This window comes from Brevibacterium sp. 50QC2O2, assembly GCF_024580675.1.
Taxonomy (GTDB): Bacteria; Actinomycetota; Actinomycetes; order Actinomycetales; family Brevibacteriaceae; genus Brevibacterium; species Brevibacterium moorei.
In genome coordinates this window covers 285,764-343,434 of record NZ_JANIJZ010000002.1, presented here as the reverse complement: position 1 = coordinate 343,434, position 57,671 = coordinate 285,764, and the positions used below count along the sequence as shown (strand labels likewise).

Sequence of the window (57,671 nt, the reverse complement as noted above, 5' to 3'; positions counted from 1 at the left end):
ACCCGGACGAAGGCTCGACCGGAGGCGTCGAATCGCGTTCGGCCATCCTCGCATCCTTGGCAGCCGCGCAGCGTGCGCTTGCCCGCCATGACTTCGACCGCGTGCTCACCCTTGGCGGCGAGTGCTCGGTCAGCGTAGCCCCATTCGCTGAGCTGGCTCACAAGTACGAAGACGATCTTGCCGTCATCTGGATCGACTCCCATCCCGACACCGATACACCGGATACCGGTTACGACGGTTTCCACGCTATGGCCGTCAGCGCGCTGACTGGACACGGCGACGGGGAAATCCTCAACCGGCTACCCGCCCACGTCGATTCCTCCCGTCTTGCGCTCGTAGGGCTGCACGACTGGGTCCCGGACGCATATGCTCACGTCGACCAGTGGGGACTGCGGGCATTCACCCCCACCGATCTTCGCAAGACCAGCTCCGGCCTGCTCGACTGGCTCGCGAGTACCGGAGCCGGCAAGGTGGCCGTCCACCTCGACGTCGACACAGTCGACTCCGCTGAAGCCGTCCTAGGCCTCGGGCAAGTTCCCGACGGGCTCAATCGAGCCCAGATCCGCCGTGTGATCGGCGATATCGCAGAAGTCGCCGATATAGTCGGACTGACCATCGCGGAGTTCATTCCGCGCGATGTGCTCGCCATTGAGGAACTCATCGACGGTCTACCCCTCACCCGGTAACGCTACCGGCCGCCTGGGCCCACGTAGGATGGAGCCATATGGATTTCATCGATTCAATGCGCCACGATCTGACCATCGCAGTCAACGGTGCCCCGCTCCAGGTGGCCACCTGGCATCATCACCGAGACCGCTCAGGCGCCCGTCCGGTCCTCCTGATCCACGGATTCCGCGGCGATCACCACGGGATGGATCTCATCGCCCACTACCTGCGACACCGGCCGGTCATCGTCCCCGACCTGCCAGGGTTCGGCAGCACCCCCGCCCCGGAGGGCGAACTGGATCTGGATTCCTATCTGGAGTGCCTCGACGGCCTGCACAGTGCGGTGGCCGAAGAGTACGGAGCGCCGCCCGTGGTGGTCGGGCATTCCTTCGGCTCGATTCTGGCCGCCCACTGGGCCGCCGCCAGGGCGAATGCGGGGAGTGCCCCCGATCGTCTGGTGCTGATCAATCCGATCGCCTCGGACCCGCTGGCCGGTCCCGCCAGTCTGCTGACCCGCGCGACCGTCGCCTATTACCGGGCGGGAGCCGCCCTGCCCGCGGGAGCCGCCCGAGCCCTGCTGTCGAGTCCGCTGATCGTGCGCGTGATGAGCGAGGTCATGGCCACCACAGACGACCCGGGGCTGCGTCGCTACATCCACGACCAGCATGCCCGCTATTTCTCCGCCTTCGCCGACCGCCGCACGCTGGCGCGCGCCTACGACGTGTCGATCTCGCACACCGTGGCCGAGGCCGCGGATGCCCTGACCATGCCGGTGGCGGTGATCGCCGGCTCGGCCGACCAGATCGCGCCGCTGCCCGCCACCGAGGCGTTCATCGCCTCCCTGCCCGCCGCCTCGGCCACGATCGTCGACGGGGTGGGCCATCTGATCCACTACGAGGCCCCTGAGACCGCGGCCGAAGGAATCGAGGCGTTCGTGGCATGAGACTGTTCTTCGACTCCCGCTTCACGCGCACGGACCGGCACGATGGGATCTCCCGGTACGGCGCCGAACTGCTGCGCGCCCTGCTGGATCTGACCCGCGGCACCGACGTGGAGGTCACGGCGATCATCAACGATCCCGCCCAGCTGGCCATGCTGCCGCAGACCCCCTACGTGCTGTTGAACGATCCGATCAGCCCGGCCGAGCCCTTCATCGCGCGCCGGCTCAACCAACTGGGCGCGGACGTCGTGTTCTCGACCATGCAGGTGATGGGGTCCACCGGGCGGCACTACAAGCTGATCCTGACCCTGCACGACCTCATCTACTACGACCACCCGACTCCCCCACGGGATCTGCCGGCCGTGGTGCGCGGCGCCTGGCGCCTGTATCACAAGGCGTATTGGCCACAACGCGTCCTGCTCAACCGGGCAGATGCCGTGGCCACGGTCAGCCGAACCACCGCCGAACTCATCGCGGAGCACCGGCTGACGCGTAAACCGGTCCACGTGATCGGCAATGCCGCCACTCCCCCGGCCGCCCTGCCACAGCGGGCCCAGGGTGATACGGCCAGGTCATTGGTCTACATGGGCGCCTTCATGCCGTACAAGAACGTCGAGACCATCGCCATGGCGATGCCCTTGTTGCCGGGCTGGACATTGCACCTGACGTCGAAGATCTCCCCGGTCCGGGAGGCCGAGTTGGCCCGCCTGGCCGGCCCCGCTGCCCACATCGAGTTCCACCACGGGGTCAGCGATGAGGAATACCATCGGCTGCTCGATTCCGCCACGGCGCTCGTCAGCGCCTCCCGCGCCGAGGGTTTCGGCCTGCCGGTGGTCGAGGCGCTGAGCCGAGGACTACCCGTGCTGTTGAGCGAACTGCCGATCTTCCGTGAGATCGCCGGTCCGGCCGGCGTCTACTTCGACCCGGACTCGCCCCGGTCCCTGGCCGCCGGCGCCAGACGCCTGGCCGATGCCGAAACCTGGTTACGGCTCTCGCAACTGGCGCCGGGGCAGGCTGCCACCTTCTCCTGGGAGGAATCGGCCCGACGACTGCTAGACCTGGCGCGCGAGCTCACGAACGGATAATGGGAGTAACGGCATCTTCGGATTCCGGCCGCAGCCGGCTCCGAACCCGGCAGCTCTCGAGTATCGAACTGGAAGTGGGAATATGGTCAAGCGCGACTCCGAACGCCGCAGAAGGATAGAGAGCGTCCGTGGGGCATCGGGGGCCGGTGCGACTCCCGATGTCAGTGGGGATCCTGACGACTCCGCCCGACGTGGTCCGTCCGCTCCCAGCCAGGTCGAGATCTGGAAGTCCGCCATGGTCAACAGCGCAGTGGAGCAGGCCATCGCCCGTGGAGAATTCGATGACCTGCCCGGACTCGGAAAGCCGTTGCCCGGCCTCGACGGGCGTCGTGACCCGGACTGGTGGATCAAGGGAAAGCTCGCCGACGAGGACATCCGTGGCGTCGGCCCCGCCGCACTCACTCTGCGTCAGGAGGCCGCCGATCTTCGCGGCAGGCTCGACGCGGTCGACGACGAAGACGAGGTCCGCAAGCTGCTCGAGGACTTCAACCGGAGGGTCCGCGATGCAGGGCTCGATCCGCACACCGGGCATCTGGTCGTCACCCCGATGCGTCGGGTCGAAGAAGAGATCGCAGCCTGGCGCAGTAGGCGCGCCTGAACCCCGGCCGCTCAGTCGACCGACCAGCCCCAGGCGTCTAAGTACCAGTGCTCGGAACGGTACTGCAGGGATGCATAATTGCAGTTCTTCAAGGCGCCTAACTGCCCCAGGGGTCCGTCGGAGTCCAGTCCCAGGAACATCTGGGTGGCGCCGCGAATCACCGCGCCGTGAGCCACGATCGCCACCACATCGTCATCGGCGCAGGTCTTGAGCAGGGTCCCAACCGTCGAGTAGACACGGCTGCCCGCCTCCTGCAGGGATTCCCCACGCGGCGGTCGAACGTCGCGCCCGGCGTTCCACAGCGCGAATTCCGCAGGCCAGCGCGGCGCGATCTCATCGCGGGTCAGGCCCTCCCAATCGCCCACTCCCACCTCACGCAGACCTGCATCGGTCACCGGCTCCAACCCGATGGCCCCGCCGATCGCCCGGGCGGTCTCATGAGCGCGGGACAGATCGGAGCTGAATAGGCGGGTGATACCGCGCCCCGCCAGATGGGTCGCGACGGCTTGGGCCTGGCCCCGGCCCGTCGCGTCCAGCGGGATATCCGCCTGGCCCTGGAAGCGACGCTGGAGATTATATGCGGTCTGCCCGTGACGGACCAGGAACACACGCTTAGGCATGATCGTCCGCTTTAGTCTGCGGTAGCCCCAGATCGGCGGTGACGTCGATCGTCGGGCAGTCCTTCCACAGGTTCTCCAGGCCATAGAACTCCCTATCCTCGGCAGCGAAGACGTGGACGATCAGGTCGCCGAAGTCCAACAGCACCCAGTGTCCCTCGCCCTTGCCCTCGCGCAGGCGCGCACGCTGCCGGCATTCCTTCAGCAGCGCTTCCTCGATCCCATCGACCACGGCGTTGACCTGCCTGTCGTTGTCGGCCGAGGCGATGAGGAAAACATCTGTGATGTAGAGCTGGTCGCTGACGTCGATGGCCACGATTTCGGTGGCGAGCTTGTCGGCAGCTGCCCTGGCTGCGATATGCGTCAGTTCCAGGGCGTTTTCGGTCGCGGTCACGCGATACCTTCCGGTTGTAGAGTCATTCGGTTCCGATACCCGGTCTGGGTCCGGCGGTTTACGGGTTAGAAGAGCATGGTCAGGGCCACCACGATGAGAGCGATCGCGACGACCAGGGCCGCGCCGAGGAAGATGAACGGTGTCCAGCTGAAGTGTTCGCCCATCAGGACCTCACCATCGGCATGTGTGACATCCGAGGCCCGCATGGGAGTGCCGGGAATCGAACCGGCGGGTGCGTCTTCCGGCCAGACCTCGTCCGTGATCTCGGCCTCGTCGTCGGAATGCTGGGCTGCGCGTACCGTCTCAATCGGCATCGTCTGCGGATGCGAGCCCAGGTCGCGCAGCTCTCCCGGCTCACCGGCTGTGTTCTTCTCGTCGCCCGAGACTACCTTGATCGCTTGAGATGAGGGAGGAGCGACGACGGGTGCTCTGCGCGGTTTGCGCGGTCCGCGGTCCATTCCGGCGGCGGTCTGCGCCTTCTTCGGTGCCGGCTCTTCTGACGGACGACCGGCAGCCGAGGCCTCCGGCTCGCTCGCCTTCTCCACCGGATCCGGCGCCTGCTGCGCCGGTTTGGGTGCTGGTTTCGGCGTGGGAGCCGGGTCGGGCTCGGGGCGTGCCGGCTCCGGCTGCGCCGCGGGTTTCGGTGCCGGCTTTGAAGTCTCCGCCTTCGGTTCGTCCACCGGGGCCTTCGCAGCCGCGGCGGGAACCGCCTTCGATTCTGGAGGGATAACCGGCTGAGCGGGTTTGGACGCGGTGGGTTCGGCCGGCTTGACCGATGGCTTCGGCTTGGCCTGTTGCTTGGGCGTGGCCGGCTCGTCCCGGCCGCTCGGCTTCGCCGGTTGCGCGGGCTCGGCCGACTTGTCGACGGGGGCTGCGGCAGGTGTTGCCGCCTTCCCCTTCGGACCAGGGGCCTGCGCCGTACGAGGCGCCGGATCGACCGGTGCATCGGCATGCGTGGCGATGGGCCGCAGGGTGTTCACCGGCGGGAGGTCGCCGGTTGCGACATCACTCGGATCCTCGGCCAATCCGTGCTCGCGCAGATAGCGGCGTCGCTCCGCGCGGCTGGCGAACACCGGTTCCTCGGCGGGTACCGCGGGTTCTGCAGGGTCAGCCGGAGCTGCGGGCGCGGCGGATGCTGCCGGCGATACGAACTCGGCACGGCCGGTCGGAGTGTCCCCGGGCATGGCAGCCGGAGGCTCGGCGGGGGCCGTGGGCTTCGCCTCCTCATGGCTCACCAGGGGTCGGGCTGCCGAGGGAGGGACCGATGTCCCGCCTGGGGCCTCGGCGACGCCTGCCGTCGAGTCCCCGTGTGTGGCGTCGAACTCGGCCTCAGCGGCCCGACGCTCTGCTTCGCGTCGTTCCCGGCGCGTCAAGAACTGCTCAGCCATGGGTACTCCTGTTGTACAGATTGTGTTTGGCGATGTGCTGTACCACCCCGTCGGGCACCAGGTACCAGACCGGCAGTCCCGCCTCCACCCGGTCTCGACAGTCCGTCGACGAGATGGACAGCGCCGGGATCTGCAGCAGGCTCAATCGTTCGCTGGGCAGACCATGACCGTCGAGTTCATGACCCGGCCTGCTCACCCCGACGAAATTGGCCAGTTCGAACAACGCCTCCACGTTCTTCCAGGTCAGGATCTGCGCCAGGGCGTCCGCTCCGGTAATGAAGAACAGTTCGGCATCGTCCCCGTAGACACAGCGCAGATCGCGCAGGGTGTCGATGGTATACGTCTGGCCGGGCCGCTCGATGTCGACGCGTGACACCGTGAAACGCGGGTTCGAGGCGGTGGCGATCACCGTCATGAGATACCGATGTTCCGAGTCGGTCACATTGCGGTCCGCCTTCTGCCACGGATGGCCGGTGGGCACGAAAACGACCTCGTCCAGGTCGAATCTTGCCTGGACTTCGCTGGCGGCCACGAGGTGTCCGTTGTGGATCGGATCGAACGTCCCGCCCATCACCCCGATCCGGCGTTTCCTGTCTGTCATATCAGTGACGGTACGAGATGCCCTTCCACGACATCGTCACAAACAGGCTCAGCAGGAAAACAGCGGCGGCTACACCGGCATAGACATACGGGGACACGGGCAATTCGACGGCGTGTTCACTGTGTTCGGCTGCTGCCAGCAGGATCGCGGTCTTCACGTGGGGCTCCTCTTTCGGTTACGGTCGCCCGCACGGTGCGGGCTTCATATCGATCTTATTGTGTCACCGACGAGATTACGAACGCCGGGGCGGGTGTCACTCGCGGACTTGGCCGGAACCGCGCATGACCCATTTCACAGTCGTCAGGGCGCGCAGGCCCATTGGCCCGCGCGCGTGCAGCTTCTGGGTCGAGATCCCCAGTTCGGCTCCCAGTCCGAACTCCTCTCCATCGGTGAAGCGGGTGGAGACATTGACTCCCACTGCGGCGGCGTCGACCGCGGAGACGAAAGCGTCGGCATTGGCCATATCGTTGGTGACGATGACCTCGGTGTGTCCCGAGGAATACGACCGGATGTGTTCGATCGCCTCATCCAGCCCCGCTACAATCTTCACCGCGATCTCCAGCCCCAGGTACTCCTTGGCCCAGTCCCGCCGTGCAACCCTGCGGATCGCGACCCCGTCCGGAGCCAGCTCGGCGACATCGGGCCCCGCGTGGACGACGACTCCGCGTTCACTCAGCGCGCCCAGGAGCTTGGGCAGCACGCGCTTCGCCGCCTTCTCGTGGACGAGCAGGGCCTCGACCGAATTGCACACGCCCGGCCGTTGCGTCTTCGAGTTGACGACGATGTTCGTGGCCATGCGCACAGGTGCCGACTGGTCAACGAATATGTGGACGTTTCCGACCCCGGTTTCGATGACCGGCACGATCGATTCGCGCACGACAGTGGAAATCAACTCGGCACCGCCACGGGGAATCAGCAGATCGACGTAGTCGCGTGCCGTCATCAACACCCTGGCGCCGTCCCTGCCCCATTCATCGACCGAGGACAGCGCCTCCTTCGGCAGACCCACCGCAACGATCGCCTGACGCATGAGTTCGAGCAGCAGGGAATTGGACGACTTCGCAAGATTGCCCCCGCGCAGCACTGCCGTGTTCCCAGATTTCAGGGCGAGTGCGGCGATATCGACCGTGACGTTGGGCCTGGCCTCGTAGATCGCGGCCACCAGCCCCAACGGAACCCGCTCCTGATAGAGCTGGATTCCATTGGTCAGGGTCCGGCCCTCCACCAGTTCTCCCACCGGATCGGGCAGCGCCGCCACGGTGCGCACCGAGTCGACGATGTTGGCGATCCGCTGTTCGTCGAGTGCCAACCGGTCCAGCGACGACTGCGGAATCTCCTTGCCCCTGGCCATGACCAGGTCCTCGGCGTTGGCCGCCAGCAGATCCTCGGTGTGTTCCTCGAGGTTGACCGCGATCGCCTCCAATGCGGCATCGCGCACCTTCGCCGAGGTTCCGGCGAGCACCGGGGCGACCGCTTTGGCCGCGGCGACCACCCGAGTCACCGCGCGCACGGTCTTCGGATGAATCTCCGCCTGGGTTGAAGTCATCGCATCCCCTTCGTCTAGAACACTGCGTCGGTCAGGACCAGATCGTTGCGGTGCACGACCTCCTTGCGGTAATCGCCCCCATACGCCTGGCCCAGTTCGTCTGTGGACATGCCGTACATCCGCGGCAGTTCCACCGCGGCGAAGTTCACCATACCGCGGGCCAACAACTGTCCGCGAGGCCCGACGATGTCAATCGGGTCACCCGCTTCGAAGGCCCCGTCGACGTCTGTAACACCGGCCGCCAGCAGCGAGGAACCATTGTGCAGGGCCTTTGCCGCGCCCGCGTCGACTCGCACGGACCCGTGGGTGTCGGCCAGGTGCGCCAGCCACAACAGCCGCGTCTGGCGTCGCTTGTGGGTCACACCGAAATAGGTTCCCAAGTCGGCTCCGGTCAGCGCCCCCTCGAGGTTGGCAGCGCTGGTGAGCACTGTGGGGATACCGGAGTCCGCGACCATGGTCGCAGCCCGCACCTTCGAGGTCATTCCGCCCGATCCGACGCCCGCACGCCCCGTTCCCCCGATCCGCAGACCGGAGGTCGCTGCGGCATCGGCAACGAATGGCACCCGGGCCGAGCCCGGGACCTCCGGCGGTGCGGTGTAGAGGGCGTCGACGTCCGAGAGCATGACGAGCGCATCCGCATGGGCCAGCTGAGCAACCAGTGCGGAGAGCCTGTCGTTATCGCCGAACCGGATCTCCTGCGTGGCCACCGCGTCGTTCTCGTTGACGATGGGCTGGACTCCCATTGCCAGCATCCGGTCCAGGGCCCGCTGGGCATTGCGGTACTGCGTGCGGCGGATCAGTTCGTCGGTCGTCAACAACACCTGGGCCGTGACGGTGCCGAATTCGTCGAAGACCCGGCGGTAGGCGCTCATCAGCTGGGTCTGTCCCACTCCGGCCGCCGCTTGTTGCGTGGCCAAGTCCTTCGGCCGGGCGGCCAGCCCCATCGGCTCCAGGCCCGCGGCGATAGCACCGGAGGACACCACGATGATCTCGCGTCCCGTGGCCGCAGCCCGGCCCACGCTGCGGGCGAATGCCTCGAGCAGACCGACGTTGAGGCCGCCGGCCAAGCTCGTCAGGGAGGACGAGCCGATCTTGACGACCAATCGCTTGGCCTGCGCGATGGCCCGCCTGGCTCCGGTGTAGTCCACCGGGGTCACAGCCGGTCGTCCCCGTCCGTGTCCGGCCCCGTGACGATCGGCACGCCGTGCTCGTCGCGGGCGCCATTCATATCGGCGGTATAGCCGCCCCGGCCCAGCTTCTGATCCTCCTGGCGCTCGCCTTCGAGTTCCGCGCGGGCCGCGGCCTTGGCGTCCATCCTCTCGTGGAAGGCCTCCTTGCGCTCGCGGCGGGAGGCCCTGGCCGTCTCGTGGTCCTCAACGCGCAGATCGGTCCCGCGCGAACCCAGCAGTTCGGCCCCTCCGACCATCGTGGGATCCCAGTCGAAGACGACGCCGTCGCCCTCGCCGATGACCACGGTGGATCCGGCGATCGCACCGGCGCGGAACAGCTCGGTCTCCACGCCCAAGCGCTCCAGGCGGTCGCCCAGATAGCCGACCGCCTCGTCATTGGCGAAATCGGTCTGGATGACCCAACGCTCCGGCTTATCCCCCAGGATCCTGAACAGCTCGCCGTCGGAGGTGTGTTCACGGTGCACTTCGAAGCCCTTGTCATCCACCGCGATCGGTCGGATCACGGTGCGCACCGGCTCCGGCGCAGTCTCCTCGCGGCGCTTGCGCTCGGCGGCGACCAGTTCCGCCATGGCGAACGACAGCTCCCGCAGGCCCAGGTGGCTCACGGCCGACACTTCGAAGGTGCGCCACCCGGCGGCCTCGAGTTCGCCGCGGACCATATCGGCCATGTCCCGTCCATCGGGCACGTCCACCTTGTTCAGGGCCACCAGCTTGGGCCGCTGCGTCAGCGGCAGCAGCTCCGATCCCTCGGCTGCGATATCGACGGAGTACGCCGCCAGTTCATCTTCGATGGTCTGCAAATCGCCCACCGGGTCGCGTTCGGGGTCCCAGGTCGCCATATCGATGACGTGGACCAGCGCCGCACAGCGTTCGACGTGGCGCAGGAATTCCAGACCCAGGCCCTTGCCCTGGCTGGCACCCGGAATCAGTCCGGGCACGTCGGCCACGGTGAACCGGACGTCGCCTGCCTGCACCACGCCCAGATTGGGCACCAGTGTGGTGAATGGGTAGTCCGCGATCTTGGGCCGGGCCGCGGACAGGGCCGCGATCAGGCTGGATTTGCCCGCCGAGGGGAAGCCGATCAGCGCGACGTCGGCCACGGACTTGAGCTCGAGGACGATATCGGCCTCTTCGCCCGGCTCCCCGAGCAGGTGGAACCCCGGGGCCTTGCGCTTGGTCGAGGCCAGGGCCGCGTTACCCAGTCCCCCGTGGCCCCCTGCCGCGGCCACATAGCGGGTGCCCGGCTCCACCAGGTCGGCGAGGACATCTCCGTCCAGGGTCTTGACCACGGTGCCGACGGGAACCGGCAGCACCAGGTCGGGGGCGTTGGTGCCGTGGTAGAAGCCACCGCGACCGATCCCACCGTGTTCGGCCTTCTTATGTGGGCTGCGGTGGTAGGGCAGCAGAGTCGTCGTCTGGTCATCCACGACCAGCACGATGTCACCGCCGTTGCCACCGTTGCCGCCATCGGGTCCGCCCAGGGGCTTGAACTTCTCGCGCTTGATCGAGGTGCACCCGTCCCCGCCTCGTCCGGCGAAGATGTGCAGGGTCACTCGGTCGACGAATTCTGTGGCCACCGTTGTCACTTCCGTTGTGCTGCGGATACAGCGTGGATTGCTGGAGAATAAAGAAGTGTGGGGTGAGACGCCCGCGGCGACTCACCCCACACTGAAACCGTTATGGCCGAGTTGTTCAGCCCGCGGCGTTGATGTTGACGATCTTGCGACCGTTGCGCGCGCCGAATTCGACGGTGCCCGCGGACAGGGCGAACAGGGTGTCGTCGCCGCCACGGCCCACGTTCTCACCGGGGTGGAACTTGGTGCCGCGCTGACGGATCAGGATTTCTCCGGCCTTGACGGTCTGGCCGCCGAAACGCTTGACGCCCAGGCGCTGTGCGTTGGAATCACGACCGTTGCGAGTGGAGCTCGCGCCCTTCTTATGTGCCATTGTGTCTAACTCCTCGGATGAAAAACTTACTTGATGTCGGTGATCTTCAGGCGGGTGAGGTCCTGGCGGTGGCCCTGACGCTTCTTGTAACCCGTCTTGTTCTTGTACTTCTGGATCACGATCTTGGGACCGCGAAGTTCATCGACGATCTCAGCGGTGGCCTTCATCTTGGCGAGCTTGTCGGCCTCGTGCGTGACGGTCTCACCGTCGACGTGCAGGACCAGGTCGAGTTCGACCTTGTCACCGGCTTCGCCCTTGACTCGGTTGACTGTGATGATGTCGCCAACGCTCACCTTTTCCTGGTGACCGCCGGCACGGACGATAGCGTATGCCATGTTCGAACCCTTCCGTTCTCTGCGCGCAGCCGGGTGCTGCTCACGACTTCGTTGTTCGGCGACTCTGGCTTGGCCCCGTCCACCAGATGGCGGGCGGCCCCATTACGAGACAGAAATCAGCCAGGTGTTATCCACACCAGCATCCTATTTTAGCCGGACCCCCGACACCGAGTCAAAGGCTTCAGGTGTGCCGAGTATCACGCAGACGTCGGATTCGAAAGCTGCCCGGCGCTCAGCCGGCGCGCTTGGCCTCGGCGATGCGCTCATGACGGTGAATGACCTCCGCGACGATGAACGCAAGGAACTTCTCCGCGAATTCGGGGTCCAGATCGCTGTCCTCTGCCAGCCTGCGCAGGCGCGCGACCTGGCGCGCCTCGCGCGCGGGATCGGCCGCAGGCAACTCAACCGTCGCCTTGAGCTCTCCCACCGCCTCAGTGAGCCGGAAACGCTCGGCCAGGATGTGGATGAGGGCTGCATCGATATTGTCGATGCTGGCGCGCAGGGCCAACAGTTCCGCGGGGATCTCTTCACTCATGGTCCCATCCTAATGCGGCCGGCCCGCCCGGTCCGTCCACATGGTAGACGGTCCGGGCGGGCCGGGCCAGCGGCGACCGCGGTCACTCACCGCAGGCGGCGCATCGGTCAGTCCTGGCCGATGATGAGGAAGCCCGTGGTGACGGGCTCGGATTCCGGAGCAGCCACCGGCTGCTTGCGCGGCGCGCGCTTGACGGGCCTCTTCGGCGCCGCCTCGGCAACCTGCACCTTCGTGGTCTGCTCCCCGCCGATCATCAGCGGAGCCGGACCCTTCGGCTGCTCGGGCTCTGGTTCCGCGACCGGCTCGGGCGTCGCCTCGACCACGGGCGCCGATTGCTCGGCCGGTGCCGCATCCGCAGCGGGCGTGGACTCGGACACTGGAGCGTCGAACAGCGGTGCCGGAGCCTCGTCCGCCTTCTTCCTACGCGAGCGGCGGGTCCGCTTGGGCTTCGCCTCCGCCTGCGGTGCGGCGGGTTCCTCTGCGGCAGGGGCGGCCGGTTCCCCGCCCGCGTCCTCTGCCTTCTTGATCGTCGCCTTGGCGATCGCCGCCATTGCATTGCGCGATTCCGCGCTGCGGCTGGCCTCGACCTCGTCATGCACGGGTTCCGGCGCGGGCTCCGCCTGCTTGCGCTCGTGCTTCTTGTCGTGGTGGCCGTCCTTGGCCTTGCGGGACTTGAACTTCTTGGCATTGGGATCCGGTTCGGTCCCCGGCAGCATCAGACCCCGCCCGGTGAAGTCCTCGCCGGCTGCTGCGAAGCCCTCCGCCAGCCCGGTGCCGATGCGCTTGCGGGTCATCTGCACCAGCCCCAGCGAGGTGACCTCCGCGACCTGGTGCTTGGTCCGGTCGCGGCCGAGGCACTCCACCAGCCGGCGGACCACCAGGTCGCGGTTGGCCTCGAGCACCATGTCGATGAAGTCGACGACGATGATCCCGCCGATGTCGCGCAGGCGCAGCTGGCGGATGACCTCCTCGGCCGCTTCCAGGTTGTTCTTCGTCACCGTCTCCTCGAGGTTGCCTCCCGAACCGGTGAACTTGCCCGTGTTGACGTCGATGACCGTCATCGCCTCGGTCCTGTCGATCACCAGGGATCCGCCGCTGGGCAGATGAACGAGCCGATTGAGCGCCTTCTCGATCTGTTCGTCGACGCGATAGTGAGCGAAGATGTCCTCCTCGCCCTCATAGTGCTTGAGGCGTTCGGCCAGATCGGGGGCGACCGTCTCGACGTACTCGTGGATCTCGTCCTCGACCTTGTCACCCGATACCACCAGTTCGGCGAAGTCCTCGTTGAACACATCGCGGACGATCCGCAGGATCATGTCCGGTTCACTGTAGAGCAGCGCAGGCGACAGCACCTTGGTCGACGTCGTCTTCGCCTCGATCTTCTCCCAGCGCTTCGAGAGCCGCTCGACGTCGTGGCGCAGTTCCTCCTCGGCCGCGCCCTCGGCCGCGGTGCGCACGATGACACCGGAACCGGTGGGCACGATCTCCTTGAGCAGCTTCTTGAGGCGGTGGCGTTCCACATCCGGCAGTTTGCGCGAGATACCGGTCATCGTGTTGCCGGGTACGAATACCAGGAAGCGCCCCGGCAGGGAGATCTGCGCGGTCAGGCGGGCCCCCTTGTGCCCGATCGGGTCCTTGGTCACCTGTACCAGCACGGAATCACCGGGTTTGAGCGCCAGCTCGATCCGACGCGGCTTGCCGTCCATTCCGAGGGCGTCCCAGTTCACCTCACCGGCGTAGAGCACGGCATTGCGGCCCTTGCCGATGTCGATGAATGCCGCCTCCATGCTGGGCAGCACGTTTTGCACCTTGCCCAGGTAGACATTGCCGATCAGCGATGCCTGGGCCCGGTCCTCGGATAGGTAGTGTTCAACCGCGATACCGTCTTCGAGCACGACCAGCTGGGTCCGACCATCCTGCCGACGCACCAGCATTTTGCGCTCCACGGATTCACGTCGGGCCAGGAACTCGGCCTCCGTGATCAGCGGGCGGCGCCGACCGGCGGCCCTGCCCTCCTGGCGGCGCTGCCGCTTGGCCTCGAGGCGGGTCGAGCCCTTGACACCGGTGACCTCGTCACTGCGGGCCGAGGCGCCGCTCCGGTCGCGTTCGCGCCGACGGTGCCGGCGGCGACCCGAACCACTGTCCTCGTCGGCGGGCTTGTCCGCCTTGGAATCCTTATCGCCCTTGCCTTCCTTGGCCTCCGCGGGGTCCTTGTCCGCGTGTTGTTCGGCGGCGGGCTCGTCCCCGTCGCCGGTATTCTCACCCTGGTTCTCGTCCTCGGCGCGATCGCGCTTGGACCGCCGCCCACGACCCCCACGGCGACGCTTCTTGGCGCCCAGGGAGTCCTCGGCGTCGTCTTGTCCGGCACTTTCGGCGTCCTCGCCCTCGTCGGTCTCGACCGCGGGCTCCGTTTCCTCCTCCGCCGGCGACCAATCGGGGTCGGCGAGCTCACCGAGCTCGACCTGCGGGGCCTGGAACAGCAGTCCAGGGTCGGCTACAGTCGGCGCGGGTGCCTCCGGCGGTTCCGGCGTCTGGGCCCGGGCAGCGGAGAACGAGAAGGGGTTGTAGTCGTCGAAGGACTCCGGCTGGAGCACTCCAGCGGCTTCCTCCGTCTCCTCGTCCACCCGCTGTGGGGTCGGGGCCGCCGAGAAATTCAACATACCCACCCCGAAGGCAGGACCGGAATCCGCGTCGGGCAGTGTGATCCCGGCGGCGCGCTGCGCCCGTTCATCGGGCTGCGCATCCGGTTCCATGTCATCGTCGTCTTCGCGCAGCGTCGCCGCGGCAGCGGAAATGCGGTCCAGTCTTGCCCGCACATCATCGTCGACCTGGTGTTCGTCGGCTGCCTGCTGTGAGTGGGCCTTGAGGTCCGCAAGGTCGGCCAAGATGCCCGCCGTCGGGTCCTGGATCTCTTCGTCATTCGACATTCAATTGCTCCTGTCCCCCATACGGATCCCCGCCCGCACCGATGCGGATCATCCGGGAGGATGCCTACGATCCATCGGCCGATGGATCAAAAGTCAAGTCTGCGGCCGCAGCTTTCATCAAGCTCGCGCCAACGTGAGTCTGCGCGGTAGCCCTGCGGCCCGCCTCGGCTTCGACCTGTCGTGGACAACCACGGCGAGGTGGAGACGGTCTGCCCCGCGGTGCGTGCGGAGCCGATGCACCAATTATTGCACAGTGGTCCCTTAGCGTTCCCTAAGAGTGGCGCGTGTCATTGTGTGAGAGGACCGCCAGGGACCACAATGGGATGGTGAAAGACGAACCCGCGACATCTGCACCGGCCGCTGAACTCAGCGATGAAGAACTCGAGGAACTGATCCGTCCCAGGGCCTGGTTCCTGAACCAGCGGGCCATGGGCTGGTTCCTCATCGTCACCGCCATGATCGGTTTCTACTCCTCATTCGACCTGTCTGTGGAGAAGGTCAAGAAGCTCGAAGATCCCGGCCGTATCCTGTCCTGCGATTTCAATCCGTTCTTCTCGTGCGGCTCCGTGATGACCCATCCCGGCGCCCAGCTCTTCGGCTTCCCCAACCAGTTCCTGGGAATCGCAGCCTTCATCTTCCCGCTGCTGCTCGGAGTCCTGCTGGTATCCCGGACCGCACTGCCCTCCTGGGTGATGGTCGGGCTGAACATCGGGCTGTTGGGCGGAACGGCGCTGTGCACTTTCCTGTTCATCTACTCGATCTTCATCATCGGGGTGGGTTGCCCCTGGTGCATTGTCGTGTGGACCGTGACGATTCCCCTGTTCTGTGTGACCACCGGCTACAACACCCTGACGGGCGCCTTCGGCCAGGGCCTGCGCGACAGCCTGACCGCCCGCATGTTCGCCAAGCACTCCCTGGAGATCGGCGTTCTGTGGATGGTCGTCGTCTATGGACTCATCGTCGTGAAGTTCTGGCAGTTCTTCTCGAATCTGTTCTGATTGCCAACGGCCCCGGCCCTTCATTCTGTTCGCTCAGGCGAACCAGATCGCGATCTCACGTTCAGCGGCCTCTGGCGAGTCGGAACCGTGGACGATGTTCTGCTGCACGTTCAGGCCCCAGTCGCGGGCCAGATCGCCGCGGATCGTCCCGGGCGCTGCTGCCGTCGGATCGGTCGCCCCCGCCAACGAACGGAAACCGGGGATGACGCCCTCGCCTTCGGCGATGAGCGCGACCACGGGGCCCGAGCTCATGAACTCGACCAGCGGAGCGTAGAAGGGCTTGCCCTCGTGCTCGGCGTAGTGGGCGGCCAGTTGCTCGGAAGTCGCGGTGACCATGCGCAGATCTGCCAGGGTGTATCCCTTGGTTTCGATCCGGCGCAGGACCTCTCCGACCAGTCCGCGGCGGACGCCGTCGGGCTTGACGAGTACCAGGGTGCGTTCTGTCATGTGTTCTTTCCTTTACAGTCGTTTTACTCTGTTCGGGCAGCCGAAGGGGCAACCCGATTGTCCGTACGGGCCCTTCAGCCCTCCATATCAGCCGGCGGTTGGACGTACCCGTGTTCGGCGATCCAGGCGGTCGCCTCACGATCGATCCGTCTGCCCCAGTACACGGCCGTGCCCCACATGATCCCGAAGACCACCAGGACGACCAGCAGCCCGGGCATCACGATCGCCGACAGGCCGATGAGCACCTGTACGGCCCAGCCCAGCGCGATTCCGATCCCGGGTGCGCCCGCTTTCTTGGGCATGGTGATCATCGCCAGAATGCACACGACCGTGATGAGGACGGCCCCGCCGATGATCCAGCTCAGCGGCACCGGCCGCAGGCCATAGCCCACCAGGACCGCCAGGTAGAGCACCAGGACCTCGCTGACGAGCACGGTGCCCCCGAGCATCGGCAACTTGGATTTCAGCGGTTTGCGCAGCTTGCCACCCGTCGGCTGTGCGCCGTCTGCGGTGTCGCTCATACCTCGTCCGCCTTGCCCAGTAGGGTGCGTGCCTCCGCAACCGTGGCCAACGAGCCGGTGACCACGATGCCCGTGCCCGGTTCGGCGTCCGCCGCGACGATGTCGAGGGCGCGCATCAGTGCCTCATTCATGTTCCCCGCCACGACGATATCGTCCTCGTCCCACCATTCGGCGGCGAAGACGGCCAGTTCGTCCGCCGGCAGCGCCCGCGGATTCAGCGCCGCGGTGACGACGACGGTGTCGGCGAAGCGATGGACGTACTCCAGCACGCCATGGGGGTCCTTATCGGCGAACATCGCCACGACCGCCACCACCCGGCGGAAGTCGAAGGCCTCCTCCAGGGTTTCGGCCAGCACTGCGGCCGCCTGCGGATTATGAGCGCCGTCGACGATGATCGTCGGGTCCGCGCGCACCGTCTCGACTCGCCCCGGCGAGGTCACCTGGGCGAAGCCACGGCCCACCAGCTCGAGGTCCAGCGGCTGATCCACGGTGAGGAAGCGTTCGACGATCGCCAGGGCCACCGCCGCGTTCTCCGCCTGGTGTGCTCCGTGCAGGGGCAGGAAGATGTCCTCGTAGACGCCGTGGGTCGTGCGGATCGTGATGAGCTGGCCGTCCACGGCACGCTGCCTGTCGGCCAGTTCGAAATCCCGGCCCAACCAGGCCGATTCCACTCCGCGCTCGGAGACCTGGCGAGCCAGTTCCGCCGTGGCCTCCTCGTCCTGACGGCCGATCACCGCGACGGGCTCCGGCGCGGGACTCGGGTCGACGGTCCGGTCGAGGATCCCCGCCTTGGTCGCGGCGATCTCGGTGACGGTATCGCCCAGGAACTGCATATGGTCCAGTCCGATGGGCGTGAAACCGCAGACCTGTGCATCGGCGACGTTCGTCGAATCCCACTGGCCCCCCATCCCGACCTCGAGCACGTAGACGTCGACGGGGGTGTCGGCGAAGACGGCGAAGGCCAGGATCGTCAGTACCTCGAAATAGGTCAGCGGCGGGCGCGCGGCCTCGGCCAGTTCACCGTCGACGATGAGCAGGTAGGGCTCGACCTCGTCGTAGATCCGCACGAAGTCCGCGTCCGCCACGGGCGCGCCGTCCACGCTGATCCGTTCGGTCAGCTTGTGCAGGTGCGGGCTGGAGAACCGGCCCACGCGGATGTCGGCGGCGGCCAGCAGGGATTCGACCATGCGCACGGTCGTGGTCTTGCCGTTGGTGCCGGTGACGGTGATCGCCGGGGCCGCAGTGTGGATATCTCCCAGCAGCTCGCAGGCCCGCCGGGTCGCGTCCAGGCGCAGTTCGACCTGGGTCTCCCCCGCCCTGGCCTGCAGTGCGGTGAGCACCCGGACCAGCTCGGCCTCGCCGGGCTCATCCACGGAGTTCTCAGTCATTCTTCTCCACCTTGATCTGCACGCCGGAGGCCACGTCCTTGGCCTCGAACACACCGGTACCGGAGGGTTCCTCTGTGCTGGTCGTCAGCTCCACGGCCAGGGTCTCCTCGCGGATCAGCCCGGCGTGCGCCTCGACGGCCGCGCGGATCTGCGCCGGCCCGGACAGCACCACGCGGATCCGGTCTGAGACGTTGAGGTCCAACTGCTTGCGCACGTTCTGGATCGCCCGCACGGTATCGCGGGCCACGCCCTCGGCCTCGAGTTCCGGGGTCAGCTGCGTGTCCAGGGCGACGAAGCCCGAGTCGGTCGTGGCCATGACGGTACCCTCGGTGGCAGCCGAGGCGACGGACTCCAGGGTGTATTCGCCCTCGACCAGTTCGATCCCGCCGGAGGTCACGGTGCCATCCGCGGCGATCCGCCAGTCGCCGGTCTTCGAGCCCTTGATCGCGTGCTGGACGTTCTTGCCCAGTCGGGGGCCGGCGGCGCGGGCGTTGACTGTCAGCTTGGTCTCCAGGCTGAAACCGGCCTCGGCGGCCTGTTCGAGTGCCATCACCGTGACGTTCTTGAGGTTGAGCTCATCGGCGATGATCGTGGTGAAGTCGGCGCCCAGCTCCAGATCGCTGGCCACCGTCAGGGAGTTCAAGGGCAGGCGGACGCGCAGCTTCTGGGCCTTGCGCAGGCTCGAACCCACCGAGCACACGGAGCGGGTGGCGTCCATGGCTGCGACCAGGTCCTCATCGGGGGCGAACAGCTGCGCATCCGGGTAGTCGGTCAGGTGCACGGACTCGGCGCCGGTCAGACCCCGGTAGATCTCCTCTGTGACGAAGGGCAGCAGAGGTGCCGCCACCCGCAGGAAGGCCTCCAGGCAGGTGTAGAACACGTCGAAGGTCTCGTGCGTATCCGCGGTGCCGTCCCAGAACCGGCGACGGGACCGGCGGACATACCAGTTGGTGAGCATGTCGAGGTATTCGCGCAGCGTCTGGCAGGCGGCCCAGACGTCGTACACGTCCATCTGCGCTTGGAAGTCGACGATCAGATCGTGGGTCTTGGCCAGCAGGTAGCGGTCCAGCACCTGGCTGGACTCATGGCGTTCCTTCGCCTGGTAGCCCTTGCCGCCGCCGACCGCATCCGCGGTGTTGGCGTAAGTGGCGAAGAAGTGCCAGGCGTTCCACAGCGGCAGGATGACCTGGCGGACGCCGTCGCGGATCCCCTGTTCGGTCACGATCAGGTTGCCGCCGCGCAGGATCGGGCTGGACATGAGGAACCAGCGCATCGCATCGGAGCCGTCACGGTCCAGCACCTCGTTGACGTCCGGGTAGTTGCGCAGGCTCTTGGACATCTTCTGACCGTCGGAGCCCAGCACGATGCCATGGCAGATGACATCCTTGAACGCCGGCTTCTCGAACAGGGCCGCCGCCAGCACGTGGAGCATGTAGAACCAGCCACGGGTCTGGCCGATGTACTCGACGATGAAGTCCGCCGGGTAGTGGTCCTCGAACCACTCTTTGTTCTCGAACGGGTAGTGGACTTGGCCGTAGGGCATCGAACCGGAGTCGAACCAGACGTCGAGGACGTCTGGGACCCGGCGCATCATCGACTGCCCGGTCGGATCGTCGGGATTGGGACGGACCAGGTCGTCGATATAGGGCCGGTGTAGGTTCGGCTGGCCGTCAGGGCCGGTGGGGATCGTCCCGAAGTCGCGTTCGAGATCCGCGAAGGAGCCGTAGACGTCCAGCCGCGGGTAGCGCGGATCGTCGGACTTCCACACCGGCACGGGCGAGCCCCAGAAGCGGTTGCGGGTGATCGACCAGTCGCGTGCGCCTTCGAGCCATTTGCCGAACTGGCCGTGCTTGACGTTGTCGGGGACCCAGGTGATGTCCTCGTTCGTCTTCAGCATCGTGTCCTTGAACGCGGTGACACGCACGAACCAGGAGGACACGGCCCGGTAGATCAGGGGGTTGCGGCAGCGCCAGCAGTGTGGGTAGCTGTGCTCGTAGGTCTCATGGCGCAGCAGCACAGCGTGGCGCCCGGCCATCGGACCGGTGTGGTGTTTGAGGTCGGCGATGATCGGCTTATTGGCCTCGAACACCTGCAGCCCGGTGTAGTCGGCGACGGTGGAGTCGAACTTGCCGGCGTCGTCGACGGGGCGCGCGGCCTCGATCCCGTAGGTGTCGGTCAGCGCCTTGTCCTCTTCACCGAAGGCCGGTGACTGGTGGACGATACCGGTGCCGTCGTCGAGCGTGACGAAGTCGGCCGACAGGATGGTGTGCATGGCGGAGCCGTAGCGCTCCTGTTGTCCTTCGAAGTAGCCGAAGGGCGGCTCATAGGACTTCCCCAGCAGTTCGGTGCCCGTGTAATGCCGCAGCACGGTGGGCTCCTCGCCCAGTTCGCGAGCGTAGTGGCCCAGCCGGGCCTCCGCCAGGATGAAGGTCTTGCCGGCGAATTCCTCCGGGGCACCCTCGCCGGGCTTGACCGCAACGTAGTCGAATGCCGGGTTGACGGCCACCGCCTGGTTGCTGGGCACCGTCCACGGGGTGGTCGTCCAGATCAGGACGTATTCGTCGTCCCCATCGGGTCCCGGCTCGCTCAACTTGTAGCCGATAGTCACGGCGGGGTCCTGGCGCAGCTTGTAGACGTCGTCGTCCATCCGCAGTTCGTGGTTCGACAGCGGGGTCTCATCGGACCAGCAGTAGGGCAGGACGCGATAGCCCTCGTAGATGTAGCCCTTGTCGAACAGGGTCTTGAATACCCACAGAACGGATTCCATGAAGGTGGGGTTGAGCGTCTTATAGTCGTTCTCGAAGTCGACCCAGCGGCCCATCCGGTTGACGTAGGCCTGCCATTCGTCGGTGTAGCGCAACACGGAGGCGCGGGCCGCGGCGTTGAACTTCTCGACGCCCATCTCCAGGATCTCGTCCTTGGTCTTCAAGCCCAGCTGGCGCATCGCCTCGAGTTCGGCGGGCAGGCCGTGGGTGTCCCAGCCGAAGCGCCGTTCGACGCGCTTGCCGCGCATCGTCTGGTAGCGGGGCACGACGTCCTTGACATAGCTGGTCAGCAGGTGGCCGTAGTGGGGCAGGCCGTTGGCGAAGGGCGGACCATCGTAGAAGACGAATTCGTTTTCCCCGTGGTCGCCGGCATCACGCTGGGCGATGGACTTCTTGAAGGTGTCCTCGGCCTTCCAGTAGTCCAGGATGCCCTCTTCCAGCTTGGGGAAGTCGGGGCTGGCTGCCAGGCCGAAGGCCGAAGTGCCGGCCTTGGGATAGTTGGTCTCAGTCATGAGCGTCCTTTGAGTTTGCGGGGCGACCGGGGCCGCCCCGTTTACGGTTATACCGTGCGAGGACGACATTGCTGCCGCGGTACCACCCCGCTTATCCGCCCCCGGACCCCATGGGGCACGCGCACGGATCGCTCAACAGGCTGTCACGGGCCCACCCGTCCGGTTCTACTGGGCAGGCGGCTCATTCGAGTCATCGACCCGCCCGGGATCCGCCCACCGTTCTTCCGAATGCTCCCCGGTGATGGCCGGATCACTGCACTCCTACTCTACTCCACTCATTCAAGTACCCGTCTCAATCACCCAGCAGTTCCTCCCAGCGGCCGGCGTCGAAACGTCTGGCCTGCGCCGTGCCCGACATGTGCCTGACCGCATTGTCGATCTTCGCCCGCCAGGCGGCGACGGCCGCGGCCGGGTCGCCGGCGCGCAGCGCGGTCAGTATCCGGGTGTCGTCGTATGCGATGCGTGCGGCCGCCGCCGCATAGTTCATCTTCAGGATCGCGATGAACACGTGCAGCCGCAGGCTGATGGCCGCGAAGGCCGCTCCGGTGTGGCCCAAACCCGCGGCCCGGGCACAGGCGGATTGAAAGGCCAGATCTGCACCGGCCACATGGTCCGGCCGGGACAGCGCCAGATGCCTCACCCGACCCAGCTCCGCTTCCAGCACTGCCAGGCTCCGCCCCTGCTCGGCGACCGACCGCGACCCGGTGTGCAGACCGGCGGCCAGGGCACGCAGCAGTACTGCACCCAGTTCGCGGCGGGCCGCATAAAGGTCAAGCACCTCCGCCGAGGTGACGGCGGGCAGGCGGACTCCGGCCGCGGTCTCCCGCACGATGGATTCGGCGCCCAGTTCAGTGATCGCCGCGGCCAGCTCCGCCCGACCCAGCCCCGTCAGCGACCGGAGCCGGGACCTGCCGATCAGGTCCCCGGCCTCCAGCCCGGCGTCGCGGATCTCGCGTTCCAGGGCTCGCACCAGGACCTGGGTCCGGGGCTGTCCGGCCACACCTTCTGAGTCTGAAATAGCGACTCCGGAAGTGGTGGGTGCCGCCGAGGCCGGTTCCACCGAGTCGGCCCGCCAGACGAAGACGCCGCGCGTCGACCTGCTGCCGCGGGCCACGGAGTTGAACAGGGCGGCCGGAATATGCCCGCATCGTCCCAGTTCCCCGGCCCAGGCCACGACCTCCACCCACGGCGCGCCCCGGTGCAGCAATACGGCGCCCAGCCCGCTTCGCATTCGGGCCAGGTGCGCAGCGGAATCCGGGGCCTCGGCCAGGGGCTCGAAGGCCAGCGCCACGCGTGGTCCGCGCACGCTGACCCCGACCAGTGCCGTGGCCCCGGAGCCGCCGTTGTTCTTACCGGCCCCTTGCAGGACCGACGAAGCAGCAGGAGCAGTGGTCGGCGCGAGGACGGCCCGGCCGGGCACAGCGGAGACGGGCACTCGGCAGGGATCCAGGTCCCGCATGGCCCGGCTGACTGCGGATTGGGAGGCTCCGATGCGGTGAGCCAGAGCCCTGGTCGAATACCCGGGCCCCAGCAGCCCGGAGCCCGCCCGCACCAGTTCGGCCATGACCAGGGCCCGGATCTCCGCGCGTTCGGCCGAACGACCAGCCCGTGGCGCGTCGGCCAGGGGCCCGCCGTCCCGGCTGCGCGCCACCCATCTCCGCACGGTCGGAGGCGACACGCCGAAGGCGGCGGCGACCTCGGCCACGTCCGCGCCACCGGTCACCGCCTCGACCAGCGCCGCGCGCTGCATCGTGTCCAATCGCACCCGTGGCCTCCTCCCCCGAAAACGTTGCTTCCGACTCATTATGCCCGGTCGCGGGCCCGCATATCTGGCGTGATGGAACAGACAATTCCAGACTGGAGGACATGACCCATACCACTGAAACCACCCCCGCGGATCCGACCACGGCGTTGGCGGACCTGTCCGCTGCTGCGATCGCCCGCGTCCGCCGTTGGCTGCGCATGTCTTCTGCACAGGCGCAGCCCGATCCTGCAGCCGCCCGCCTGGCCGCCGTGCTCCAAGACCCCACCGGGCTCGACTTCACAGTCGGCTTCGTCGACCGGGTCATCCGCACCGAGGACTCCAGGGCGGCGGGCAGAGCACTCAAAGAGGTCGCCGCACTGGCCCCGGCGTCCCTGCCCGCGCTGGACCGCGCGCAGATCAGGGCCGGTGCCGCACTGGCCGAGATCGCCCCCGATGTGGTCGTGCCGATCGCCCGGAACCGACTGCGCTCAATGGTCGAGCACATGGTCGTCGACGCCCGCGAGCGCCAGTTGGGCCGTGCGCTGGCGAAGATCCACGAACAGGGCCACCGGCTCAATATCAACCTCTTGGGCGAGGCCGTCCTGGGCGAGGACGAGGCCGATCATCATTTGGCCGAAACACACCGGCTGGTGGCACGCGAGGATGTCGACTATGTCTCGATCAAGGTCTCCTCGATCGCCTCGCAGCTGAACATGTGGGCCTATGACGACACCATCGAATACGTACTGGACCGCCTGCGTCCCCTGTACCGCGAGGCAGCGGCCGCACCCGCCGGCAAGAAGTTCATCAACCTGGACATGGAGGAATACCGTGACCTGGAACTGACCATCGCGGTGTTCACCCGCCTGCTCGACGAGCCGGAGCTCAAGCAGCTGGAAGCAGGCATCGTGCTGCAGGCCTATCTACCGGACGCTCTGGGCGCGATGCAGCGTCTCAGCGACTTTGCCTCCAAACGCGTGGCCGCAGGCGGCGCCGGCATCAAGGTCCGCCTGGTCAAGGGGGCGAACCTGGCAATGGAGCGGGTCGCCGCTGAAACACACGATTGGCCTCTGACGACGAATCCGTCCAAGCAGGCAACCGATGCGAACTACAAGCGGGTGCTGTACTGGCTGTTCACCCGTGAACGGATGGCGGGCCTGCGGATCGGGGTGGCAGGACACAATCTGTTCGATATCGCCTTCGCCCATGAGCTGTCCCTGGCTCGCGGGGTGGCCGATCGGGTGGAGTTCGAGATGCTCCAGGGAATGGCGCGGGAACAGTCCGATGTGGTCTCCCAGGACGTTGGGCAGCTACTGCTGTACGTACCGGCGGTCAAGCCGGCGGAGTTCGATGTGGCGATCTCCTATCTGGTGCGCAGACTGGAAGAGAATTCGGCTAGCGAGAACTTCATGTCGGGGATCTTCGAACTGGCCAACGGCAACGAGATGTTCGACCGCGAGTGTACGCGGTTCCGCTCCGCGGTGGACGATCTGGCCACTCTGCTCGATGCGCATGGAGAGACTGCACCGCCGGCCAATCGCCAGCAGGATCGCTCTGCCGAGGCCGCTGCTGGGCCGCGCGAGCTGTCGGCCCAGGAGGTCGAATCGCGCCTGGCCGACTTCGTCAACGAGCCGGACACGGACCCATCCCTGCCCGCCAACCAGAGGTGGACCGCTGAGGCGATCGCGTCCTCGGCGGCTCAGGACTTCGCTCCTGCGGGTGCAACCGCCACGCCGTTGGCCTCCTCGGCCGATGTGGACGAACTCGTCGGGCGGGGCCGCGCCGCCGCCGCCGATTGGTCCGCTCTGGGTGCCCGTGGGCGTGGCGAAGTGTTGCTGCGCGCCGCCGAGGTGTTCGGCGCGCGCCGTGGCGAGTTCTTGGCCGTCATGGCCGCCGAGGCCGGGAAGACTCCCGCGCAGGCCGACCCGGAGGTATCCGAGGCCATCGACTTCATCCGCTACTACGCACACCGCGCGGTGGAGTTGGAGGAGTTGCAGGCCCGCGACGGCGTGACCTTCGCCCCCGACCGGCTGGTGCTGGTGACTCCCCCGTGGAACTTCCCTGTGGCCATCCCGACAGGGTCAACGGTGGCGGCGTTGGCAGTGGGTGCCGCGGCCGTGCACAAGCCGTCCATGCCCACACCGCGGTGTTCGGCGCTCATCATCGAGTGCCTGCACCAGGCCGGCGTGCCGACCGACGTGCTGCAGCTGGTGGCCCCGGTCGAAGGTGAGATCGGCCAGGCACTGGTGGCCCACCCTGGCGTGGACCGTGTGATCCTGACCGGTGCCAGCGACACCGCAGCCCTGTTCCGCTCCTTCAACCCGGAACTGGCCATCAATGCGGAGACCAGCGGCAAGAACGCGCTCATCGTCACTCCATCGGCCGACCGCGACCTGGCTGTGGCGGACCTGGTGACATCCGCTTTCGGGCACGCCGGACAGAAGTGTTCCGCGGCCTCACTGGCCATCATGGTGGGCCCGGTCTACAAGTCCGAGCGCTTCCGTCGGCAGCTGGTGGACGCAGTGTCGTCACTCGTCGTGGATTACCCTGCGGACCTGCGAAGCGTTGTGGGACCGCTGACGGAGGATCCGTCGGACAAGTTGCGCCGCGCGCTGACCGCGCTGGAGCCCGGCGAATCCTGGCTGGTGGAGCCCAAACAGCTCGACGACACGGGCCGGTTGTGGTCCCCCGGTGTCAAGGACGGGGTCAAGCCCGGGTCCTTCTTCCACCTCACCGAGTGCTTCGGCCCGGTGCTGGGGCTCATGGATGCGCGCAGCCTGGATGAGGCGATCGAATTGCAGAACGCGGTGGACTACGGGCTGACCGCCGGTATCCACTCGCTGGACACCTCCGAGGTGGGCACCTGGCTGGACCGGGTGCAGGCCGGCAACCTGTACGTCAACCGCGGGATCACCGGCGCGATCGTGCGCCGCCAGCCCTTCGGCGGCTGGAAGAAGTCCTCGGTGGGTCTGGGTTCGAAGGCCGGCGGGCCGAACTACCTCATGTTGTTCGGGTCCTGGGCCGATGGGGAGTCCGGCGCGCAGGATTCGGCCGGCCAGACCGCTTCCTGGCTGGCCGCGGCTGCAGCGTCCGATTGCGACGCGTGGGTAACTGAGTTCGGCGTTGGCCACGACCCGACGGGTCTGAGGTCGGAGGCCAACCTGTTCCGCTATGTGCCGCGTGCCGTCACGCTGCGGGTGGGCGCGGACGCGAGCGCCGCGGCTGTGGCCCGGTCGGTGCATGCCGGCGGCGTCGCAGGGGCACCCGTGGGCGTCGTTGCCGATCCGGCCGCCAAGGAGGTGGTCGCCGCGGCGGCCGAGTTGCTCAAGGGTGAAGGCCTGGCCGGCGAGGCCGCTCGGGCCGCCGCTGCCATGCTTGGCTCCGCTCGTTTCCAGGGCGCCGAGGAGTTCGCCAAGGCGCTCGTGGCCGGTACCTATGACGACACAGTCGGTGCCCGGGTGCGCGTGCTGGGTAGGGTCGAGCCCGGCCTGTACGAGGCCGTTACCGGCCGTCCCGAGGTCGCACTGATCACCGATGACGCGACGGTATCCGGCCGGGTGGAGTTGAGGTACTACCTGAGTGAGCAGGCGATCTCCATGACCCTGCACCGCTTCGGCAATCCCAGCCCGGACTTCCACCGGCTGGCCGATGCCCTCTCGCCGAACCGCCGCAAATGATCGATTCGGCCGCGCTGAGTCGAAAGTCTGTGATGGCTCGGCGCGGCGGTCCTATAGGGTAGGTATGCCTGCCTTCTCGGCACTGCCGGGTCGACCCGGCAGACCCATCGAACGACCTACCGAGGATTGACGCATGTCCGCCAGTACCCCGTCCCCCACCACCGCCATCGCACCTGCCGGTTCGGCCTTCCGACTGCTGTTCCGTTCGGCCGCCATCATCGAAGCCTGCACCTGGGTGGGCATGATCACCGCCCTCATCGTGAAGTATCCGCTGGCCGGCAGCCCGATGGGAGTGACGGTGTTCGGGTGGATTCACGGAATCGCCTGGATCCTCTTCGTCCTGGCGTGCCTGGCCGCGGCAGTGCGCTTCCGCTGGACCTGGTGGGCATTGCCGCTGGGACTGGTCATGTCCGTGCTGCCGTTCCTCACGGTGCCCTTCGACATCTGGATGGAGCGCACGGGCCGGCTATCGACCCGCCGCAACTGAGTATTTCTCCGCACGGCCACCCACTCGCAACAGCAGCAGACCAACGCCGATGGTCACGATGAGCGAGACGCCAAGGCCCACGAGTGACTCCGACTCCGCATTCATGTCAGCAAGGCCTACCGCACCCAGGGCGAATATCGTTACGTTGTTCACAACATGTAAGGCGATTCCCGCTTCAATCCCTCCGGTCCGATAGGCCAGTACCCCGGTCACAACGGCGAATACGGCCACGTCGACCAGGCCGGTCCAATCATAGGTATGGCCCAGCACGAAAATGGGTACCGGCAACAGAATCGCCCAAGCCGGGTGCCGCAGCCAGGAGCCGATGATCTGGGCTAAGAAACCGCGAAACAGGTATTCCTCCGCCGCGGCCTGGAGGGGAACCAGCACGATGATCACAACCAACAACACGACAGCGTGCGCGTCAAACATGATCTGTGGACCCCGGCCGGCCAGCAAGGCATAGGCCAGAAGCACCGGCACAATGACGGCCGCAGCGATGCATAAGGATACCCAGACCCGCCGCCACCGCAGCCGGCCGGCCACCGATGACAGTTGTCCCGCCGGACGCCGCCAGGCAATCCGGGTGGCCACGAGGCAACACGGCAAGAACATGAAAAGCGAGAGACACAAGAGCAACAGCGTCAGCGGGTTGCCCATGTCTTCAAGGTCCGAGTCTGCGCCGAAATCGATGCCGACGGCGCTGGCGAACTCCGTAAGCGAACCGGCCAGCGAAGTCTGGCACAGCAGCTCCCAACCGACCATTCCGAGAAGAATGACGACCAGCAGGGCAACTCCCATGCCGAAGTACAAGCCGACCGCAGTTGCCAGGGCCACGAGTGGGCGCCACCAGCGGTAGTTGGGTTGGTCGTGTGCTATTCGATGATAGGCCGTCTGTGTTCGAGCGTTCATGCCTACCACTCCACACCGTCTGCGCCATAACAACATCGGCCGCCCGGCCCATTCGTCCATGGCACATCTCACGTCACGGGTCATACTTATGGCCGAGGTCCGTCCCCTGACGACTGCTTATGATCGAAGGTATGCACTCACGGTGGCTCAGAATCAGCGTGACGACGGTGGCGTGTTTCCTCATCGGGTTCTGCCTGTTCATCACGAACGTGTATCTGGCTACCGACGGCGACCCCGCAGGGTTGAGTCCGGCGGCCGAGCGGCGAATCGGAGCCCTGACTGCTGTGGACTTCTGGTCCGGTCTGCTCGCCCTCATCGCGCTCCCCGTTGCACTGTATTGCCTGGACCACATTCGCCATCGCCTGGGTGCCGTCTTCATCATCCTCGTCAGCGTGTTGGCGATCGCGTCCACCTGGGCATTCCCCGGCGCGGTCGTCGCACTGCTCACCGCATACTCCCGCGGGCGCACGCCCACGGCCACGGTGGGTACTGTGGTGCTGGCCGCCGGGGGTGTCGCGTGGCCGGTCCTGACCGGAACGGCCAATGGCGCTTCCCCCGTGTCACTTGCCGCAGTCAACATGGGATTCGCGATCGTATTGTGCGCGGCCGGATTACTATCGGCCCGGCGGCGCAATACGCGCCAAAGTGTGCAGCGCCTTGCCTCTCTCAACCGGGAACAAGCCGCACGACTGGCTGAAAAGGCCCGACGGGTCGAGCGTGCGCGAATCGCGCGTGAGCTGCACGATTCCATCGCCCATCGTCTGAGCCTCATCAGCGTTCATGCAGGCGTTCTGGAGGTCAGTCCCCAAGCCGCCCCGAGCCTCATCCGGCAGGAGTCAGCTCTGATCGGCTCGACCGCGCGTCAGGCCGTGGACGACTTACACACTGTGCTGACGGTCCTGCGTGAGGACTCGGGCATGCCCGGCCCGGCAGCATTGACACTCGTGTCCGAATACCTGAGCCAGGCCAGAGTCAGCGGCCAACGCGTTGCCTGCAACCTCAGCGACGAGGACTTCGACCGCCTGTTGGCCAGCCTGCCGGTGGTAGTCGCACAGACGGCCTGCCGCATCGTCCAGGAATCGCTGACCAACGCGCGCAAGCATGCGCCCGGCCAGGAGGTATCCATCGCTGTGGGCAGGACACGCCGCGCGATCACACTGAAAATTTCTAACCGTGCACCCGCCGCAGGTGAAGCCGCGGCCGGAGCCGCCGAAGGCACACGGCGTGGTTACGGACTGGTCGGACTACACGAACGAGCCATGCTACTAGGAGGCCGGCTCATAACTACCGGGCCCACACCCGGCCACCCATATTTCGCCTTGAAAGCCAGGCTTCCCCTGGAGGTGACGCTTTGAGCACGCGCGTATTGGTCGTCGACGACGAAGAGCTGATCCGCACCGGAATCACGCTGGTGCTGAGCAGCAGTCCACTCATCGACGTCGTCGGCCAGGCCACCAATGGTGCCGAGGCAGTCGAACTCGCCCAGACACTGCGCCCCGATGTCATCCTCATGGACATCCGCATGCCGGTTATGGACGGGATCACCGCCGCCCGGCAGATCCGCAGCGGCGCCACCCACACAGATAGCCCGGATGGCCCCGCGGTCCTGGTCCTCACCGCGTTCGACACTGAGAACTACGTCATCGAGGCAATCGCGGCCGGCGCGACAGGCTTTCTTCTCAAGGCATCGCCGCCAGCCCGCCTCATCGCCGCCGTCACATCGGCCGATGAGGGAAATGCGCCGTTAGATGCGGGCGTGCTCCGGCGGCTGGTCCGAACTACGCCACCCGACCAGCCCGCGCAGCAGCAAACAACACAGTCGACGGTCCATTCAATCTCGGAGATGAAACTCGCAACTCTGAGCGAGCGCGAGTTGGAAATCGCCAGGCTCATCGCCGAGGGTCTGTCGAATGCCGAAATTCAGAAACGGCTGTTCATCTCTCTGGCCACCACGAAGACTCACGTCACCCATATTTTCGAAAAGCTTGGAGTCGACAACCGCGTGCGGGTCGCGGTTGTCGTCCTCCAGGCGGACGTGGAGGGTTGAAGGCCCAAGTCCTACCCATCCCTCGTCGCTTACAACCCCTGGTTGCGGGCGACCTTGTGCTGGGCGGCCTGGGCGATCGGACGGATCACCATGCGGTCGACGTTGAAGTGGTGCGGCCGGGTCAGCGTGTAGACGATCGCATCGGCGCAGTCATCGGAGGTCAACGGCTTCTCCACCCCCGCATACACCTTGTCCGCGGCCTCCTGCGAGCCCAGGCGCTTGGCGGAGAACTCCTCAGTCGCAACCATCCCCGGGTCGATCTCGATGACGCGCACGGGTTTGCCCGCCAGCTCCAAGCGCAGGGTTTCGGCGATCGCAGTGGTGCCGTGCTTGGCGGCGGTGTATCCACCGCCGCCTTCGTAGACGATCAGGCCGGCGGTCGAGGACATGACGACGATGTCCCCGCGGCCGGATTCGATCAGGGCAGGCAGCAGCGCCTTGACGGTGCGGACGGTGCCCATCACGTTCAGGTCGAGCATCCGCTGCCAGTCGTCCAGGTTCGCATCGATGATGTCGTCCTGGCCGAAGGCCGCGCCGGCATTGGCCACCAGGGAATTCACCGGTCCGGCTGCCGTGACCTCCGCTGCCATCCGGGCCATGTCCTCGTCACTGGTGACATCGGCGGTGATCGGATGGCAGCCGGTCTCAGCGGCCAGTTCCGCCAGGCGGTCGGCGCGCCGGGCCACGGCGAATACGTCCCAGCCCAGTGCGCACAGCCGGCGCACCGTTGCCGCGCCCATCCCCGAGCTGGCGCCGGTGACCACCGCGCGCAGGGTCTCGGCACCGCGCTCGGCGCCGGCGTCCTGGCCCGTGGTCTGCTGTCCGTGGATCTGCTCCGTCATCTGTGAGTCCCCTCTCCGTAGTGTTTCGGTCCGGCCGGTGGCGCTCGCATTCGCACCGCCGGGTCTGTGATTCTCGTCCCACCCTACTGGTTCCCCTACCGTCTCCGACCGGGTGCACGCCGGTAGGATTGGCCGGAGTCGCTTTTTGGTGAGAAAATCGGCCCATGGACTACACCCCCAGCACACATGACTCGGTGCATCTTCCGGACAAACCGGCCCTCGAGGGCCTCAAGGACAAATGGGACCGGAAATGGGGTGAGGACCAGGTCTACGCCTTCGACCGCGAAACCACGCGGGAGGCGGTCTACGCGATCGACACTCCCCCGCCCACGGCTTCGGGCTCCCTGCACGTCGGCCACGTGTTCTCCTACACCCAGACCGATGTGATCGCGCGCTACCAGCGCATGAACGGAAAGAACGTCTTCTACCCCCTGGGCTGGGACGACAACGGCCTGCCCACCGAACGCCGCGTGCAGAACTACTTCGGCGTCAAGTGCGTGCCCTCGCTGCCCTACGACCCGGACTTCCAGCCGCCGGCCAAGGCGCCCAGGAACGCCCGCGATTTCGTCCCGGTCTCCCGCCAGAACTTCATCGAACTGTGCGAGCGCCTGGCCACTGACGATGAAAAGGTCTTCGAGGACCTGTTCCGCTCCGTCGGCCTGTCGGTGGACTGGAAGTACACCTACCGGACGATCGACGACACCTCGCGTGCCGTGTCCCAGCGCGCCTTCTTGACCGACCTGGCAGCCGGCCACGCCTACTCGCAGGACGCCCCCACGATGTGGGACGTCACCTTCGGCACAGCCGTCGCGCAGGCCGAACTCGAAGACCGTGAACGCGACGGCGCCTACCACCGGATCGCCTTCTACCCCGAGGGCGCCAACGGCCTGGCCGACACCTCGGCCGAACCGGTCGTCATCATGACGACCCGGCCCGAGCTCATCCCGGCAGTGGTCGCCCTCGTCGCCCACCCGGACGATGAGCGCTATCAGCCGCTGTTCGGACGTCGGGTCGTCTCCCCGCTGTTCGGCGTCGCGATCGACGTGCGCGCCCATCAGCTGGCGAAGATGGACAAGGGCACCGGCATCGCGATGGTCTGTACCTTCGGCGACCTGACCGACGTCACCTGGTGGCGCGAACTGGATCTGCCGACGCGTGCGGTCATCACCCGCGACGGCCGGCTGGCCCGCGACACCCCGGAGTGGATCACGGACTCCCCCAAGGCCGACGCTAACGAGCAGTACCAGCAGCTGGCCGGCAAGACGAGCTTCTCGGCCAAGGCCGCGATCGTGGATCTGCTGCGCGAATCCGGCGATCTGCTGGCAGAGCCGGAGCCCATCAAGCACCCGGTGCCCTTCTACGAGAAGGGCGATAAGCCGCTGGAGGTCGTCACCAGCCGCCAGTGGTACCTGCGCAATGGCGGGCGCTCCGCCGAGATCCGCGAACAGCTGCTGGCCCGCGGCCGTGAGCTGACCTGGCACCCCGCGTTCATGCAGTCGCGCTACGAGAACTGGGTGGAGGGCCTCAACGGGGACTGGCTGGTCTCCCGCCAGCGCTACTTCGGCGTGCCGATCCCCCTGTGGTACCGCCTGGACGCCTCCGGCGAACCCGACTACGACAATCCGATCGTCCCGGACGATGCGCAGCTGCCGGTCGACCCCGCGGCGCAGGCGCCCGCCGGATTCGATGAGTCCCAGCGGGATCAGCCCGGTGGCTTCACCGGAGACCCCGATGTGCTCGACACCTGGGCGACGTCCTCGCTGACCCCGCAGATCGTGGGCGGCTGGAGCCGGGATGAGGACCTGTTCAACAAGGTCTTCCCGATGGATCTGCGCCCGCAAGGCCACGACATCATCCGCACCTGGTTGTTCTCCACCGTCGTCCGTGCGAATTCGCTCAACGGCTCCCTGCCGTGGACCGACACGGCGCTGTCGGGATGGATCCTGGATCCGGACCGGAAGAAGATGTCGAAGTCCAAGGGCAATGTGGTCGTGCCCAGTGACATCCTGGCCGAGCACAAGCCGGGCTTCGGCCCCGACGCGGTGCGCTACTGGGCTGCCTCGGCCCGTCTGGGCGCCGACACGGCCTACGACGTCTCGCAGATGCAGATCGGCCGCCGTCTGGCGATGAAGCTGCTCAACGCCTCCAAGTTCGCGCTGGCCCAGGGCGTGCACGGCGGACTGGTCGGCCAGTTCGACTCCGTCACGCACGAGATCGACCGTGCGCTGCTGGCCAAGCTGGCCGCGACCGTCGAGTCCGCGGGCAAGCACTTCGCCGATTACGACTACGCCCATGCCCTGCGTGTGAGCGAGTCGTTCTTCTGGGACTTCGCCGACGACTACGTCGAACTGGTCAAGGACCGTTCCTATGGAGCCCAGGGCGAGGCCGGCCAGCTGTCAGCGCACGTCACCCTGGCCACGGCACTGCACACGCTGCTGCGCCTGTTCGCCCCGTTCATGCCGTTCGTCACCGAAGAGGTGTGGTCGTGGTGGCAGTCCGGTTCGGTCCACCGTGCCGCATGGCCGCAGGCTGACGAGCTGTCCGGCATCCAGGGCGATCCGCGCGTCATCACACTGGCCGGCCAGGTGCTCGGGTCGATCCGCGGGAAGAAGACCGAGGCCAAGGCCTCGCAGAAGACCCGCATCGCCTCCGCGCGCCTGACCCTGGCGGCTGCTGACCTGCCGTTGGTCGAGTCCGCTGCCGGTGACATCCAGGCTGCGGGCCGGGTGGACGCCTGGACCCTGGTGTCCGCTGAGGCCGCCGAGCCGGTGCTCGACGAGGTTGAGTTCGCCACTGCGGACTAGGCTTCAACGTCCGAAAAGGGCCGGGCCCGTACAGTCACCGACTGTACGGGCCCGGCCCTTTCACTTGAAAGCGAGGGCACGGTGGCCGAGGCTCGGGCCCCGGACTCCGGGGCCCTCCTGCCTGAGTGTTCAGGCGCTTTTGCGCCGCCGCTGAGTGATGCCCCTGGCAGAGGTCTTGGGCACCAGGGTGGGTGCCACGTTGTTCTCCACGACCTCCCTGGTGATCACCACCCGCTCGACGTCGTCCCGACTGGGGATCTCGAACATGACCGGCTGGAGCACCTCTTCCATGATGGACCGCAGGCCACGGGCGCCCGTCCCGCGCAGCAGCGCCTGGTCCGCAATCGCCTCCAGGGCGTCGTCGGCGAATTCCAGGTTCACCCCATCGATGTCGAACATCTTCTGATACTGCTTGGTCAGAGCATTGCGGGGTTGGGTGAGGATTTCGATCAGCGCTTCCCGATCCAGATCACTGACCGTGGCCAGCACTGGGAGACGGCCGATGAATTCGGGGATCAGACCGAACTTGTGGAGGTCTTCTGGCAGAACTTCCGAATAGACGTCGTCGGTATCCTGCTTGGAGGCGATGAGCGCTCCGAAGCCGATCCCGTGCTTGCCCTTGCGGGAGGCGATGATCTCCTCCAAACCGGCGAAGGCGCCGGCCACGATGAACAGGACGTTCGTCGTATCGATCTGGATGAACTCCTGATGCGGGTGTTTACGGCCGCCCTGCGGCGGGACCGAGGCCTGCGTGCCCTCCAAGATCTTCAGCAGGGCCTGTTGGACGCCCTCGCCCGACACGTCCCTGGTAATCGAGGGGTTCTCCGATTTGCGGGCGATCTTGTCGATCTCGTCGATGTAGATGATGCCTGTCTGCGCGCGCTCCACGTCGAAGTCCGCGGCCTGGATGAGCTTGAGGAGGATATTCTCCACGTCTTCACCGACATAGCCCGCCTCCGTCAATGCAGTCGCATCCGCCACCGCAAAGGGGACGTTGAGGCGTTTGGCAAGTGTCTGGGCCAGATAGGTCTTGCCAGAACCCGTAGGACCGACCATGAGGATATTCGACTTGGCGATCTCCACCTCACTGTCGTCCACCCGGTCCTTATGCGCCCGAATCCGCTTGTAGTGGTTGTAGACCGCTACGGACAGGGCCCGCTTGGCGGCGTCCTGGCCGATGACGTATTCGTCGAGGAAGTCGTAGATCTCCGCGGGTTTGGGCAGGGTGAAATCCGCTACCTCTTCGCTTGCGACCTGGTTGAGTTCCTCTTCGATGATCTCGTTGCACAGCCCGATGCACTCATCACAGATGTATACGCCTGGGCCGGCGATGAGTTTGCGGACCTGCTTCTGCGACTTCCCACAGAAGTTGCATTTGAGGAGGTCTGCGCTCTCAGAACTGCGTGCCACAGTGTCTACCTTTCTTGATGAGGTTCCGGATCTGCATGTCGTGCTCATCATAGCCGGGGCGTCTGACACGCCCACTCATCGTATTCGAAACACGACGGGCGGGTCAGCCCGATTACTCGCGTAACCACTCTAACCCGCCCGTCATCTCACGGCCTAACTACCGCGCCCGCCGCAAGGGCACTACGATCTCACGCAATGCCCCGGCCGCGCGCGTAGAGGATCACTGCGCCTTGCGCGAGGCCAGCACCTCGTCGACCAGGCCGTAGTCCTTGGCCTGAGCGGCGGTCAGGAACAGATCGCGTTCGATGTCGTTCGAGACCTGCTCGGGCGTCTTATTGGAGTGACTCGACAGGGTCTCCTCCAACCAGGTGCGCATGCGCAGGACCTCGGCGGCCTGGATCTCCAGGTCGGAGGCCTGGCCCTGGCCCTGGCCCTGCATCGCGGGCTGGTGGATGAGCACGCGGGCGTTCGGCAGTGCCAGGCGCTTGCCCGGCGCCCCGGCTGCCAGCAGCACGGCCGCTGCACTGGCCGCCTGGCCCAGGCACACCGTCTGGATCTGCGGCTTGACATACTGCATCGTGTCGTAGATCGCCGTCAGCGCGGTGAAGGAACCACCCGGCGAGTTGATGTACAGGGTGATGTCGCGATCCGGGTCCTGCGATTCCAGGACCAGCAGCTGCGCCATGATGTCATCGGCGGAGGTGTCGTCGACCTGGACACCCAGGAAGATGACGCGGTCCTCGAACAGCTTGGTGTAGGGGTCCGTGCGCTTGAAGCCGTAAGGAGTGCGCTCCTCGAACTGCGGCATGACGTAACGGGCACTGGGCATCGCGGGACCGGCAGCCATCGGCGTCAGGTTGCCCGCCGTGGACAGCGGATTGATGATGGTCATGGTGTCCTTCCTGATCAGGCCTGGGAGCCCAGCTCGTCGGCGCTCGTGACGACCTTGTCGATGAAGCCGTACTCCAGGGCCTCGGCCGCGGTGAACCAGTGGTCGCGGTCGTTGTCCTTGAGGATCTGCTCCAGCGACTTGCCAGTCTGCTGTGCTGTCAGCTCCGCCATCTCCTGCTTCATCTTCAGGATCAGTTCGGCCTGGATCTTGATGTCCGTGGCCGTGCCGCCGATCCCGCCCAGGGGCTGGTGCATGAGCACCCGGGTGTGGGGCAGGGCGAAGCGCTTGCCCTTGGACCCCGAGGACAGCAGGAACTGTCCCATCGAAGCGGCCATACCCATCGCCACGGTGCCGACATCGGGCTTGATGTACTGCATCGTGTCGTAGATCGCCATGCCGGCGGTCACGGAACCTCCGGGGGAATTGATGTAGAGCCAGATGTCCTTGTCCGGGTCCTCGGCCGCCAGCAGCATCAGCTGAGCGCAGATGACGTTCGCATTGTCGTCACGCACGTCCTCTCCCAGCCAGATGATGCGTTCCTTCAGCAACCGGTTGAAGATGTGATCGTCCAGGCCCATGCCACCGCCGTTGCCGGCGGCCACGGGGCGGGAGTCGAGGTCTTTTCCTGCCACGCTTGTCTCCTGTGGGTTGATCGTTGCTTTCTTGGAACTCTAACCGGACCATCCCCCGTTTTAGTCCCACAACCGCCGGTGTTCGCTGGCAGCTTGAGAACCGGGCGGGGCCGGATACGCCAGAGGCGGGGCTCCTCCGGTAATCGGAGGGCCCCGCCCCTGGTCACCGGACCATTGGTCCGGCGTCGCAGAACTCAGGCGTCCTTGGACTCAGCGGCTTCCGCTGCTTCGGCCTCGGCGGCGTCGTCTTCGGCCTCTGCGGCTTCCTGGGCGGCCAGGCCGCCGGGAGTCGTGAAGGCGGTCATGTCGACGACATTGCCCTCGCCGTCCTTGACCACGGCACCGGCCAACACAGCGGCCAGGCCCTTGCGACGGGCGACCTCGCCCATGATCGCGGGGATCTGGCCCTGCGAATCGATGGCCTGTGCGAAGTCGTTGGGGTTCATGCCGTACTGCTGCGAGGCGGAGATGATGTATTCGATCAGCTCGCCCTGGCCGACCTCGACGTTCTCCGCGGCCACGACCTTGTCAAGGATGAACTGCGTGCGCAGTGCCTTCTCGGTGTCGGCGGTGACCTCGGTACGGTGCTCCTCGTCGTCCTCACGGCCCTCGCCCTCGAGGTGGCGCTTGACCTCGTCCTCGACCACGCGGGCCGGGACGGGCAGGTTCAGCTGCTCGAGCAGGGCCTCGAGGACCTTGTCGCGGGCTTCGACCCCCTGGTCCAGTTCCTTCTGCTGCGCGGCCTGCTTCTTCAGGTCCTCGCGCAGTTCGGCGATCGTGTCGAATTCGCTGGCCAGCTGGGCGAAGTCGTCGTCGGCCTCCGGCAGTTCGCGTTCCTTGACCGCGGTCAGCTTCAGCTTCACGGAGCCGGTCTCGCCGGCGTGCTCGCCACCGGCGATCGTGGTCTCGAAGGTGGTCTCCTCACCCGCGGACAGGCCCTCCAGGGCCTCGTCCTGGCCGTCGAGCATGGTACCGGCGCCGACCTGGTAGGAGATGTCTGAGGCGTTGTCGATCTCTTCGCCGTTGACCGAGGCGACCAGGTCGATGGTGACGAAATCGTCCTTGGCGGCCGGACGCTCGACGGACTTCAGAGTGCCGAAACGCGAACGCAGTTCGTCCAGCTGGGCATCGACGTCCTCATCGGTGACCTCGAAGGTGTCGACCGTGACCTCGATGGAGTCATAGGCCGGCAGTTCGAATTCAGGGCGGACGTCGACGTCGATCGTGAACTTCAGATCGCCGGATTCGGTGCCGTCGAGGCCGGGGACCTCGGTCACGTCGACCTCGGGGGTGCCCAGCGGTTCGAGCGACTGCTCGTCGATGGCCTTGCGGTAGAAGTCGTCGAGGCTGTTGTTCACGGCCTCCTGCAGGACGACCGGACGGCCCACACGCTGGTCGATGATGCGCGCAGGCACCTTGCCGCGGCGGAAACCGGGAACGTTGACCTGCTTGCCGATCTCCTTGTAGGCCTCGTCGATGCTCGGCTTGAGTTCGGCGTAGGGAGCTTCAATGCTGAGCTTGACGCGGGTCTCATCGACCCGCTCGACGGAGCTTTTCACTGTTTACCTCTTCGTTTCGGACATGGGTGAGCCGTTTGGCTCGGATATTCACCTGCCGTCACGCCCGCGAGGACTCCGCGGACACACCACGACAGGGCACGGTCAATGATTCTACTTGTCGCGGCCGGACTTTTGCACATCGGGTAGGGAACACTGGTGCATTCGACGACAAAGGCCCCGCCATCATGGTGCTGATGACGGGGCCTCGACGAATCTGGAGGGGATGACGGGAATCGAACCCGCGTAATCAGTTTGGAAGACTGAGGCTCTACCATTGAGCTACATCCCCGAAGGACGAGCTCAACTCTACTGGACGATCCGGCCATGCGCAAAACGGCCCCCGCAGCGTAGGTCCATAAGCCGGATTCGGCACCGCACCAACCGGGGATTAGGCGCCCCACCGGTGATGACATATACTCGATCACGGTCACGGGACGTGGCGCAGCTTGGTAGCGCGCCTGCTTTGGGAGCAGGATGTCGCAGGTTCAAATCCTGTCGTCCCGACCGAATGAACAGGGCCCCGGAGTTGAACTCCGGGGCCCTGTTCGTGTGCCGGGGGCAGTCACCCCGGCTCAGCGCATCACTTCTCTTCGTACGCGCCGATCTTCGCGATTCGGCGGGCGTGACGTTCATCACCGGAGAATGGTTCGGCCAGGAAGGCGTCGACGATCGCCAGAGCCTCGTCCTGCGGATGCTGCCGGGCGCCGATGGACACGATCCATGCATCGTTGTGCTGCCTGGCCAGCTGGGCTGTGTCGATGTTCCAGGCCAGGGCGCAGCGGGCGCCCTTGACCTTGTTCGCCGAGATCTGCTCGCCATTGCCCGAACCACCGACGACCACGCCGAGCGAGTCGAGGCCCTCCGCGCGGTCGGCGACCGTCGCCTCGGCCGCTGCGATGCAGAAGGACGGGTAGTCGTCGAGCGCATCGTATTCCAGCGCTCCGTGGTCCACGACCTCGAAGCCGGCTTCACTCAGATGCTGCTTGAGGATTTCCTTGAATTCGAAACCGGCATGATCGGTTCCCAGGTGCACGCGCACTGTCAGACTCCTAGTCGTAGGGTGTTCAGTCGAAGATCGGGCCGGATGTCCGGGTGCGCTTCAGTTCGAAGAACCCGGGGGTGCCGGCCACGAGGACGAGGCCGTCGAACAGTTTACCCGCGGCCTCGCCCTTGGGAGCGGGGGTGACGACGGGACCGAAGAAGGCGACATCGCCCACGGCCACGACCGGAGTGCCCACGTCCTCGCCGACCTTGGAGATCCCCTCCTGATGGGAGGCCCGCAGCGCATCGTCCCACTCAGTCGAATCAGCGGCCTGTGCCAGTTCCGCCGGCAGCCCGACCTCGGCCAGGGACTCGGCGATGACCTGCGGATAGTCCTTGTTGCCGCCCGGGTGAATGCGAGTGCCCATGGCCGTGTACAGCGGTTCGATGACCTGCTTGCCGTGACCGGCGGCCGCAGCGATGATCACCCGCACGGGGCCCCAGGCCCGCTGCATGGCGGCTTTGTAGTCCTCCGGCAGCTCCTCCCGGCCCTCGTTGAGCACTGCCAGGCTCATCACATGGAATTCGACCTCGACGTCGCGGACCCGCTGGACCTCCAGCGCCCAGCGCGATGCCATCCAGGCCCAGGGGCAGCTCGGATCGAACCAGAAATCTAGGGTTTGCGTGGCCATATCATCCTCCGAGGAATCGACGGTGCCCGGTGGCTGCCCGGGCCTCACATGAAAGAATACTTGCAAGTCACACGGACATTGCAAGAGGGAAGAAGGACCAATGGCCCAGCACAATCTGACCCGGCTGGAGGCCGCCGCACGCGCGGCGGCCCTGCGAGTCGACTCCTATGACGTCACCCTGGTGCTCACCGGAAAGGGACCGACCTTCCGCAGCCGCACGGTGGTGGCCTTCACCGCAGAAGCGGGCACGCAGACGTTCATCGATGCGATCACCTCCTCGGTTCACGAGCTGCGGCTCAACGGCGAAATCCTGGACCCGGCCAAGTACGTGGGCCCCGGACGCATCCGCCTGCCGGAACTTCAGGAGCGCAACGAGCTGGTCGTCGACGCCGAGTTCTTCTACATGAACACCGGCGAGGGCCTGCACCGCTTCGTCGATCCGGCCGACGGCGAAACCTACCTGTACTCCCAGTTCGAGGTCCCCGATTCGCGCCGCGTCTTCTCCGTGTTCGAACAGCCCGACCTCAAGGCCACCTTCGCCTTCACGATCGTCGCGCCGGCCCGGTGGGCCGTGGTCTCCAACTCCCCCACCCCCGCACCCACCGACTCCGTGGACGATGTGCTCGGCGGTCTGGCAAGCGCGCCCCGGGACATGCCCGAGGACTCCGCCGAGGCCATGGCGGTCTGGCGCTTCGCCCCCACCCCGCGGATCGCCAGCTACATCACCGCGATCGTCGCCGGGCCCTACAAGTCGGTGCACTCCTCGCTGCAGTCGGCCGACGGCGAGGCCGTGCCGCTGGGTGTCTATACCCGTGCCTCGCTGTTCGACTACATCGATGCCGACAACATCTTCGACGTCACCCGCGCCGGCTTCGCCTTCTACGAGGACCTGTTCGACACTCCGTATCCCTTCGAGAAGTACGACCAGCTGTTCGTCCCGGAGTTCAACGCAGGCGCAATGGAGAACGCCGGCGCGGTGACCTTCGTGGAGAAGTACGTATTCCGTTCCCGGCCCACCGGCGCCACGGTGGAGCGTCGCGTGGTGACGATCCTGCACGAACTCGCCCATATGTGGTTCGGCGATCTGGTCACCATGAAGTGGTGGAACGACCTGTGGCTCAATGAGTCCTTCGCCGAATTCATGTCCACCCTGGCGACCGCCGAAGCCACCGAGTTCACCGAGGGCTGGACCACCTTCGCCTCCCTGGAGAAGGCCTGGGCCTACCGCCAGGACCAGCTGCCCAGCACCCACCCGATCGTCGCCCCGATCGAGGATCTGGCCGATGTCGAGGTCAACTTCGACGGCATCACCTATGCCAAGGGCGCATCCGTGCTCAAACAGCTGGTCGCCTGGGTCGGCCGCGAGCAGTTCTTCACCGGCATCAAGGCGTACTTCGACAAGCACTCGTGGTCCAACGCGACCCTGGCCGATCTGCTGGCCGAACTGGCGGTGGCCTCCGGCCGCGACGTCGACGCCTGGACGAAGCTGTGGCTGCAGGAATCGGGGGTGAACCTGATCCGGCCGATCGTCGAATCCGGTTCCGACGGCACGGTGGAGCGCATCGCCCTGCTGCAGGAGCCCTTTGCGCTCGCCGGCCGGCCCGTGCCCTCGCTGCGCCCGCACCGCCTGGCCGTGGGCTACTACGATCTGGTCGGCGGGCAGCTCGAACGCACGGCGTTGCACGAGCTCGATCTGGACGGCGCATCGGTCGAACTGCCCGTGCCCGCGCAGCGCCCCGCGGTCATCGTCGTCAACGATCAGGATCTTACCTACGCCAAGGTCCGATTCGATCCGGAGTCGTTGCAGGTCGTGCTGGAGCATCTGGACGGCTTCTCCGATGTGCTCACGCAGACTGTGGCGTTGACGACCCTGTGGGACATGGTGCGCGACGGCGAACTGGCCCCGGCAGCCTATGTGCACGCCCTGGAGAAGCACCTGCCATCGGTCGTCCATTCGACCGCGCTCAATGTGCAGATGCGCAATCTGGCCACGGCCCTGGGCGCCTACACCGCCCCCGCCGACAGGCCGGCCGGCCGGACCGAGGCCGCAGCAGCCCTGTGGACGATGGTCCAGCAGGCGCCGGCGAACTCCGATCAGCAGTTCCAGCTGTTCCAGGCCTTCGTCAAGCACGCCGCGAGCGCCGAACAGCTCGACACCCTCGAGGCGATTCTGGCCGGCACCACCGAGCCGGGACCGGGGCTGAGCGTGGATACCGATCTGCGCTGGGAGATCATCATCGCGCTGGCAGCCGCCGGCCGCCTCGACGATGCTGCCATCGATGGCTGGTTGGCCGCCGACAACACCGCAGACGGACATTACGCGGCGGGCACGGCCAAGGCCGCGCGCGCCGATTCCGCGGTCAAGACTGCTACCTTCGTGCGACTCCTCACCGACACCTCGGTGCCCAATACGATGGTCGACGCCATCACCCGCGGATTCGGCCACGGGATCGAGAATCCGGATGGCTCGCTCATCGCAGCGGGTGAGGGACTGGGCGACTTCCGCTCTGCCTACTTCGAGCGGATCGAATCGGTCTGGGCCGACCGCACCCTGGAGATCGCCCAGACCCTGACCCTGGGCCTGTACCCGCCGGCTTCGGCTGCCACCGTCGAGGCGACCCGCAGCTGGCTGGACGGGCACGCCGAGGCCCACAAGGGCCTGGTCCGCCTGATGAGGGAGAACCTGGACTCCGCGGAGCGGACCCTGCGGGTGCGCACAGCCGAATAGGCGGCTCATCCGCCCGGCATGCGCGACAGCGGCCTGCCGACCGTCCGCCGGCCCCGACCCTCCAGAGGGGTCGGGGCCGGCGGCGCTTCCGGCCGACCGTGTCTGCGGCCGCCTATGCGACCATCTGACTTTATAACGTTTCGGTATCGGATTTTCGGGAGGAACTCAGCGGGGTCCTGGGAACCGTTCAGCGGCCTCCACTAGCCTGGAGTGCATATGAACGCTCAGTCCGTCTTCGCTCAGTCCACCCCGTCCCCTTCCTCGGTCTCCCCCGGGCCTGCGGACGGGACGACCTCACCCACCCCGACGCCCACGTCAACCGGTTTCGAGCGCACGGTCGACGAGACGGTGCAGAAGGCGCGTGACTTCGACTACGCATTCTGGCTGGGCACACCGTTGAAGATCGCCGTGATCATCCTCGTCGCCCTGCTGATCGCGCTGATCCTGCGGCTCATCATCCGCCGCTTCACTCGGTCGATCGCAGCCGGCGCGGACGGCCGGCTGCGCATGGGCAAGTCATCGCGTTCCGTTGAGATGTTCGGACAGGACCCGATGACCAGGGCCAGGCGGGCCCAGCGGGCGCGCACAGTCGGTTCACTGTTGCAGTCCCTGACCGCCATTGTCGTGGCCGTCATCACGGGCATGATGGTGTTGACCGAATTGGGCTTCAATCTGGCGCCGGTGCTGGCATCGGCCGGGATCGTGGGCATCGCCCTGGGCTTCGGGGCCCAGACCCTGGTCAAGGACTATCTGTCCGGCTTCTTCATCGTCATCGAGGACCAGTTCGGCATCGGCGACTCAGTGGACCTGGGCGAAGTCCAGGGCAGCGTCGAAGAGGTCGGTCTGCGGATCACGAAGATCCGGGCCATGGACGGCACCCTGTGGCATATCCGCAACGGCGAGATCTTCAAGGTGGGGAATTCCTCCCAGGGATGGTCCGTGGCTGTGCTCGATCTGCCCTTCCCCTATGAGGCGGACGATGACGCGATCAACGCTGTGATCGCCGATACGATCACCCATCTGCAGGCACAGCCGGAGCTGAAGAAGTCGTTGTTGGAGGACCCAGAGGTCCTGGGCGTCCAGCAGATGACCGGCGAGGCGGTGACGGTCCGGGTCACAATCAAGACGCGACCGGGGCAGAACGGCTCCGTCTCACGCGAGTTCCGCAAGAACTTCCGCCACCAGCTTTCGCGACGGGACCTGGCCGTGCCCTTCGAGATGCAGACGGTGCTGCGCTCCATGGGGCCACTGGGCGCCGGTGCGGTAGAGTCGACCGAGGTCGAGACGGTGTCTGGGAAGGACGATGCGCGCAAATGACGGAACTCCGATGACAACACAGGACGCTGCCGAAGCGCCCCAGAGCATGTTCGCCCTGGTCGGCGGGCACCCCACTTTCACGAAGCTGGTCGACGCCTTCTACGCCGGGGTCGCCGATGACCCCTACCTGATCGCCATGTATCCAGACGGCCGGGAACTCGTCGGCGCCAAGCACCGGCTGCAGGGTTTCCTCGAACAGTACTTCGGTGGGCCCACCACCTATTCGCAGGAACGCGGGCACCCCCGTCTGCGGATGCGCCACATGCCCTTCACCGTCACTCCCCGCGGGCGCGAACACTGGCTGGCCCATATGCGCGCAGCACTCGACACACTGGAACTGGCACCCATGTACGACGCTGCGATGTGGGACTACTTCAACCGTGCGGCGACTGCCATGATCAACAGCTTCGAAGAGCCCGGCGCCCGGGATCGGACCCCGGGTTCCAACGACCGCTCCTAGAGGCTGCGCAGGGGCGTCAGCAGATGGCCGCCGCGAGTCGTCAGGCGCAACCAGCCGGAGACCCGGAACACCGTGACCCCGGAGTCTTCGAGCACGGGTCCATGCGGTAAGAACCCCAGGACCTCACCGGCGTAGGCCATTCCTGCGGGTACGGATGGCAGGCGCTCGGGCCCCATTGCAGCGGCCGGGGCGCCCGGCTCGAGTTCGACCTCCCGGCTCCACACCAGGCGGCGCAGCCTGCTCACCGCATGCCCACCGGAACCGGAGGGGCTGCCCTGGGCGACCTCGGCGATTCCGGCGCGGGCAACCTCGACCAGGTTCGCGGCCGGGACCTCGCCCACGTTGGTCCAGCCGGTCCGGGGCGGGGTGCGAGCCGTCCAGGCGACGGGCACCTCGGTCGGAGGCAGGGGCAGACGGGCGTCGCCGGTGGTTTCCGCTCGGGCGAACCTGTCGCCGAGCGCGCGAGCCGGCACCACCCGGTCCAGCCCGTCCAGCCCGGAGTCACTCAATCGCAGCATCCGCATCGCCAGCACCAGGGGCATCGTGTCGCCCAAGCCGGCCGGATACAGGGGAGCTGTAGTGAGCACCAGCACATCGCCGCCCACGCTCAAGCGCACGGCGGCGTCCGGATCGGCCCGCAGCAGGCGGGCGGTGAACAACTGCCAGTCGGCCAGCGCTCCCGAATCGGCCGGATGCAGGGACGTCACTTGCGCCTCTTCATCCGGATCGGGCCGACCACTGCCCCGCTCAGCTCCGCGTATTCGTGCTCGCTGAGCCGGCGCGCCCGGTGGGTGATGGAGTCGACGAAGACGACGTCGGTCTCGGCCACCGAGTACTGGGCCGAGCCGTCGGGTTCTCCGATCACGTAGCCCACGGTGATGAGCACCGGCGAGACCTTCGCCAGCACCAGGTCCACGGCGATGGGGCCCTCACGGTAAGGCACCGGCGTGCGATATTCAATCGCATGGCTCGAGACCAGGATGTCGGCGCCGTCGCTGGCGGCCCGGAACACCTGTGGCAGGGCCGTGCCGAACACCTGCCGAGCAGCACCGGCGGGACCGGCCACCGGCTGGACATCGCGCGCGGCGGTGGGGGAACCGAAGGCACGCACACGTGCCTCTTCCAGGATTTTCAGCTGGGTGACGTTGTTGACGTGCCCATAGGCGTCCATATCGCCCCAGCGCAACTCGATGAGCACACGCGTGAAGGGGCCGGAGATCAGGGGGTTGACCAATTCGAAACTCATTGGCTCATTCTTTCACCCCGGACCTCCGGCCCCGGTACCCGGCCGGTGTCAGCCGCGGGTCAGACGACGGTGCGTCACCCGGTGGGGCCGCGCGGCGTCCTCGCCCAGGCGCTCGACCTTGTTCTTCTCGTAGCCTTCGAAGTTGCCCTCGTACCAGTACCACTGGGCGGGGTCTTCCTCCGTGCCCTCCCACGCCAGGATGTGGGTGGCGATACGGTCGAGGAACCACCGGTCGTGGGATACCACCACAGCGCAACCGGGGAAGGCCAGCAGGGCGTCCTCGAGCGAGCTGAGCGTCTCCACGTCCAAGTCGTTGGTGGGCTCATCGAGCAGCAGCAGGTTACCGCCCTGCTTGAGGGTCAGCGCCAGGTTCAGCCGGTTGCGCTCACCGCCGGAGAGAACTCCGGCCTTCTTCTGCTGGTCAGGACCCTTGAAGCCGAACGCCGAGACATAGGCCCGTGAGGGCATTTCGACATTGCCGACCTGGATGTAGTCCAGTCCGTCGGAGACGACCTCCCACAGCGACTTCTCCGGATCGATTCCACCGCGGTTCTGGTCGACATAGCTGATCTTGACCGTTTCGCCGACCTTGAGTTCTCCACCATCGATCGGTTCGAGACCCACGATCGTCTTGAACAGAGTCGACTTGCCCACGCCGTTGGGACCGATCACGCCGACGATGCCGTTGCGCGGCAGATCGAACGACAGTCCGTCGATCAGGGTGCGCCCGTCGAAGCCCTTGACCAGGTTCTTCGCCTCGATGACGACATTGCCCAGCCGCGGGCCCGGCGGGATCTGGATCTCCTCGAAGTCCAGCTTGCGGGTCTTCTCCGCCTCAGCCGCCATTTCCTCATAGCGGTTCAGACGGGCCTTGGACTTCGTCTGCCTGGCCTTGGCGTTGGAACGAACCCAATCGAGTTCCTCCTTGAGCCGCTTGGCCATTTTGGCGTCCTTCTTGCCCTGCACCTGGAGGCGCTCTTCCTTCTTCTCCAGATAGGTCGAGTAGTTGCCCTCATAGGGATACAGGTGACCGCGGTCGACCTCCGCGATCCATTCGGCCACGTGGTCGAGGAAGTACCTATCGTGGGTCACGGCGATGACGGCGCCGGGGTAGGAGTGCAGGTGCTGCTCGAGCCACAGCACCGATTCCGCGTCCAGGTGGTTGGTCGGCTCGTCGAGCAACAGCAGATCGGGCTTCTCCAGCAGCAGCTTGCACAGGGCGACGCGGCGGCGTTCACCACCGGAGAGGACCTTGACGTCGGTTTCCGGCGGTGGGCAGCGCAGGGCGTCCATCGCCTGTTCCAGCTGGGAGTCCAGGTCCCAGGCGTCGGCGGCGTCGATGGCCTCCTGGAGTTTGCCCATCTCCTCCATCAGCGCGTCGAAGTCCGCGTCGGGGTTGGCCATCTCCTCGGAGATCTCGTTGTAGCGGTCGAGCTTGGCCTTGATCTCACCAACGCCCTCCTCGACATTACCCAGGACGGTCTTGTCGTCGTTCAGCGGCGGTTCCTGCAGCAGGATGCCCACCGTGAAGCCGGGGGCCAGCTTGGCCTCGCCGTTCGACGGCTGGTCGAGGCCCGCCATGATCTTGAGGATCGTCGACTTACCCGCGCCGTTGGGACCGACCATGCCGATCTTGGCACCGGGGTAGAACGACATCGACACATCGTCGAGGATGACCTTGTCACCGTGCGCCTTGCGCGCCTTGTACATGGTGTAAATGAACTCTGGCATAGTGCCCTTAGCCTATCCGGTCAGCCCACACCCGGGCCAGTCCCGGCACCGTTTACACTGCGTAGGACCTGTTCGACCGACTCAGCCGTCACCGGGCAGCAGTTCGTCCGGGCCAGTCTGCTCGGAACCCCGGGGCTCCCCCGAAGGCGTGGCGACTCCCGCCGGCCGTTGCACATCGCCCACCAGGCAGGTTCCCGTACTCTTGGTCCGCGGGACCTTCTTAGCCTCGACCTTGCCGCCGCGGATCTCGCCGATCACGCAGCCGCCGGACACCCGGACGCCGAACATCTTGGCCGGAATCCCCGTATCCAGGGGCGTGGCATCGATGGTGGCCTCCAGCGCGGACTTCTTGTAGCCCGCGGCGGTCATCGTCTGGAAGAAGTCCTTGGCGCTGGGCGCCTTGTCCTTCTGCGCCAGTGGCTTCAGGGTCTTGATCACCTTCTGCACATCCGCGGGAGTCTGCTTCTTCCCCGGCGTGGGATCATCGGCGGGAGCACTGCCCGAAGGACCGAACAGGCTGCAGGCGCTCAGGGCGAGCACCATGGCACTGCCACCGAGGACGGCGACGACACGGGACTGGATGTGGGCTCTCACAGGCCCCACTCTATCCCGGTGCCGCCGCTTGCCGCCACGGCGGCGGCACCTCAGAAGGGCGCGTCGTCATCGCCGACTGCGGCATCCACGTGAGTGCTCACGGTGGTGCGGGGCGTCGTCGCGGCACCGACGGCTTGGGTGTAGGACCCGGTCTGTCCGGCGCCGAAGCCCGCCGGCTCCGAGTCCGCACGCTGTTCGGCCTGGTCCGGGGGCGGTCTCATGCTCCAGGCATTGGTGTCCTGCCCGTCCGACCCCGGTGCGGTGTCCGCCTCGAGGCGGGCGTCGCGTTCCTCCTCCCCGCGCTGCTGCTTGGACCGGGTGGTGATCGCGCCCCTGCCGAATTGCAGATTCAGACCGACGGCCTCGGCGATGATGACGAGGCTGTTACGGACATTGCCCGCGGCATCCTTCCATTCGCGATCCGTCACCCTGCCCAGCACGATGACCGGGTCTCCCTTGTCGATCGACTTCCTGACGTTGTCCGCCAGCATCCCGTTGCAGCTGACGTCGAACCAGGTCGGATCACTGTTCTTCCACTGTCCTGATTCGCGATCGAACCAACTGTGGCCGACCGCCAGGCGGAACCGGACCCAGGGCCGGTCCTCCCTGTCCTGTCCCGCGGTGGGCGGGCCGCCCACGTGTCCGATGAAATGGTTGAGCATCTTGGTGTTCATCACTGCCTCCCACAGGTATTCGTGAACACCACCAGCGAACCCGGCACGGGACCTCGGGCACAAGGGAGACACGTGTGCCTGTGGACACCGTCGGCGTGTCCCCAGGCAGCGGACGCGCCGGTCCCCGGTCGGTCCACAGGCGCGCGACGCCCGATCGCCGGATGTCGGGCGCCTAGCGCAGGGAGTCGAAGACGGCCTTGTGCTCGGCCAGAACCTCGGTCACCGGGGCCAGATACGATCCGGCTGCCGCCGCGAGCACGGCCTGTTCGAGGTCACGGTGGACCCGGGCCTCGGCCTCATCGGCCCCACGGTCGCGCCCGCCCTTGGCGCTGCGCGAGGTCACCAGGGACCCGATGAGGCCCACCAACAGGGCCACGGGGCCCGCAATCCACACAGGCCATGACACACCGGTCGTTCCCGCAACCGCCAGGACGATCGCGGCGACTGTGCCGATGAGGCCCACCAGGGTCAAGATGAAGAACAGCCACTGGAAGAAGCGTGCAGTGGCCCACCACCCCGGGGGCGTTGTGGTGATCTGCACTCCGGTGACCGCCTGGTCGAGCGAATCGGTCAGCTCACTGGCGGTGCTCCGTTCGGCTTCGGACACCGCGGAACGCCAACTCGACGGCAGGCTCGCCGCGGCCTCGGCGACGACTTCGTGCGCGGCCAGACCCACCTGCGCGCTCTGCGTCGGAGTGGTCGCAGGCACCGAGGCCCTGATCAACGCTGCACGGTTGGCCCCGTGCCGCGATCCCAACGGGTCGGCCTTGCCCCGCTGCATCCAGACCAGTGGCGGATATCCTGTCGCCTGGTAAGACCTGCGAGTGTAGTCGTCGTGCACCGTCTGGCCCAGTGCGTCGACGCCCGCAGCATCGGTCATCGCAGAGACCAACCGGGCCGCACCCGGCAGCGCCTGCGGATCGGCGACCGGCTCGCCCAGCTCGGACTGGATCCGTCTGGCCACCGTCCGCAGATCGGCGACCAGACGCTGGGATGCCGCGGCCCGCTCCGACACCCGACGGACCAGGCGCTCGCGGATCTCCTTGACCCCCTCGCGGGACTTCGCCGAGGCCAGGAGGACATCGGTCTGATCCAGCCCGTCATTGGTCAGCAGGCTGCGCAAATGGGTGGCCGCGATCTCCCGGTCCTCCGGTGCCAGACGATCGACCTGGTTGAGCACCACGACCATTGAGGAGTCCTGTTCGCTCATCTGCGAGAGATACCGCGAGTGCAGGGCGAAGTCTGCATACTTCTGGGGGTCGACGACCCAAACCAGCACGTCGACCAGGCCGACCATCCGGTCCGACTCCTCCCGGTGTTCCACCGCGGTCGAATCGTGATCCGGCAGGTCAAGCAGGACCAGGCCGTGCAGGGCCCGCTCGTCGTCGCCGTCGAGCGCGGATTCGCGCCATGTCCGGTTCTCCTGGGGAACCTCCAGCCAATCCAACAGGTCCTGCGCGCCATCGCCCCAGACACAGGCAGTGGGCTTCGAGGTGGTGGGGCGGCGCACCCCGACGCGGGCCAGCTCCAGACCGGACACCGCGTTGAACAGCGATGACTTGCCAGAACCGGTCGAACCGGCGAAGGCCACGACCGTGTAGTCCTCCCCCATGCCCATCCGGGCACTGGACTTCTTGAGCACGCTGCGGGCCTCCGCAACAGTCTCCGGGCTCAGGTGCCCCGCGGGCAGGGTCAGGGCCTGCCTGATGCCCTGTGCATAATGAGCGATCTGCTCCTTGATGCCCGGCTCACTCACAGCAGTTCCTCCAATCGGGCGCTCGCCGAGCGCAGTCCGCGTCCCTGCCTGGCCGGGACCTCGGCCACCGTCAGGGCTTGTTCGAAAGGACGCCGGCAGCTGCGCAGCAGCTCACCGGTCCCGGCCTCCAGGTCCGTGCGCAGCCCGCCGAGCAGGCCGGAGACGACGTCGGGGCCGAAGATCGTGTCGAGCAGGTGCTCGGCGACCTCGGCGGTATTCGCGACGACCCTGGCACGCCCCGGGGTCTGCACATCTACCCCGCTGACCAGCGAGATGAGCACGACGGCGCCCACCGCCTCGACTCCGAAGGAGAGGATACGGGCCTTCGCCTTGCGTGTCTGCGATGCCTGGGAGACCTCGGCGAACACCTTGCCGACGAACTCACGGGTGAAGTCCTTGGCCGACTCCGTGAAACTGGCCGGCACCGCCGCCATATGCCGGTTGCGGTCCAGCAGGGCCGTTCCGGCAGGGGTCTGCTGCCAGGCCAGTGCCGTGCGCCCTACCGCTTCGACGGCGTGCAGTCGGATGATCTGGTTGATAGAACTCTGCAGGGAGGCGATGAGCGGGCCGGCGGTGTCCTGTTTGCCCACGACCCGGGCAGTCAGCCGATCACGCAGACGGGCGACGGACGGCTCGAGCCCTTTGAAGAACTGGCCGGTGCCGATGAAGTCCTGCCACCGGGCCTGGACCTCGCCGCGTACCGCATCGCCGCGCCGCAGTGCTGCGGACAGTTCGTCGATCTGGCCGGCGAATGCGCCCTCGACGGCCGTGCTGAGTTCGCGGTGCGCGTCCTCCTGCCTGGTTGCATCGTCGGCCAGGGTCTCGATCTGCGCACCCACCGTGTGCAGGGCCCCCAGCAGGGTTCGGTTGATCACACGCAAGCGGGCGCGGTCGCCCGTGGCCAGGTTGAACAGCCAGGACTTCACGGGGTAAACGGCCGATTCGGGCAGCAATCCGTGTTCCAGGTCGATCTCCGGAATGGTGAACAGGGGCGCCTGGCCCAGGCCCGCGGCGTGCAACAGCCCGCCTAAATGGTGACGGACCTCGCGGTTGGCATCGGCGGGGACCCGGTCGAGCACGACGGCAACCGAGGTCCCCCGGTCCGAGGCCCCCTTGAGCACCTCCCACGGCGCCGCGTCGGCGTACCGGGCGGAAGTGGTCACGAAGAGCCACAGGTCAGCGGCTCCCAACAGCTCACGGGAGACCTCGCGGTTGGTCGAGGCCACCGAATCGATATCGGGCGAGTCGATCAGCGCGATCCCGGCGGGGACCTCTGTGCTTTCGACCAGTTGCATCGAGGGCCTGCCGGCTGCCGTAGATCCCCCTGCGATGCGTTTGAGACTGGGGAAGATGCGGTTACCGGTGAAGAAGTCGGCATCGGCCGGATTGTGAATGAGCACGGGCCAGGTGGTGGTGGGTCGCAGTGCCCCCGCCCGGGTGGCCTCCGTGCGCAGGATCGAATTGACCAGGGTCGACTTGCCTGCGCCGGTCGAACCGCCCACGACGACCAGCAACGGTGCACGTGGATCGGCCGCTCTGGGAATCAGGTAGTCGCCGAGTTGGGCCCGGAGCCTGATCTGCAGTTCACGTCCCGCCTCCGCCCCGGAGGCCGCCAGGGGAAACCGCGCCGCCCCGACTCGGGCAACGAGGTCGCGCAGGGCAGGGCCCAGTGCGGTCGGTAGCTGTTGGTCGCTCGTCGCGATGGTAGTCACGCTCATACTCTGACTGTTTTCTCAGTCTCCCACCAGTCGGCGCGCCGTGGGAGGCGGCAATTCTTATACCGACACCCGTAGTGTCAGAACCCTCACCCTGCGTCGTGGGGCACCGCCGGGAACCTGTGTATACGGGGTCAGACGTAAGCTGACACCATGAGCTCGCATCCCCATGCAGACCCGACACCACGGAATCCCGACTCCATGGTGCGCATCGTCACGGCCGTGCGCGAACTGGCTCTATTGGACGATCCCGACAGGTTGACCATCACCGCGATCGTGAACCGCGCAGGCGTGTCCCGCCCCACGTTCTATGCGGCATTCCCCGATGTCCCCGCCTCCCTGGCCGCCGCTGCGGACGACCTGCTGCGGGAGGTCTTCTCGGGTATCCATCCGGCACCCCCTGGCACCGTCGACGACTCTGTGATCGCCGAGCACCTGGGCACCGTACTGACCAGACTGCGCATCCACACAGCCTTCTTCAGCCGAGTCCTACCCTCACGTGCCGGTTTCCGTGTGCTGCGCGGGGTCATCGAGTTCGTCGTCGAGCGCCTGCTGGGTACCCCCAGCGCGCACACCGATGTCGAGGCGGTCGAGGCGGTGGCCGCCGGAGCCGTCTGGCTGATCTACCGGTGGCTCGACTCCGGCTGTGAGGAATCCATCGCCCACGTGGTGACACGGGTGACCGGCTTCATCACGCGCTAGCGGCCGGGCGCCCTCAGGACGCCGGACCCTGGGTCAGGGTGACCGTGGCGGCGTGGGATGCGCCGGCGGAGTCCGTCCATTCGATCTTCACCCGCTGTCCGGGATCGTAGCCGGACAGCGCCTTGGTCAGGGCCGTGGGCGATGCAATCCTCGTGCCTCCCACCGAGGTGACCAGGTCGCCCTCCTCCAGGCCGGCCTTGGCCGCGGCCGTGCCGGCGATGACACCGGCCACGGGCGCACCCGAAGCGACTCCGCCGGCACTCCCCTCGGCCCCCGCTGAGTCCTGGTCTGCAGCGGCGACCTGGACGCCCAGGAAGGCCGGATAGCCCAGGGACACCCCAGCGGATTCGTCCCCGGCGGTGATCCTGTCCGCGATCGACATCGCGTCTTCTATCGGGATGGCGTAGGCGGTGATCGTACTGCTGCCCGAGGACGCCGCCGTGTTCATCCCGACGACCTCGCCCTCATCGTCGAGCAGGGCCCCACCGGAGTCCCCGGAGACCACCCGGGCGGAGATCTCGATCATCCCGTCCAGTGACTCGGAGCCGACCGTGCCCTCGGATTCGGTCGTCACAGTGGAGTCCAGGGCGGTGATGGTGCCCCTGGCCGCAGCCAGCTCTCCCCTGCCCTGGGCGTTGCCGACCGCCGTGATCGCCTGTCCCACCTTCTCCTGATCCTCGTCGAGGGCGACGGTGGCCAGGTCCTTCGCCCCGGTCAGCTTGAGCACCGCGACGTCGTCCTGCGCCTGTGTGCCGACCACAGTGGCCGTGTACGTCTTCTCACTTGCCGGCACGGTGACCTTGATCGAGGTGGCCCCGGCGATAACGTGGTTGTTCGTCAGCACAGTGCCGTCGGACTTGACGACCATGCCGGTGCCCGCACCTGCTGCGCCCTCGTACTTCAGGTTCGTGTTGATGATGACGACCCCTGCCGCCTGCTTCGCGGTGGCCGAGGTCGCCGCTGCCTGGCCCGAAGCTGTACCGGTGCCCGCTTCGCCGGCGGAGTCTTGTCCGCCCGGAACCTGCCGTGCGCCCCCTGCCCCATCGCCGAGGCCGTCGGACGAGCCGGGACCGGCACTGCCATCGGCGCCCTGTACTCCGGATCGCCCGGTTCCGGGTTGCCCGGTTCCGGCCGCCGCCTGATAACCCGGCGCCTGCTGGACCGTGCTCCCCTGCTCCGCCACGACCGCGAGCGCGGACTCGATGCCGAAGGTCGCCGGCACCCCCAGGACCAGTCCGGTGGCCAGACCCAGGCCGGCGGCCAGGGCGCCGATGGGTCCCGGCTTCTGATACCAGTGCCGCGCGGCGGTGGCGTTCACCGGGTACTGCGGGTGCTGCTGCACGTTCATGATGTTCTCCTCGTCGTGTGCGTTGAGACCATCACATCGTTCCGGGTGAAGGGGGTGCTTTGTGCAGCCTGTGGCGCAGCTGTGGAACCTGGGACCCTGTGACGATTCAGCCCTGCCGGCCGATCGTCCGGATCTGTTGACGGCCGTCACGGTCGCGGACCATGACACCTCTGTCCCGCAGTGCTTCCAGTGCGTCCTCGGCGGCGCCTCCACGTTTATCGGCCAGGGCCCGCCGGCGGCTCCGCAGCAGCTCTTCGAGGTCTTCTTCCACCAGACCTGCGCCGTCCACCCAGGTCGTGAAGTCCGCTTCGTGGGGGTCCACGGGGGCGAGTCCGGGGAGCCCGTGCGCGTCCAGCGCCGCTACCAGGCCGGGGACCATCTCGGCCTCCAGCCTGCTGCGGAGGAGTTCACGCCCGCCCGCGCCCAGTACGAGGAGTTCCTTGTGCCCCGTACGGGCCAGTCCGGAGATATCCTCGGCCGCTATGAACCGATCGGCGTCCTCCGTGTGCACGGTGATGCCCCGGGCGGAGACCTTGATCGCACCGGCCTCGTCCATCCACTTTCCGACGATCAGGAAGCCGCCGATCGCGCCGACGACGGTCAACACCGGGATCGCCCAGGCCAGCGGCAGTTCTGCCGCGAGGCGCAGCATTCCCGGCGCGTCTCCGATGCGTCCGACCAGCCAGGAGACCAGCGGGCCGACTACGAATGCCGCAAGGAGGCCGATGAGGCCCCCTCCGACGATGAAGGCTGGTCTGTACCCCGTGGGGATGGCGACGGTGCTCGTCGGGATGGAAGCGGTCATGCGCAGGGTCCTTTCAGGTAGCCCAGGGCGGTGCGCCGCACCTCCGGCGCCGGATTTCGTCCGGGTTCGGCGTTGAGATAGCAGGCGTCGACAATGGTCAGCAACCAGCCGGCAGCAGCTTCAGGGTCTATCCCCTGGTCGATCTGTCCGGCTGCGGCGGCCCGGGTGATCAGGTCGATCAGCCCGGCGCGCTGCACTGCCGACACGGCTTCCGAGGCGGCGATGAGTTCCGGATCGTGACCCATCCGCCGCAGCGATTCGATCAGCATCCCCTGTGCATAGGGATAGGCGGCGTCCGCGGCCAGGGTTTCGAGGATGTCGAGGATCGCGGCCAGCGGGTCGCAGGTGTTGGCGTGTCCGGCGATGAGGTCCTCTGCCGCCGGCAGGTCCGCTTCGAAGGGCGCGCGGAACAGCGCGGCCTTGTCCGGATAGTAGTAGAAGACGCTGCCGGGGCTGATACCGACCTCCTGTGCCACTTGGGCAACGCTGGTCGCCTCGAAGCCCTGGGTGGCGAACAGCCGGGCGGCGGCCGCGGCGATCTCCGCCTTCTTCTGCGCAACCCTCTCCGGATCGACTTTCCTGGCCATCTGCGGCTCTCCACATTTATTATCTGATTGGTCAATCAGATAATACCAGGCGGTACGACCCACTGACCCTCGCACAGGCGCCTCCCCGACCCGGCGATGTCCGGAGGCGTTACGGGCTCGCGCCTTGGACCCAGCGGGTCTAGCCTGGGGCCATGGACATCCGGACGGAACGTGTGTACGACTGGTCGCCGGACGCCGGCGAATACGCGACACTGGTGGACCGACTATGGCCACGCGGAGTCAAGAAGGAGCGCCTGGCCGCGGCTTCCTGGGACAAAGAGGTTGCGCCCAGCCCGGACCTGCGGAAACGGTTCCACGCCGGAACCGTCGACTTCCCCGACTTCGCAGGCGAATACCGCGCGGAGCTGGAGGGCTCGGACGCCCCCGCAGCACTCGTGAATCGTGCCACTGCAACCGGCGCCCACACGCTCGTGCTGCTGTTCGCGTCCAAGGACACCACCCACAATCACGCCGAGGTCCTGGCCGACTATCTGCGCGGGATCGCCGCCTGACTCCCTGCCCGGAGGCCGTCGCCCCGGGTGACGCAGATCTCTGGAAGTTCCGGCGCGCGCCTGCTATCGTCGAGCCGTCCCTGTTTTCCACGTGAGGATCCCCAAAATGCTGATCGACGACCGTCTGGCCGCGTCCCCACCGCGCTGACCCCGTCGATCGCCCTGCACTGAGGGCTCCGGTGTCAGCGCTTGCACTGACAACCCGGGAGTCCTCATGCTATCCACTCAGAAGCCGGCTGTGACGCTGGCAGACCTTTCCTTCACCTGGCCCGACGGCACCACCGTATTCCGTGACCTGTCTGCCACATTCCCCCTCGGCCGCACGGGCCTGATCGGATCCAACGGCACGGGCAAGACCACTCTGCTGCGCATCATCGCAGGCGAGCTGGTGCCCAGCGCCGGCTCCGTCACGGTCACCGGACACCTCGGCTATCTGCCCCAACACCTCATTTTGGACGCCGGCGCCGGCGTCGCCGGGCTGTTGGGCATCGAATCCCGGGTCAGCGCCCTGCGCGCAATCGAGTCGGGAGACGCCGACCCGGCGCATTTCGATGCTCTCGCCGACGACTGGGACGTCGAGGCCCGTGCCAGAGCGGCGCTGGATCGCGTCGGTTTGACCGACATCGAACTGGACCGCCCGGTCGGGAGCCTCTCCGGTGGGGAGACGGTCCTGGTCGCACTGACCGGTCTGGCACTGGCCGGCGACGAAGTCGTGTTGCTCGACGAACCGACGAACAACCTGGACCGCGCCTCCCACAGCCTGCTCTACGAGGCGATCGATTCCTGGCGGGGGTCGTTGCTCGTCGTCAGCCACGACGTCGAATTGTTGGATCTGATGGATTCGACGGCGGAGCTGCGCGACGGAGCACTTGAGGTATTCGGCGGACCCTATCGGGCCTACCAGGAGTACCTGGAGGTCCAACAGGCCGCCGCCGAACAGGCCCTGCGTTCGGCCGAACAGCGGCTGCGCACCGAGGAACGCCAGCGGATCCAGGCGCAGACCAAGCTGGACCGGCGCCGACGCTACGCGCGGACCGACTTCGAGAACAAGCGCAAGCCGAAGATGATCATGAACAACCGCAAGCAGGAGGCGCAGGTCTCCGCCGGCAAGCTGCAGGGCCGCCACGACGCCTCCGTCGACGCCGCCCGGCAGGTTGTGGCCGAGCAGGAACAACGGATCCGCGGCGATGCCGGTATTTCGATCGACCTGCCCGACCCCGAGGTGCCTGCGGCTCGCAGGCTGGCGGCCCTGCGCGATGGGCGGGGCCGTGAGTTCATCGTGCAGGGCCCTGAACGCGTGGCGCTGACGGGACGCAACGGGATCGGCAAGACCCGGCTGCTCGAGGAGCTGGTCCACCCGGAACGAGAGGCCGGCGCCGCGCGCGGTTGCCGGGCAGAGGCCCTCACCGACCGAATC

The 57,671-nt window shown here is 66.6% G+C and carries 51 protein-coding genes and 2 tRNA genes (2 of these 53 running past the window's edge); 17 read left to right on the top strand and 36 right to left on the bottom strand.

The window, feature by feature from the left end:
• The 4 genes from NQ038_RS03040 to NQ038_RS03025 all read left to right on the top strand — a co-directional run.
• Window positions 1-686, top strand: the 3' portion of a protein-coding gene (locus NQ038_RS03040; RefSeq protein ID WP_257047313.1) for an arginase family protein. It extends 64 nt beyond the left edge of the window; the window shows 686 of its 750 coding nt (coding positions 65-750); the start codon falls outside the window, past its left edge; its stop codon occupies window positions 684-686.
• Between the two features lie 38 nt (window positions 687-724).
• Window positions 725-1,609 (top strand): alpha/beta fold hydrolase, encoded by an 885-nt coding sequence (locus NQ038_RS03035; protein ID WP_257047312.1) that lies wholly within the window; start codon window positions 725-727, stop codon window positions 1,607-1,609.
• On the top strand, window positions 1,606-2,691 hold the full coding sequence (locus NQ038_RS03030) for a glycosyltransferase family 1 protein (RefSeq protein ID WP_257047310.1): 1,086 nt from the start codon (window positions 1,606-1,608) through the stop codon (window positions 2,689-2,691). Before NQ038_RS03035 ends, NQ038_RS03030 begins: the two co-directional genes overlap by 4 nt.
• Window positions 2,692-2,773: 82 nt before the next feature.
• Entirely contained in the window at window positions 2,774-3,289 is a 516-nt protein-coding gene (locus tag NQ038_RS03025) for a DUF1992 domain-containing protein (protein WP_257047309.1), read from the top strand.
• A gap of 11 nt (window positions 3,290-3,300) precedes the next feature.
• On the opposite strand, the gene NQ038_RS03020 is transcribed toward NQ038_RS03025, so the two are convergent.
• The 12 genes from NQ038_RS03020 to NQ038_RS02965 all read right to left on the bottom strand — a co-directional run bounded on the left by NQ038_RS03020 (window position 3,301) and on the right by NQ038_RS02965 (window position 14,769).
• The gene (locus tag NQ038_RS03020) at window positions 3,301-3,909 is read right to left on the bottom strand and encodes a histidine phosphatase family protein (protein ID WP_257047308.1); all 609 of its coding nucleotides are present in this window, start codon (window positions 3,907-3,909) and stop codon (window positions 3,301-3,303) included.
• Window positions 3,902-4,300: a ribosome silencing factor gene (rsfS, locus tag NQ038_RS03015; RefSeq protein WP_257047307.1), complete on the bottom strand. Its 399-nt coding sequence runs from the start codon at window positions 4,298-4,300 to the stop codon at window positions 3,902-3,904. Before rsfS ends, NQ038_RS03020 begins: the two co-directional genes overlap by 8 nt.
• A gap of 65 nt (window positions 4,301-4,365) precedes the next feature.
• Window positions 4,366-5,688, bottom strand: a complete 1,323-nt coding sequence (locus NQ038_RS03010) for a hypothetical protein (RefSeq protein ID WP_257047306.1) — start codon at window positions 5,686-5,688, stop codon at window positions 4,366-4,368.
• Window positions 5,681-6,289, bottom strand: a complete 609-nt coding sequence (nadD, locus tag NQ038_RS03005) for a nicotinate-nucleotide adenylyltransferase (RefSeq protein ID WP_257047304.1) — start codon at window positions 6,287-6,289, stop codon at window positions 5,681-5,683. Before nadD ends, NQ038_RS03010 begins: the two co-directional genes overlap by 8 nt.
• Window position 6,290: 1 nt before the next feature.
• Window positions 6,291-6,446 (bottom strand): hypothetical protein, encoded by a 156-nt coding sequence (locus NQ038_RS03000; RefSeq protein WP_257047303.1) that lies wholly within the window; start codon window positions 6,444-6,446, stop codon window positions 6,291-6,293.
• 96 nt (window positions 6,447-6,542) lie between these two features.
• The gene (locus NQ038_RS02995) at window positions 6,543-7,835 is read right to left on the bottom strand and encodes a glutamate-5-semialdehyde dehydrogenase (RefSeq protein WP_257047302.1); all 1,293 of its coding nucleotides are present in this window, start codon (window positions 7,833-7,835) and stop codon (window positions 6,543-6,545) included.
• A gap of 14 nt (window positions 7,836-7,849) precedes the next feature.
• Window positions 7,850-8,992 carry a glutamate 5-kinase gene (gene proB, locus NQ038_RS02990; protein WP_257047301.1) on the bottom strand — a complete coding sequence of 381 codons (1,143 nt, stop codon included), beginning with the start codon at window positions 8,990-8,992 and terminating at the stop codon, window positions 7,850-7,852.
• Window positions 8,989-10,602: a GTPase ObgE gene (gene obgE / locus NQ038_RS02985; protein ID WP_257047300.1), complete on the bottom strand. Its 1,614-nt coding sequence runs from the start codon at window positions 10,600-10,602 to the stop codon at window positions 8,989-8,991. The genes proB and obgE overlap by 4 nt, the downstream gene beginning before the upstream one ends.
• A 115-nt stretch (window positions 10,603-10,717) precedes the next feature.
• Window positions 10,718-10,972 carry a 50S ribosomal protein L27 gene (gene rpmA / locus NQ038_RS02980; RefSeq protein ID WP_257047299.1) on the bottom strand — a complete coding sequence of 85 codons (255 nt, stop codon included), beginning with the start codon at window positions 10,970-10,972 and terminating at the stop codon, window positions 10,718-10,720.
• 26 nt (window positions 10,973-10,998) lie between these two features.
• The gene (gene rplU, locus NQ038_RS02975; protein WP_257047298.1) at window positions 10,999-11,307 is read right to left on the bottom strand and encodes a 50S ribosomal protein L21; all 309 of its coding nucleotides are present in this window, start codon (window positions 11,305-11,307) and stop codon (window positions 10,999-11,001) included.
• Window positions 11,308-11,539: 232 nt separating this feature from the next.
• Entirely contained in the window at window positions 11,540-11,842 is a 303-nt protein-coding gene (locus NQ038_RS02970; protein WP_257047297.1) for a chorismate mutase, read from the bottom strand.
• Window positions 11,843-11,949: 107 nt separating this feature from the next.
• Entirely contained in the window at window positions 11,950-14,769 is a 2,820-nt protein-coding gene (locus NQ038_RS02965; RefSeq protein ID WP_257047296.1) for an Rne/Rng family ribonuclease, read from the bottom strand.
• A 326-nt stretch (window positions 14,770-15,095) separates the two neighbouring features.
• On the opposite strand from NQ038_RS02965, the gene NQ038_RS02960 reads away from it, so the two are divergent.
• Complete coding sequence (locus NQ038_RS02960) at window positions 15,096-15,767, top strand: vitamin K epoxide reductase family protein (RefSeq protein ID WP_257047295.1); 672 nt, start codon at window positions 15,096-15,098, stop codon at window positions 15,765-15,767.
• Window positions 15,768-15,800: 33 nt separating this feature from the next.
• Here the strand turns inward: NQ038_RS02960 and ndk are convergent, their stop codons facing one another.
• The 5 genes from ndk to NQ038_RS02935 all read right to left on the bottom strand — a co-directional run bounded on the left by ndk (window position 15,801) and on the right by NQ038_RS02935 (window position 23,165).
• On the bottom strand, window positions 15,801-16,214 hold the full coding sequence (gene ndk / locus NQ038_RS02955) for a nucleoside-diphosphate kinase (RefSeq protein ID WP_257047293.1): 414 nt from the start codon (window positions 16,212-16,214) through the stop codon (window positions 15,801-15,803).
• 74 nt (window positions 16,215-16,288) lie between these two features.
• Window positions 16,289-16,735 (bottom strand): DUF4233 domain-containing protein, encoded by a 447-nt coding sequence (locus NQ038_RS02950; RefSeq protein ID WP_257047292.1) that lies wholly within the window; start codon window positions 16,733-16,735, stop codon window positions 16,289-16,291.
• Entirely contained in the window at window positions 16,732-18,123 is a 1,392-nt protein-coding gene (locus NQ038_RS02945; protein WP_257047291.1) for a folylpolyglutamate synthase/dihydrofolate synthase family protein, read from the bottom strand. Before NQ038_RS02945 ends, NQ038_RS02950 begins: the two co-directional genes overlap by 4 nt.
• A complete protein-coding gene (gene ileS, locus NQ038_RS02940; protein WP_257047290.1) occupies window positions 18,116-21,400 on the bottom strand; it encodes an isoleucine--tRNA ligase in 3,285 nt (1,094 codons plus the stop codon). The genes NQ038_RS02945 and ileS overlap by 8 nt, the downstream gene beginning before the upstream one ends.
• Window positions 21,401-21,692: 292 nt before the next feature.
• Entirely contained in the window at window positions 21,693-23,165 is a 1,473-nt protein-coding gene (locus NQ038_RS02935) for a helix-turn-helix domain-containing protein (protein ID WP_257047289.1), read from the bottom strand.
• 101 nt (window positions 23,166-23,266) lie between these two features.
• On the opposite strand from NQ038_RS02935, the gene NQ038_RS02930 reads away from it, so the two are divergent.
• Together NQ038_RS02930 and NQ038_RS02925 are read left to right on the top strand one after the other, a co-directional pair.
• A complete protein-coding gene (locus tag NQ038_RS02930; protein WP_257047288.1) occupies window positions 23,267-26,821 on the top strand; it encodes a bifunctional proline dehydrogenase/L-glutamate gamma-semialdehyde dehydrogenase in 3,555 nt (1,184 codons plus the stop codon).
• A 133-nt stretch (window positions 26,822-26,954) separates the two neighbouring features.
• Window positions 26,955-27,308, top strand: a complete 354-nt coding sequence (locus NQ038_RS02925) for a DUF3817 domain-containing protein (RefSeq protein WP_257047287.1) — start codon at window positions 26,955-26,957, stop codon at window positions 27,306-27,308.
• On the opposite strand, the gene NQ038_RS02920 is transcribed toward NQ038_RS02925, so the two are convergent.
• The gene (locus tag NQ038_RS02920; RefSeq protein ID WP_257047286.1) at window positions 27,288-28,220 is read right to left on the bottom strand and encodes a CPBP family intramembrane glutamic endopeptidase; all 933 of its coding nucleotides are present in this window, start codon (window positions 28,218-28,220) and stop codon (window positions 27,288-27,290) included. The genes NQ038_RS02925 and NQ038_RS02920 overlap by 21 nt on opposite strands.
• Window positions 28,221-28,378: 158 nt before the next feature.
• Between NQ038_RS02920 and NQ038_RS02915 the strand changes: the two genes are divergently transcribed.
• Window positions 28,379-29,575 carry a histidine kinase gene (locus NQ038_RS02915; protein ID WP_257047285.1) on the top strand — a complete coding sequence of 399 codons (1,197 nt, stop codon included), beginning with the start codon at window positions 28,379-28,381 and terminating at the stop codon, window positions 29,573-29,575.
• The gene (locus tag NQ038_RS02910; protein WP_257047284.1) at window positions 29,572-30,267 is read left to right on the top strand and encodes a response regulator transcription factor; all 696 of its coding nucleotides are present in this window, start codon (window positions 29,572-29,574) and stop codon (window positions 30,265-30,267) included. The genes NQ038_RS02915 and NQ038_RS02910 overlap by 4 nt, the downstream gene beginning before the upstream one ends.
• Before the next feature lie 29 nt (window positions 30,268-30,296).
• Here NQ038_RS02910 and NQ038_RS02905 read toward each other — a convergent pair whose 3' ends face one another.
• Window positions 30,297-31,109, bottom strand: coding sequence for an SDR family oxidoreductase (locus NQ038_RS02905; RefSeq protein WP_257047283.1), 813 nt, complete (start codon window positions 31,107-31,109; stop codon window positions 30,297-30,299).
• Between the two features lie 164 nt (window positions 31,110-31,273).
• On the opposite strand from NQ038_RS02905, the gene valS reads away from it, so the two are divergent.
• Window positions 31,274-33,913 carry a valine--tRNA ligase gene (gene valS / locus NQ038_RS02900; protein ID WP_257061835.1) on the top strand — a complete coding sequence of 880 codons (2,640 nt, stop codon included), beginning with the start codon at window positions 31,274-31,276 and terminating at the stop codon, window positions 33,911-33,913.
• Between the two features lie 129 nt (window positions 33,914-34,042).
• Here the strand turns inward: valS and clpX are convergent, their stop codons facing one another.
• The 5 genes from clpX to NQ038_RS02875 form a co-directional block, all read right to left on the bottom strand.
• The gene (clpX, locus tag NQ038_RS02895) at window positions 34,043-35,323 is read right to left on the bottom strand and encodes an ATP-dependent Clp protease ATP-binding subunit ClpX (protein WP_257047281.1); all 1,281 of its coding nucleotides are present in this window, start codon (window positions 35,321-35,323) and stop codon (window positions 34,043-34,045) included.
• A 220-nt stretch (window positions 35,324-35,543) separates the two neighbouring features.
• Window positions 35,544-36,170 (bottom strand): ATP-dependent Clp protease proteolytic subunit, encoded by a 627-nt coding sequence (locus NQ038_RS02890; protein WP_257047334.1) that lies wholly within the window; start codon window positions 36,168-36,170, stop codon window positions 35,544-35,546.
• A 59-nt stretch (window positions 36,171-36,229) separates the two neighbouring features.
• Window positions 36,230-36,793: an ATP-dependent Clp protease proteolytic subunit gene (locus NQ038_RS02885; RefSeq protein WP_257047333.1), complete on the bottom strand. Its 564-nt coding sequence runs from the start codon at window positions 36,791-36,793 to the stop codon at window positions 36,230-36,232.
• A 248-nt stretch (window positions 36,794-37,041) separates the two neighbouring features.
• Window positions 37,042-38,406 (bottom strand): trigger factor, encoded by a 1,365-nt coding sequence (tig, locus tag NQ038_RS02880; RefSeq protein ID WP_257047280.1) that lies wholly within the window; start codon window positions 38,404-38,406, stop codon window positions 37,042-37,044.
• A gap of 215 nt (window positions 38,407-38,621) precedes the next feature.
• Window positions 38,622-38,695, bottom strand: a tRNA-Gly gene (locus NQ038_RS02875).
• 141 nt (window positions 38,696-38,836) lie between these two features.
• Here NQ038_RS02875 and NQ038_RS02870 point away from each other — a divergent pair.
• Window positions 38,837-38,910: transfer RNA gene (locus NQ038_RS02870), tRNA-Pro, on the top strand.
• 76 nt (window positions 38,911-38,986) lie between these two features.
• On the opposite strand, the gene NQ038_RS02865 is transcribed toward NQ038_RS02870, so the two are convergent.
• Window positions 38,987-39,445: a ribose-5-phosphate isomerase gene (locus tag NQ038_RS02865; protein ID WP_257047279.1), complete on the bottom strand. Its 459-nt coding sequence runs from the start codon at window positions 39,443-39,445 to the stop codon at window positions 38,987-38,989.
• Window positions 39,446-39,470: 25 nt separating this feature from the next.
• The gene (locus NQ038_RS02860; RefSeq protein WP_257047278.1) at window positions 39,471-40,079 is read right to left on the bottom strand and encodes a DsbA family protein; all 609 of its coding nucleotides are present in this window, start codon (window positions 40,077-40,079) and stop codon (window positions 39,471-39,473) included.
• 100 nt (window positions 40,080-40,179) lie between these two features.
• Between NQ038_RS02860 and pepN the strand changes: the two genes are divergently transcribed.
• The 3 genes from pepN to NQ038_RS02845 all read left to right on the top strand — a co-directional run bounded on the left by pepN (window position 40,180) and on the right by NQ038_RS02845 (window position 44,584).
• Entirely contained in the window at window positions 40,180-42,807 is a 2,628-nt protein-coding gene (gene pepN / locus NQ038_RS02855; RefSeq protein WP_257047277.1) for an aminopeptidase N, read from the top strand.
• Between the two features lie 216 nt (window positions 42,808-43,023).
• Window positions 43,024-44,124 carry a mechanosensitive ion channel family protein gene (locus NQ038_RS02850; protein ID WP_257047276.1) on the top strand — a complete coding sequence of 367 codons (1,101 nt, stop codon included), beginning with the start codon at window positions 43,024-43,026 and terminating at the stop codon, window positions 44,122-44,124.
• Window positions 44,125-44,134: 10 nt separating this feature from the next.
• Window positions 44,135-44,584, top strand: coding sequence for a globin (locus NQ038_RS02845; RefSeq protein ID WP_257047275.1), 450 nt, complete (start codon window positions 44,135-44,137; stop codon window positions 44,582-44,584).
• Here NQ038_RS02845 and NQ038_RS02840 read toward each other — a convergent pair.
• From NQ038_RS02840 to NQ038_RS02810, 7 genes are all read right to left on the bottom strand, one after another.
• Entirely contained in the window at window positions 44,581-45,291 is a 711-nt protein-coding gene (locus tag NQ038_RS02840) for a hypothetical protein (RefSeq protein WP_257047273.1), read from the bottom strand. The genes NQ038_RS02845 and NQ038_RS02840 overlap by 4 nt on opposite strands.
• Complete coding sequence (locus NQ038_RS02835) at window positions 45,288-45,830, bottom strand: thioesterase family protein (RefSeq protein ID WP_257047272.1); 543 nt, start codon at window positions 45,828-45,830, stop codon at window positions 45,288-45,290. The genes NQ038_RS02840 and NQ038_RS02835 overlap by 4 nt, the downstream gene beginning before the upstream one ends.
• A 48-nt stretch (window positions 45,831-45,878) precedes the next feature.
• On the bottom strand, window positions 45,879-47,561 hold the full coding sequence (gene ettA, locus NQ038_RS02830; RefSeq protein WP_257047271.1) for an energy-dependent translational throttle protein EttA: 1,683 nt from the start codon (window positions 47,559-47,561) through the stop codon (window positions 45,879-45,881).
• Window positions 47,562-47,642: 81 nt separating this feature from the next.
• Entirely contained in the window at window positions 47,643-48,155 is a 513-nt protein-coding gene (locus tag NQ038_RS02825; RefSeq protein ID WP_257047269.1) for a hypothetical protein, read from the bottom strand.
• A 50-nt stretch (window positions 48,156-48,205) separates the two neighbouring features.
• A complete protein-coding gene (locus NQ038_RS02820; RefSeq protein WP_257047267.1) occupies window positions 48,206-48,829 on the bottom strand; it encodes a single-stranded DNA-binding protein in 624 nt (207 codons plus the stop codon).
• A 172-nt stretch (window positions 48,830-49,001) separates the two neighbouring features.
• On the bottom strand, window positions 49,002-50,585 hold the full coding sequence (locus tag NQ038_RS02815) for a GTPase (RefSeq protein WP_257061834.1): 1,584 nt from the start codon (window positions 50,583-50,585) through the stop codon (window positions 49,002-49,004).
• On the bottom strand, window positions 50,582-52,303 hold the full coding sequence (locus tag NQ038_RS02810) for an ABC transporter (RefSeq protein WP_257061826.1): 1,722 nt from the start codon (window positions 52,301-52,303) through the stop codon (window positions 50,582-50,584). The genes NQ038_RS02815 and NQ038_RS02810 overlap by 4 nt, the downstream gene beginning before the upstream one ends.
• A gap of 150 nt (window positions 52,304-52,453) precedes the next feature.
• Here NQ038_RS02810 and NQ038_RS02805 point away from each other — a divergent pair, with 150 nt between their 5' ends.
• Window positions 52,454-53,002, top strand: a complete 549-nt coding sequence (locus NQ038_RS02805) for a TetR/AcrR family transcriptional regulator (RefSeq protein WP_257047260.1) — start codon at window positions 52,454-52,456, stop codon at window positions 53,000-53,002.
• 13 nt (window positions 53,003-53,015) lie between these two features.
• Here NQ038_RS02805 and NQ038_RS02800 read toward each other — a convergent pair whose 3' ends face one another.
• From NQ038_RS02800 to NQ038_RS02790, 3 genes are all read right to left on the bottom strand, one after another.
• Window positions 53,016-54,350, bottom strand: coding sequence for a S1C family serine protease (locus tag NQ038_RS02800; RefSeq protein ID WP_257047259.1), 1,335 nt, complete (start codon window positions 54,348-54,350; stop codon window positions 53,016-53,018).
• 106 nt (window positions 54,351-54,456) lie between these two features.
• Window positions 54,457-55,155: a hypothetical protein gene (locus NQ038_RS02795; RefSeq protein ID WP_257061825.1), complete on the bottom strand. Its 699-nt coding sequence runs from the start codon at window positions 55,153-55,155 to the stop codon at window positions 54,457-54,459.
• A complete protein-coding gene (locus tag NQ038_RS02790; RefSeq protein ID WP_257061823.1) occupies window positions 55,152-55,742 on the bottom strand; it encodes a TetR/AcrR family transcriptional regulator in 591 nt (196 codons plus the stop codon). The genes NQ038_RS02795 and NQ038_RS02790 overlap by 4 nt, the downstream gene beginning before the upstream one ends.
• A 152-nt stretch (window positions 55,743-55,894) precedes the next feature.
• Here NQ038_RS02790 and NQ038_RS02785 point away from each other — a divergent pair, with 152 nt between their 5' ends.
• A complete protein-coding gene (locus tag NQ038_RS02785) occupies window positions 55,895-56,254 on the top strand; it encodes a DUF488 domain-containing protein (protein WP_257061822.1) in 360 nt (119 codons plus the stop codon).
• A gap of 214 nt (window positions 56,255-56,468) precedes the next feature.
• A protein-coding gene (locus NQ038_RS02780) for an ABC-F family ATP-binding cassette domain-containing protein (RefSeq protein ID WP_257061821.1) crosses the window boundary here: on the top strand, window positions 56,469-57,671 show its 5' portion. The gene runs 402 nt beyond the window's last position; the window shows 1,203 of its 1,605 coding nt (coding positions 1-1,203); the start codon lies at window positions 56,469-56,471; its stop codon lies beyond the right edge, outside the window.

Bases quoted from the DNA above. Each gene is read 5' to 3' on its own strand.
- NQ038_RS03035 (WP_257047312.1), top strand. From the start codon at position 725: ATGGATTTCATCGATTCAATGCGCCACGATCTGACCATCGCAGTCAAC.
- NQ038_RS03030 (WP_257047310.1), top strand. From the start codon at position 1,606: ATGAGACTGTTCTTCGACTCCCGCTTCACGCGCACGGACCGGCACGAT.
- NQ038_RS03025 (WP_257047309.1), top strand. From the start codon at position 2,774: ATGGTCAAGCGCGACTCCGAACGCCGCAGAAGGATAGAGAGCGTCCGT.
- NQ038_RS03020 (WP_257047308.1), bottom strand. From the start codon at position 3,909: ATGCCTAAGCGTGTGTTCCTGGTCCGTCACGGGCAGACCGCATATAAT.
- NQ038_RS03010 (WP_257047306.1), bottom strand. From the start codon at position 5,688: ATGGCTGAGCAGTTCTTGACGCGCCGGGAACGACGCGAAGCAGAGCGT.
- nadD (WP_257047304.1), bottom strand. From the start codon at position 6,289: ATGACAGACAGGAAACGCCGGATCGGGGTGATGGGCGGGACGTTCGAT.
- NQ038_RS02995 (WP_257047302.1), bottom strand. From the start codon at position 7,835: ATGACTTCAACCCAGGCGGAGATTCATCCGAAGACCGTGCGCGCGGTG.
- rpmA (WP_257047299.1), bottom strand. From the start codon at position 10,972: ATGGCACATAAGAAGGGCGCGAGCTCCACTCGCAACGGTCGTGATTCC.
- rplU (WP_257047298.1), bottom strand. From the start codon at position 11,307: ATGGCATACGCTATCGTCCGTGCCGGCGGTCACCAGGAAAAGGTGAGC.
- NQ038_RS02970 (WP_257047297.1), bottom strand. From the start codon at position 11,842: ATGAGTGAAGAGATCCCCGCGGAACTGTTGGCCCTGCGCGCCAGCATC.
- NQ038_RS02965 (WP_257047296.1), bottom strand. From the start codon at position 14,769: ATGTCGAATGACGAAGAGATCCAGGACCCGACGGCGGGCATCTTGGCC.
- ndk (WP_257047293.1), bottom strand. From the start codon at position 16,214: ATGACAGAACGCACCCTGGTACTCGTCAAGCCCGACGGCGTCCGCCGC.
- NQ038_RS02950 (WP_257047292.1), bottom strand. From the start codon at position 16,735: ATGAGCGACACCGCAGACGGCGCACAGCCGACGGGTGGCAAGCTGCGC.
- NQ038_RS02945 (WP_257047291.1), bottom strand. From the start codon at position 18,123: ATGACTGAGAACTCCGTGGATGAGCCCGGCGAGGCCGAGCTGGTCCGG.
- ileS (WP_257047290.1), bottom strand. From the start codon at position 21,400: ATGACTGAGACCAACTATCCCAAGGCCGGCACTTCGGCCTTCGGCCTG.
- NQ038_RS02930 (WP_257047288.1), top strand. From the start codon at position 23,267: ATGACCCATACCACTGAAACCACCCCCGCGGATCCGACCACGGCGTTG.
- NQ038_RS02925 (WP_257047287.1), top strand. From the start codon at position 26,955: ATGTCCGCCAGTACCCCGTCCCCCACCACCGCCATCGCACCTGCCGGT.
- NQ038_RS02920 (WP_257047286.1), bottom strand. From the start codon at position 28,220: ATGAACGCTCGAACACAGACGGCCTATCATCGAATAGCACACGACCAA.
- NQ038_RS02905 (WP_257047283.1), bottom strand. From the start codon at position 31,109: ATGACGGAGCAGATCCACGGACAGCAGACCACGGGCCAGGACGCCGGC.
- valS (WP_257061835.1), top strand. From the start codon at position 31,274: ATGGACTACACCCCCAGCACACATGACTCGGTGCATCTTCCGGACAAA.
- NQ038_RS02890 (WP_257047334.1), bottom strand. From the start codon at position 36,170: ATGGCTGCCGGTCCCGCGATGCCCAGTGCCCGTTACGTCATGCCGCAG.
- NQ038_RS02885 (WP_257047333.1), bottom strand. From the start codon at position 36,793: ATGGGCCTGGACGATCACATCTTCAACCGGTTGCTGAAGGAACGCATC.
- NQ038_RS02860 (WP_257047278.1), bottom strand. From the start codon at position 40,079: ATGGCCACGCAAACCCTAGATTTCTGGTTCGATCCGAGCTGCCCCTGG.
- pepN (WP_257047277.1), top strand. From the start codon at position 40,180: ATGGCCCAGCACAATCTGACCCGGCTGGAGGCCGCCGCACGCGCGGCG.
- NQ038_RS02850 (WP_257047276.1), top strand. From the start codon at position 43,024: ATGAACGCTCAGTCCGTCTTCGCTCAGTCCACCCCGTCCCCTTCCTCG.
- NQ038_RS02845 (WP_257047275.1), top strand. From the start codon at position 44,135: ATGACAACACAGGACGCTGCCGAAGCGCCCCAGAGCATGTTCGCCCTG.
- NQ038_RS02835 (WP_257047272.1), bottom strand. From the start codon at position 45,830: ATGAGTTTCGAATTGGTCAACCCCCTGATCTCCGGCCCCTTCACGCGT.
- ettA (WP_257047271.1), bottom strand. From the start codon at position 47,561: ATGCCAGAGTTCATTTACACCATGTACAAGGCGCGCAAGGCGCACGGT.
- NQ038_RS02820 (WP_257047267.1), bottom strand. From the start codon at position 48,829: ATGAACACCAAGATGCTCAACCATTTCATCGGACACGTGGGCGGCCCG.
- NQ038_RS02810 (WP_257061826.1), bottom strand. From the start codon at position 52,303: ATGAGCGTGACTACCATCGCGACGAGCGACCAACAGCTACCGACCGCA.
- NQ038_RS02805 (WP_257047260.1), top strand. From the start codon at position 52,454: ATGAGCTCGCATCCCCATGCAGACCCGACACCACGGAATCCCGACTCC.
- NQ038_RS02800 (WP_257047259.1), bottom strand. From the start codon at position 54,350: ATGAACGTGCAGCAGCACCCGCAGTACCCGGTGAACGCCACCGCCGCG.
- NQ038_RS02795 (WP_257061825.1), bottom strand. From the start codon at position 55,155: ATGACCGCTTCCATCCCGACGAGCACCGTCGCCATCCCCACGGGGTAC.
- NQ038_RS02790 (WP_257061823.1), bottom strand. From the start codon at position 55,742: ATGGCCAGGAAAGTCGATCCGGAGAGGGTTGCGCAGAAGAAGGCGGAG.
- NQ038_RS02785 (WP_257061822.1), top strand. From the start codon at position 55,895: ATGGACATCCGGACGGAACGTGTGTACGACTGGTCGCCGGACGCCGGC.